Below are 43,139 nucleotides of genomic sequence, written 5' to 3'. Positions count from 1 at the left end.
TCTTGTGGTCAGGTTTACTTTTTTTGTGTTAAGGTACTAAAAAGAAATTGCTGAAAAACTCCTTACTGTTTTTGCATGACAAATATGTGAACAAAAAATGTAAAAAAAAAATGATTTAGGGGTTGAATATTAATTATTTTTTTTGCATAATTTGGCAATACTACTTTTAATTTAACTAAATAACCCCTCATTTTTAAAATATGTTTATCACTTCAGAAACTTTACTAAAGGTGCGATACTCTGAAACAGATCAGATGGGTGTAGTATATCATGGTAACTACGCGCAGTATTTAGAATTGGCACGAATTGATTGGTTATCCCGATTAGGGGTTTCATATAAATCAATGGAAGAAAATGGTATTATGCTTCCCGTGTTTACATTAGACTTTAAATTTAAGAAATCTGCTTTCTTCGACGATGAATTAATTGTTAAAACTTCGCTAAGGAAAATTCCTACAGCAAAAATCACTTTCGATTTTGAGATTTTTAATAAAGATAATGAATTGCTAACAACGGCATCTACAACTTTAGTCTTTGTTGATAGTAAAACAAGAAAACCTATTCCATGTCCCTCTTACTTGCTTGAAAAAATAAAAAACTATTAATCCTGTGTTTTTCTAATTTCTATATCATACAACGGGGAAAAAACGTCTTTTATTTTATCAGCAAACTTTTTTCTTACAGAAATATGAATTTTACAATTCAATTCATGATCTTGTTTAGTGATGTTTAGATTATGTTCTTTAATAATTCTCATTACTTTATTCATGTCTTTGTACTCGAAAATAATTACAAAATCAATATTAATTGTTTTTTCAACTATTTCTGAAGTCTCAAGCGCTAATTGAGCTGCAGTTCTATAAGCGTTGATTAATCCACCAACTCCCAATTTTACACCTCCAAAATAACGCACAACAACAATTAATATATTAGTAACATCAAAAGATAGAATCTGGCCATAAATGGGTTGTCCGGCAGAATTAGAAGGTTCACCATCATCGTTGATACGATATCTAGAGGGTTCTGTTCCTATTTTCCAGGCATAACACCAATGTCGGGCAGAGTGATGCTTCTTTTTAAGGTCAGTAATAATATGTTTGGCTTCCTCTTCTGTAGTAATAGGAAATGTGTATCCAAAAAACTTGCTATTTCGATCTTTAAAAAGAGCTTCCTCTCCGGGGATATTAATTGTTTTATATGTGTCTTTTATTTCCAATGGGTGTATGCTATATAGAAAAGGCAACCAAAATAATGCTAATAATCGCCAGAATGATGCCTATCCAGTTTTTAAGGATTAATTTCTCTTTAAAAAAAAGAATTCCTGCAAGAGTTGAAACCAAAAGGATGGCTACGTTATTAATGGTGAATACTGTAGAGCTATCCATGCTATCATGGCGCAATGCCTGAATCAGGAAATAGATCGAAAAATAATTAGGAACTCCTAATATAATCCCTGCAATAATATTTTTAAGCGCAATTTTTAATGTTCCGGTTATTGCTTTAAATGCTAATGTAATAATTCCGACAATTGCGGCAAATCCAAAAATAGTAGCAGAAAAAACAGGAATATCATTTTTGGCCACATAATGTGTTTCTAAAAATTTAATGCTAGTATCAATAACCCCACTTCCTATAAAAACCAGTAACGGAAAGATTAGATTCTTTTTTGTTAAAGGGATTCCTCCGGTGGTTTTAACAGAAGTAAGGTAAACTGCTATAAGTGCAATTAGGATACCTATGACTTTTACTATACCTGTACTCTCTTGGTATACTATAATTCCAAATATGATGGGGATCACTAAGCTCATTTTGGTCGCTACTGCAGCTACAGATAGACCATTTCTTTGAGTAGTAATTGCCATTAGGTTAAATACAGATATGAATATTACACCCAAAATCATTGCTCCATAAAACCACTCTTTTCCAGATACAGAAGGTAAGTCTATTGGTTCTGAGTATGCTATGATTCCCGAAATAGAAGCTACAACATAGTTTACAACAATTGCCTGTAGTGTATCTACCTGGTATTTAGAAAACAACTTAAAGATGATAAAAATCAGAGTAGACGCTAGGACACTTAAAACTAAATAGATCAAAATAAATCAGATTTTATGGTAAATAAATCTGTAACATCTTCGGTTACAGGATTGTTGTTCCAGGTATGCATTCCCAGTGCGGCGGCAGTGTCTGTATTGTCCTTTGTGTCATCAATAAAAAGGGTTTCACTTGGGTTTAATTGATGTTGTTCTAGAACAAATTCAAAAATATAAGGTTCTGGCTTTCGTAAATTGATTTCATGAGAGAGGTAAAAAGCATCAAAGCATGATTTGAAAGCGGGGAAAAAGCTAATATGTTTTTTGATCCAATTAATGTGTAATTCATTATTATTACTAAGTAAGATCAACTTATAGCGTTGTTCTGAAGCTAGTTTTTGAATAAATTCTAGGCGATGTTTAGGAAAATCTTGCAAAAGAGCATTCCAGGCATCAGTAAGTTGCTTCTCTGAAGCTTCAGGGATAAACTTCTGAAAGTTTTCTATAAGCTCTTTTGTAGTAATCTTGCCTGCTTCATATAAAATATTAAGCTCTCGTATTTCTGTAGTGAGCTTTTCATTTCTTAGATTGTATAATTCTCTTTCTGTTGCGGGCTTGTCTAAATTGATAAAGACGTCTCCAAAATCAAAAATTATAGTTTTAATCATTTTGATATATCTTTAGTGTGTCTGTCATGATTTTTTGTTCAGAAATTAGATTTCCTTTATGTATGGGGGCTTTTATTCCGGTTCCAAAAGTAGTATTTCCTTCAAAAACCCTCGCCTCATCCCAGAGATTTTTATCAATAAAGGATTGTAGTGTATAAGATCCTCCTTCTATGATCACTGATTGGATGTTGTGTTTATAGAGAATGCTGCATATCTCTTTGGTAAGATTCTCTTGTGAATCGACAATTTCATAAATAATAGTATTGCTATTGTCTTTTTTAAATTTTTCTGAAGTAATCACTATGGTCTTTATTGATTGATCCAGTACGGCAGAATCTTTAGGGATTTTCCCTGATCTGTTAATGACAACTCTAGTAGGGTGATGTTGATCAGCCCAATCTCTGATAGTAAGTTTAGGGTTGTCTTTAATAACAGTTTGGCTTCCTACTAAAATAGCTTGTTCTTCTGCTCGCCATTTGTGTACAATTTGCCTGGAATATGTATTTGTAATCCAGACAGGCTCTCTTTTGTTGGTAGAAACCGGTGCAATATAACCATCTGTAGTTTCTGCCCATTTTAGGATAATATATGGCCTTTTTTTATTGTGAAAAGTAAAAAACCTTTTGTTTAATGCTAAGCATTCATTTTCTAGAACTCCAACAGTTACATCACAACCAGCATTCATTAACCTTTGAATTCCAGCGCCCGATACTTTTGCAAAAGTATCTATTGTACCAATAACGACCTTTCTTATTCCTTTTTCAATAATAAGATCACTGCAAGGAGGTGTTTTTCCAAAATGGCTACAGGGTTCTAGGCTAACATAGATTGTAGCATCTTTTAAGAGGGAATGGTTTTTTACAGAAGCAATGGCATTTACTTCGGCATGAGGTTTTCCAGATTGATAATGCCATCCTTCACCAATGATACTGTCGTTATGTACAATTACACTACCCACCAAAGGATTTGGGTAGGTCGTTCCTAGTCCGTTTTTGGCCAACTGGATACATCGTTTTATATATTTTTTGTGTATTGTCACTTTTATTTTAGTCTTACCTTTTGTTGTTTGTCAATTGTGTATGGATAAGAGAAATTTCCAAAATGATATCGAATTACTCCTTTATAGTGTATATCAAGTGAATCACTTTGGATTACTTTTAGTACGCTGCCAAGTATACTGTTTTTATTTTTTTTATAGACTTTAGAAAGTGAAAAAGTTCCTTCTAGCGGAATGGCGAATTCATTTTTTGAAGGAACATCGAACTCTTGCGAAGAGAGCGCTCCGACATCAATGTTATCAACAAAAATGTGTATGCTGTCTATCGAAAGTTTTCCTTTTATGTTATTTGGATTATTGAAAACAGCATCTGCTTTGAGCGTTATATTGCGCATACTGACATTTTTAACCTCAATATTGTTGACGTATTTAAATTTAGGTTTTTTAGAAATAGAACAGCTGGTGATACCTATAAGCAATGTTGATAATAATAGAAACTTATTCATTGATTCCTTGTTAGATTTAACGTATATTTCAATACCTTTTTAGAAGCTGATTTTTTATTCAAACGAAGATCAGAAGAATCTTCTGGTTCACGTTTTTGTGATACAACAAAAATAGTATTTTAAATATAATGAGTGATATAAAAATACGAGCAATACAGCTAAAAGATAATAAAGTAATTGCCTCGGTAATACGAGAAGTTTTAATAGAAATGGGGGTGCCTAAGGTTGGTACTGCTTATGAAGATAAATCCTTAGATAGTATGTATGAAACATACGACTATTCAAGAATGCAGTATTATGTGGTCGAAGAAGAGGGTGAAATTATTGGTGGCGCTGGTATTGCTCCATTAGAAGGAGAGGTTGCTGGTGATATTTGCGAGTTGCAAAAAATGTATTTCTTACCACAAGCAAGGGGCAAAGGAGTTGGGTATAAGATGATAAATAGATGTCTTGATTTTGCAAAAGAACAAGGATATGCCAAATGTTATTTGGAAACCATGCCTTATATGGAGTCTGCCAGAAAATTATATAAAAAAGTAGGCTTCATTCCTTTGGAAGAGCCGATTGGGGATACCGGGCATTATAGTTGTCAGGCATGGATGATAAAAGATTTATAATCTAAAATAAACTTCAAATTGAAGATAAAAGACCTTAGGGCTAATTTTACAAATTCGTTATCCAGAATCTATGATTCTGAAGAAATACTATCTTTTTTTTATATACTTTCTGAAGAGATTTTAGGGCTTAAAAGAGTAGATGTTGCTATGCATCTGGATAAAATACTTACCATAGATGAAAAAGCGAATTTTGATAAAGCCAGAAGACGACTCGAAAAACAAGAACCTATTCAATATATAATTGGAGAAACTTATTTTTACGGAATACCATTTGTGGTCAATGAAAATGTGCTAATTCCAAGACCAGAAACAGAAGAGTTGGTGGGTTGGATTATAGAAGATCAAAAAAAGGATAAACAATCAATAACAATATTGGATATTGGCACAGGAAGTGGTTGTATAGCTATTTCTTTGGCAAAAAAAATACCTGAAGCCAAAGTGTATGCAATGGACATATCAGAACAGGCTATACAGGTTGCAAGAGACAATGCAAAGAAAAATCAAGTGGACATAACATTTATTAAATCAGATATTCTAGAGGTCGAAGAACTATTTCAAGATTTTGATATCATAGTTTCTAATCCGCCTTATGTACGTGAATTAGAGAAGAAAGAAATGAGGCCTAATGTACTGGATAATGAGCCACAACAAGCACTATTTGTTTCTGATAATGAACCTTTACTCTTTTATAAAAAAATTACAGATTTGGCAAAAGAAAAATTAAAAGAAAATGGCGGTTTGTATTTTGAAATTAATCAGTACCTAGGTGTAGAAACCAAAAATATGATCAAGAGTAAAGGATTTAAATCTGTAGAGGTACGTAAAGATTTATACGGTAATGAACGTATGATAAGAGCTTGTTTAAATTAAAAAAAACCTGTTGATATGAATAATCTGAATTCAATTTGTGTATTTTGTGGAAGCAGTGAAGGAAACGATACCAGGGTTATTACCGAGGCACTTTTATTAGGAGAAAAACTAGCCCAGCAAAAAATCACTCTGGTTTATGGTGCTGCAAAAATTGGGATAATGGGCAAGGTTGCTCAAGGAGTGATGCAGCAAAAAGGAAAAGTGATAGGGGTGATTCCAGAATTTTTAAAACGAAAAGAAGTAGTGCATCAAGGATTGTATGAGCTGATTACTACTGCTAATATGCACGAACGAAAGATGAAAATGCAGGAGCTTAGCGATGGCTTTATTACATTACCTGGAGGATTCGGGACATTAGAAGAATTGTTTGAAATTATAACATGGTCTCAGTTAGGCCTGCATCAAAAACCAATTGGACTTTTAAACACTGCAGGGTTTTACAATGATCTGTTAGCTTTGTTAGAAAATATGGTACGAAGAGGGTTTTTAAAAATGGAAAACTATGAGCTGCTTCTTGTTGATGATGATATAGATAGGTTATTAGAAAAAATGAGAACCTTCAAGCCGGTACAAGTGCCAAAATGGTTAAAGCCAGAAAGAACATGATATCATGGTAATTGAACGAGAACGAAACGATTTTAAAAAAGTATTAAAAACAATAAAGAATAAGTCTTAATCATTAAATCTGCCAATATAGGGTAGGTATTCTGTCTGACCATTAAAAAAACAAGACATATAAGTATCAATGAATACAGAACAACACATCAATCAATTAAGGGAAGAACTAAGGCAACATAATTATAACTACTACGTACTGGATGCCGCTGTAATAAGTGATTATGAGTTTGATATGAAACTCAAAACACTACAGGAATTAGAAGAAAAACACCCAGAGTACTATGATCCTAATTCTCCAACACTTAGGGTTGGGGGTGAAGTGACTAAGAATTTTGAAACAATAGTTCATGAGCATCGAATGTATTCTCTGGATAATTCGTATTCAAAAGAAGATTTATTGGATTGGGAAAAACGTATTAAAAAGTTGGTCGATGGAGAGGTGAATTATACCTGCGAACTTAAATATGATGGAGCATCGATAAGTCTTACTTATGAAGATGGAGTATTGGCAAAAGCAGTAACTAGAGGAGATGGTATTCAAGGAGATAATGTTACAACAAATGTAAAAACCATTAATTCTGTACCGCTAAAGCTAAAAGGTGGTTTTCCTCCAAAATTTGATATACGAGGTGAAATTATTTTGCCTTACGAAGGTTTTGCAAAAATGAATGAAGAGCGAATAGCAGTAGGAGAAGATCCTTATGCTAATCCTCGAAATACTGCTTCTGGTAGTCTGAAATTGCAGGATAGTGCCGAAACGGCTAAGCGACCGTTAGATTGTTTGCTGTATAGTATTATAGGAAATAGATTAGGAATTGTTACTCAATTCGAAAGTTTAGAAAAGGCCAGAGAATGGGGATTTAAGGTTCCTGCAGAATCCAAATTGGTACATTCGATTGATGAGGTGTTGGATTTTGTAGCATACTGGGATGAGCATCGCCACAATTTGCCGTACGAAACAGATGGTGTGGTGATTAAGGTAAATGATCTTCAGCAACAGGAGGAACTTGGTTTTACAGCCAAAGCCCCAAGATGGGCTATGGCTTATAAGTTTAAAGCCGAACAAGTTTTTACAACTCTTCATGAAATTACATATCAGGTAGGTAGGACAGGTGCAATTACTCCGGTGGCTAACCTAGAACCTGTATTGCTTGCAGGGACTACTGTAAAAAGGGCTTCTTTGCATAATGCAGACCAGATAGCAAAACTGGATATACGTGAGGGGGATACGGTTTTTGTTGAAAAAGGAGGAGAAATTATTCCAAAAATAATAGCAGTTGATTTTCAAAAAAGAGACAACAATTCGCAACCAACAGTATATATAACTCAATGCCCAGAATGTCATACAGATCTTATTCGTAAAGAAGGAGAAGCCCAGCATTATTGTCCTAATTACCAAGGATGTCCACCTCAGATAATTGGTCGAATACAGCATTATATTTCTCGTAAAGCGATGGATATCGATGGACTCGGAGGGGAAACTGTAGCACTGCTGGTTAATGAAGACTTGATTATAAACTATGCAGATCTTTATGAGTTAAAAAAAGAGCAGGTTATTCCTTTAGAGAGGATGGCAGAAAAAAGTGCAGAAAACCTTATTGCCGGAATAGAAAAATCTAAAGAAATCCCCTTTGAGCGTGTTTTGTTTGCATTAGGAATTCGATATGTGGGAGAAACTGTAGCAAAGAAGCTCGCTAAACATTATAAGTTTATTGATGCTATTATTGAAGCTTCAGAAGAAGAACTGGTAAATGTAGATGAGATAGGAATAAAGATAGCTCAAAGTGTAGTAGAATTTTTTGCTTCCGAAGAAAATAGAAATTTAATTAACAGGTTAAAACGATATGGTGTTCAATTAGAAGTTTCTGCAGAAAAACTGGCAAATCAAACAGATACTTTACAGGGGCAGACATTTGTGGTTTCTGGAGTTTTTGAAAAAGTATCACGTAATGAACTTAAGAAAATGATAGAAGATAATGGAGGTAAAATTTCTAGTTCTATCTCTTCTAAAACTTCTTTTATTGTTGCTGGTGCTAATATGGGGCCTAGCAAGTTAGAAAAAGCGAAAGCATTGGAGATTCCTATTATTAGCGAAGACGAATTTCTTAGTAAAATAGCATGAAAATAAGAACTCTTATTAAGGCGTTATTACTCATTACAGGAGGGCTTTGTGTATTGAGTACTGCTATGAACTGGCCTGATTTAGAGTTTTATGTAAAGCCAACCACTGTCCCTTTGTTTTTTATGCTGTACTGGTTTAATACAAAGCGTATAAGTATTCTGTTTTTATTGGTTTTGCTTCTTTGCTTTCTGGGAGATATATTTCTATTGACAGATTTAAAGGATAGTTTTGTGTATGTCTTATTAAGTTATGGTGTTTGTTATTTATTACTATTCTATTTTTTATATAAAAATCATAAACCTATAGATTATGATGGTACTGATATTGCCTATTTGTCAATTTTCTTTGTGGTGTGGTCTCTTATTGTTTATGAAATTTATGACGCAATACATATAGGAATGGGTGATCTTAAATACTATGGATTGGTGTATTTACTGATATTATATTTTCTGTTTATAGGAACGGTTTTTCATTATGTAAATGTTAGATCAACCAAGTCGTTATGGTTTTTGATCGCAATATTAAATTTTGTTATTAGTGATTCTTGCTTTGCGTTAAACAAGTTTTATGTTTCTTCAATCGAATTTGAAATTATTAATTCTATTTATCAATTATTAGCTGTTTTTTTTCTTGTACAGTTTAAGATATCTAGTCCTACTTCTTTAAAATTAAATAAATTGTAAGGAAGGATTTTAAGGCTATTTTGTGTTATCTCAAAATTTAGTATCTTGTGTAAGGGAAAAATTATATAATTGTGTAACAAAGTGTCCTATAGAGAATTGTGTTGATTTTTTGGATGCAAATTAAAATTAATGAATGGAGGAAAACTACTAAAGCTTTTAATTTCTTTTTTAATTATTATACAAGTATTAGGGTTTGTGTTTCAAAATGATTTATTAAACACATACACTAGTTTAGTTCTTGTAGTATTAATAACCACTCTTTATTTTGTAGATTCTAAACGAATAAGAATATTTAAAGTTATTGTTCTTTTAGTTTTTGTTATAAAAGAGTTAGGTGTGTTTTATGCTATTGATAATGTTGTAAAATTTCAGATAGAGGCGCATATAGTAGCTTATATCTTGTTTTTTTTTTTCTTGTATTATAATCATAAGTCATTCGTATATAGTAGCAGAGATGTCTTTACTCTAGTATTGGGTAGTTCTCTGTTTACAGTTATATTTTTTATGGCTTACCTGGAGCTTAAAGACCCTATGGGAGAAATGCAAGTATTAGGGTTTCTCTATTTATTATTAGTTTATGTTTTACTAATTATAGGAGCGATGCATTATATAAACATTCGATCAGAAAAATCGTTATGGTTTTTTTTATCCATGTTGAATTTTGCATTTAGTGACTTTATGTTCTTGATCGATAGATTTTATCTACGGTCTAAAGAACTTAATGTACTTATGTTAATATGCAGTCCGCTTGCTCTTGTTTTTTTAGTACACTATATGATAACTAAATCATTAGTCCTTAAATCTGAAGAGTTTGAAGGTTTTTGATTTTAAATAACGAAGAACTAGCTGTTAAGACAGAAATACATATTACTTAAATTAATACTATATATGAATCTTGTAATCTTTTAAAAACTCCTTGAAAAAAATAAACATTACATATTTATTTACCTATTTTACTTTTTTAATCGTTATATGTGTAGCTATTTTTTTTGATAAATGGGTGTTGATATATGTGAAACCAATTGTTCCTATATCATTAATCTTCTTGTATCAAAGATTTGTAAAAAAAACTAATCTTTTGTTTCCTTTAAGTATGCTTGTAATTGCTGCAACCGATGTTTTTGTGTATTTAGACTTTGTAAAGTATTTTTCCACTATTGCAATTCTAATTGCCTTGTTCTATGCCTTGTTCTATGCCTTGTGCTTACTTTTACTAAAGAATTTCATATCAATACAAGAAATAAAACTAAATAAATTGATGTCACCTCAAGCAATAGTTAGTATACTTTTGATTGGGTATCTTATTTTTTCTATTACGAGGTTAGTTTTGCCAAAAATTATAAATTCTGTAGAATCAGTACTATTGATAATAGTAAGTCTTCTTTTATTTGTTACAGTTTGTTTTTTTATTTATGTTGCTAATCGATATGAGAAATCAATTTATCTTTTTATAGCTTCGTGCTGTACTTTATTTGTAGATGCATTTCTTGCAATAAATGAATTATATTTTTATAGTAGGTTATTTACTACATTGATCAATATTGTAGAAATAGCAGGGATATACTTTTTCACTATTTTTTTTGTGGAAACAAAACTTGTTAAAAAGAAGCGTTTAGAAGACAAATATTTATAGATTTAACAAAAATCATTAAGTTGTGTTAATTGTGAAGTTTTTGTTTTTTCTCGAAGTATACCAGATGATTTTAATTTGTAAAATGGCTACATTTGTGGCTTATTAATTTTTTAATAAATGATTTTAAAAGGTCTTAAAAGGAATGCAATAAAGAAAAGTGTCGAAGCATATCTCGGGGAAAGAGAAGCTAGATCTCAAAACGTTTCTAATTTAAAAACGCTTGCAGTTCTTATTGATGCAACTCAATCTATTAATATCGTTTCATTGTTGAAACTTGCTAATGAATTAGGTGTAAAATCAGAAGAGCTTAAAGTAATAGGCTATAAAGAAGATCAGAAAGAAATTATAGATGATAAGGATGCAGCTTATTATAATGATAAGAGTTTTGGAGTAAATGGTGCAATAAAAAGTAAATCTTTACAAGATTTTGTAGATAAGGATTTTGATGTTTTGATCAATTTTTATGAAAAAAATACTGTAGAGTTAAACTATGTAGCAGCAGCTTCTAAGGCTAAATTTAAAGTTGGTTTTGCAGAGGTAGATAATCGAATTAACGATTTGATTATCGGAGCATCAACAAATGATACCAATCTTTTTATATCAGAGCTTAAAAAATATTTAAAAATTTTACAGATTATATAGTATGAGTGATTTTCTAAGAGGAACAGGTATAGCATTAGCTACTCCTTTTAATAAAGATGGATCGATAGATTATGATGGTGTTACATCATTAGTTAATTTTTGTATAGAAGGAAACGTAGAGTATTTAGTCGTATTAGGGACTACAGCAGAGTCAGCTACGCTCTCAAAAGAAGAAAAGAAAAATTTAACAGCGCATATTGTAGCGATAAATAATAAAAGACTCCCTTTGGTAATCGGAGTAGGAGGAAATAATACATCGGCTGTTGTTGATGAGATTAAAGAAGTCAATTCATCTGATTTTGATGCTGTTCTTTCTGTTGTTCCTATGTATAACAGACCTAGTCAAGAAGGTATTTACAGACATTATGAAGCTATAAACGATATTACGACTTTACCTGTTATATTGTATAATGTTCCATCCAGAACAGCAACTAATATGACAGCAGAAACAACCTTACGCCTTGCTCAATTAGATAAAATAATTGGGATTAAAGAAGCAGTGGGGGATTTTACACAAGTTTTACAGATTATCAAAAACAAACCATCTGATTTCCTTGTGATTTCTGGTGATGATACATTGGCATTGCCAGCTGTGGTAGCAGGTGGAGATGGAGTAATAAGTGTGGTTGGTCAAGGGTTTCCAGCATCGTTTTCAGAAATGATACGATTAGGGTTATCGGGAGAAACAAAAAAAGCATTTGAGAAACTATATGCATTATTACCAGCTATAGATTATGCTTTTGAAGAAGGAAATCCTGCTGGAATAAAAAATATCCTGAAAGTAAAAGGCGTATGTGATGACAATCTTCGCTTACCATTAATACCCGTTTCAGACAATTTAGCAAAAAGAATAGAAGAGTTTGTTGAAGATTAATCGTTTTCAAAAATGAAGTGATGGCTAAAAAAATAAAAGACCCAGGTATAGGTAAGTCCTCTAATAAACATGCTAAACGATTTATCAATTCTGATGGTTCTTTTAATATAAAACACATCAATAGACCAAGTTCTTTATCCGAGAGCTATAATTACTTAATCAGTATTAGCTGGACCAAATTCTTCTTATGGGTAGTATTGGGGTATACTTTGGTTAATGCATTATTTGCTATTATCTATACGTTTTTAGGAATATCAAATATCACAGAACCTACAGGAAGTGTTTTTAAAGATTTTCTTAATGCCTTCTTTTTTTCGGCTCAGACTATTACGACTGTGGGGTATGGAGCAATGGCACCAAAAGGACTAGTTTTTGGTATTATTTCTTCTTTTGAAGCACTTATAGGGTTGTTAAGTTTTTCCTTTATTACAGGATTGTTGTATGGTAGGTTTTCTAGACCAAGAGCAAATATTAGATTTAGTAGCAGTATGGTGTATAGGAAACATAATGGAGTAGATTGTATTATGTTTAGATTAATGAGTAGAAGTGCTAATGTAATGATTCGACCTAAAATAGAAGCTACACTCTCTTTATCTCAGGAAAGTAAGGGTGAAAAATATGTAAATAATTTTTACAATCTAAAACTAGAAAGAAATTCGATTACGTATCTGCCTACAACCTGGACTATTGTACATCCTATAGACGAATCGAGCCCGTTAAAAGAATTTAGTAAAGAACAATTGCAAAAATTAAACGGAGAAATTTTAATACTAGCTAGTTATTATGATGAATCTTTTGCACAAGAAGTTCACCAGGTTCATTCTTATGTATTAAAGAATTTAAAACAAGATCAAAAATTTATTCCGGCATTTTATTATGATGATGATGGCTATACAATTTTGGATCATAATAACCTGGATAAAACCTTACCGCATAGTTCTACTTAATTTTGTAAAATTAGTATAGAGTGTTAAATACGGTTTAATTCTGCAACATACCTCTAATTATATAGTTATTGAAATGAGCTAAAATCAATAAATTGATATAAACAGAAATGTTTATTAGCCAATTCTACCTGCTTAATTATAGAACAATAGAGAATGACAGGTGAATAGATGAATTAAAGTTTTTGTAATACGGCAGAAATATATACTTTTGCCAGATGTTTTTTTAAGATATGAAGAGATTATTGTATTTACTTGTTTGTGTATTATTTTTAGGATCTTGTAGTGAATACCAAAAGGTACTAAGAGGCGAAGATTTAGCCGCTAAATATAAAACGGCAGAGAGCTTGTACAAAGAAGGGAAGTATAAAAAAGCTTTAAAGCTTTTTGAACAGATTGTACCCCAGTATAGAGGTAAGCCGCAAGCAGAAAGAATAATGTTCTATTATGCGGATACATATTATCAATTAGAAGATTTTTATCTTGCAGGATACCAATTTGAAAGATTTACTAAATCTTACCCAAAGAGTCAAAAAAGAGAAGAAGCATTTTATAAAGGAGCTAAAAGCTATTATGATTTATCTCCAAGATATAGTTTGGATCAGGAAGATACAGATAAAGCACTCGAAAAACTTCAGGCATATATTAATGCGTATCCCGAAAGTGAAAATTTAAAAGAAGCAAATAAGTTAGTTGCAGAACTTAGAGATAAGAAAGAAAGAAAAGCATATGAAGTTGCTAAACGATATCATCACAGAGAGAATTATAAAGTAGCTATTTCGGCTTTTGATAACTACCTTATAGATCACCCAGGATCTCCTTATAGAGAAAAAGTATTATATTACAAATTAGAGTCAGAGTATCTTTTAGCAATTGGTAGTTATGAAAGTTTAGTAAGAGAACGTTTAGAAGCTGCTCAAGGGTATTATAATAGTTATAAAAAATATTATAAGACAGAAGGAGAGTATTTAGAAAAAGCAGAAGAATTAGGAGAAGATATAAAGACAAGATTAGAACAATATAAATAGAAAATAAAGTAGAAGATGGATTTGAAAAAAAGTAATGCGCCAGTAAACACAACTACTATTGATAAAAATCGTATCGATCAGCCAACAGATAATATCTATGAGGCAATTTCGATAATATCAAAAAGAGCAACTCAAATCAATACCGATATCAAGAAAGAACTTCTTGAAAAATTAGATGAGTTTGCTACTTATAATGATAGTTTAGAAGAGATTTTTGAGAATAAAGAGCAAATTGAAGTTTCTAAATTCTATGAAAGATTACCTAAACCACATGCTTTGGCAGTACAAGAATGGTTAGAAGGTAAGATTTATCACAGAAATACAAAAGTAGACACAGAGTCTCTATAAATTTATGTCTATAATAAGCGGTAAAAAGATTTTAATTGGTGTCACCGCTGGTATTGCTGCATATAAGACAGCAAGCTTAGTGCGCTTATTTATTAAATCAGGAGCAGAGGTAAAAGTGATAATGACCCCTGCTGCTAAGGATTTTGTAACTCCGCTTACGTTATCTACACTATCTAAAAATCCCGTTCATTCCTCTTTTTTTGATGATGAAGATGAGAATGCAGTTTGGAATAACCATGTGGATTTAGGGCTATGGGCAGATTTTATGATCATAGCACCAGCTACTGCTAATACCTTATCCAAAATGGCAACAGGAAATAGTGATAATTTGCTGTTAGCAACCTATTTATCTGCAAAATGCCCTGTTTATTTCGCTCCAGCGATGGATTTGGATATGTATAATCATCCTTCTACTCATCAAACGTTTAAAACATTACAAGAGTTTGGTAATATCATGATCCCTGCAGAGTCAGGAGAATTGGCAAGCGGTTTGATTGGTCAGGGACGTATGGCAGAGCCTTCTACTATTATTGAATTTGTAGAAAAAGATATTTTAGATAAACTTCCGTTAAAAGGTAAACAGGTCCTGATCACTGCGGGCCCTACATATGAAGCAATTGATCCGGTAAGGTTTATAGGTAATCACTCTAGTGGTAGAATGGGTATCGAACTTGCCAAAACAGCAGCTAATTTAGGAGCACAAGTAACTCTTGTTTTAGGACCGTCTGCTCTTAAAATTGATCATACTCTTATTCATGTGGTTAATGTAATTAGTGCTAAAGATATGTATGAAGCTGTGGTTTCTGTATACAGTGATTGTGATATTGCAATTGCATCTGCAGCAGTTGCAGATTATAGGCCTAAAAACATATCAGATCAAAAAATAAAAAAGGCAGATACAGAATTTTCTATTAAATTAGAGCGAACAAATGATATCCTTAAATGGATGGGAGCAGAGAAGAAAAATCAATTTCTTGTAGGATTCGCTTTAGAAACAGAAAATGAAGAAGAGAATGCTAAGAATAAATTGAAAAATAAGAACTTAGATTTAATTGTTCTTAACTCTCTTAATGATAAAGGAGCTGGTTTTAAGGGACAAACGAATAAAGTAACATTGATTAATCATAAATTGGAGATTAAAGCGTTTGACTTAAAAACAAAGTCAGAAGTCGCACAAGATATATTTAATGAAATTAATACATTGAACAATGAATAGGTTGTTGCTTGTTATCGTATTTATAGTTAGCTTAGGGGTTAACGCTCAGGAGTTTAATGCTACTGTAGCTGTTAATGCAGAACAAACGGGTAATCCCAATTTACAAGTCTTTAAAACCTTAGAGCGTTCATTAACCGAATTTATTAATAACTCAAAATGGACTTCTGTAGATTATCGAACAGAAGAAAGGATTAATTGTAGTTTTTTTATCACTATAAGTAGTTACGATAACGATGTTTTTTCTGCTACTGTGCAAGTGCAGGCATCTCGTCCGGTATATGGATCTAGTTATAATACTACAATCTTTAATATAAATGATAAGCAGTTTAATTTTAATTACTTAGAATTTCAACCTTTAAATTATAATCCAAATAACTTTGAGTCGAATTTAATCTCTGTGGTTGCATTTTATTTATATACTATTTTAGGTGTAGATGCAGATACTTTTGAACTAAATAGTGGAACCAGCTATTATCAGGAAGCTAAAAATATTGTTGGTAATGCACAAGGTAGTAACACACTTGGATGGGCTAGGGAACAAAACCCTAATAGATTTAGACTTAATGATGATCTTCTTTCAGGAACGTATGAAGGGTATAGAAAAACAATGTATACCTATCATAGAGAAGGACTAGATGTTATGTATAATAATGTAAAAAAAGGGAAAGAAACGATTACTGAATCTATGAAATCACTTGAAGAAATGCATAATACTAGGCCTAATTCTTATATAATGAGAGTGTTTTTTGATGCCAAAGCTGATGAAATTTCAAGTGTTCTTTCTGGAGGACCTTCAGTTAATATTGCTGAAACCGTTGAGATACTTAATAAAGTAGCACCTACCTATTCAGAAAGCTGGAAAACTATAAAGTTTTAAAAAACACTTTATTTTGAAATGAGTATAATTAAAAATTTAAATACTATTTTTAATTATTGTAAATGGTATCTTTACTTTTTTAAAAACAACAAAAACTTTTCTATCCTTTGCTAAAAGGTCTTTCTATAAAAAACTTCGCCTTAATAGAAGAGCTACAAGTAGCTTTTGATTCTGGTTTAATAACGATTACAGGAGAAACTGGAGCGGGTAAATCTTTATTGCTTGGTGCTTTGGGACTGTTATTAGGAAAAAGAGCTGATCTTAGCAGTGTTAAAGATAACTCTCAAAAATGTGTCATAGAAGGAGTTTTTGATGTAAAAAAATATGGACTTAATTCTTTTTTTGAAGAAGCAGCATTGGATTATGAAGATCAAACTATAATTAGACGAGAGATTCTGCCATCGGGTAAATCCAGAGCCTTTATAAATGACACTCCGGTCACCTTGCAATCACTAGTATCTCTGGGAGGTAGATTAATAGATATCCATAGTCAACATCAAACATTAGAAGTAACTACAAATGACTTTCAGTTTGAGGTGTTAGATGCATTAGCTGATGCAGATCGCGAAATAAAATCTTACCGAAGAGGTCTTGAGCTCTTAAAAGAGAAAGAAAAAGAAGTAGGCGTTCTTATAACTGATCAAGAAAATTTCACAAAAGAATATGACTACAATGCTTTTCTTTTGAATGAATTAGAAGAGGCAAAGCTTAAACCTGGAGAACTTCAGGAATTAGAAGAGCAATACGATCAACTTAATAACATAGAAGAAATTCAGGAACGATTATCAGGATCAGTTTCTATAATGTCTTCAGAAGAAGTTGGGGTGTCTGATCAATTAAATACAATTAAAAATAACCTTTCTAAGATAGAATCGTATTCTGGGTCTTTGCAAGAACTTTCTCAGAGAATCCAAAGTGTTTATATAGAGCTGGATGATATAAGCAGTTCTTTGCTTGATGAATTAGAAAAACTGGAGGCAGACCCTGGACGACTAGAGCAAATTAGCCAGCGTTTGCAATTATTACATAATCTGCAAGTGAAACATACAGTATCAGATATAAAAGAATTGATTGTAATAGCAGATACGCTGCGAGAAAAAGTTTCTAAAACAGAATCTCTTTCTGAAGATATAGAGAGGCTTAAAAAAGAAATAGTCACTATTCAATCTCAATTAGATAAGGTTGCAGAAAAGATTCATAAGAAACGAAATAAGGCACTTCCTTTACTGATAAAGGAGCTAGAAGATATTCTTAAAGCGTTAGGGATGCCAAATGCTGCATTTCAAGCCTCTTTAGAACTACAGGATAAGTATTTTTCTAATGGAAAAGAAGTGCTGACATTTTTATTCTCTGCCAATAAAGGAGGCGCTTTTGGGGAACTTAAAAAAGTAGCTTCCGGAGGAGAACTATCAAGAATTATGATCGCTATTAAATCTATTCTATCAAGATATACGCAATTACCTACAATAATTTTTGATGAAATAGATACTGGTGTATCAGGTGAAGTTGCTCATAAAATGGCAGATTTAATGATGAATATGAGTAAAAACCTACAAGTTTTTAGCATTACACACTTGCCACAAATCGCTGCTAATGGTCAAAACCATTATAAAGTTTATAAAGAAGATATACAAAATACTACCATTACTCAGCTTAAATTGTTAAGTGAGGAAGAACGAATTAAAGAAATTGCCGAAATGATAGGTGGTAAAAATATTTCTGATTCGGCATTAACCCATGCAAAATCCTTATTAGATTCAGCCTTAAATTAGATAGAAAAGTTGTGAATCTACCATAAATAAGTAGATTGTTATACGCTTTGATCTAATAACTAAAAAACAAGTCTTAAAGTGTTAAGACTGTGTATTTTATCGATTATTTGCGATATAAATCGTTTAAAGGGTGTTTTTTATCGATTTTAACATTTTAAGATCAGGTTGTTTTCTTTTATTTTGTAGTTTGTGCCAGTAGCCCCAAGCCTACGCCCCCAAATTATGAAATCACCTATTAAAGTAATCTATATTGCTTGTATGGCAATGTTGTTATATTCGTGTTCTGCAGAAAATGTTGAAGAAGATTTAGGGTCTTCTAATAAAGAATTTATTGTTCCCGAAGTAAAGTCAATAGAAATTGAAATTTTGGATCTTATAAATAACTATAGGATTTCTAAAGGTTTAAACACTCTTGAATCTTTAGATGTTATAAAATCACAAGCATATAGTCATACAGATTATATGATTAAGCAAAATAACATATCTCACGATTATTTTTATGAGCGTAAATCATATCTTGTTACTAATACAGGAGCAAGCAAAGTAGCCGAAAATGTAGGGTATGGTTATTCCTCTGCAGAATCTATTGTTAATGCATGGATAAAAAGTGATAGCCATAGAAGTACTATAGAAGGCGATTTTACAGATTTTGATATCTCTATAGAACAAAATGAAAATGGAGAGATGTATTGCACTAATATTTTTATTAAAAGATAGTAGCCTTCTAATTACTTCAAGAGGTATACTAGCTATTGATAGTCATTGAGGATTAAAAAAGCTGAGCGTCTATTTTCATCATGTTCTTTTTCTGTACAGGGAGGTTTGTTGTTTATGCCGCACTTGTTTAATAATTGAGATTCGCCATAGCCTATAGCACTCGGAATTCTTTCTGCAGCAATTCCTCTGGATGAAATGTAATCCCTGGTAGCTTTAGCACGTTTATTAGAAAGCTTCATGTTATATTTTGCACTACCCCGATTATCTGTATGGGATTCAATCTTGATAATCATTTTAGGGTTTTCTCGCATTACATTAACAATATTCTCTAATTCATATGCTGCATCTGCACGAATATTATATTTGTCAAAATCAAAGAAAATAGGATTGACCACAATTTCTTTTTTTATAATTAGTGGAGTTAGATATAAATCTAATTTGAGCTCACTTCCATTAGTTGTAGTTGTTGAGAACTGTTTTGAATCAGGTCTGTAATTTGCTTTTGTAGCTAGGATAGAATATGTTTTTCCGCATGATATTTCTTCAAAAATGTATTTGCCGTTGTTGTCAGATAGGGTAGTGCTAATAATTTTACCGGTTTCATCAATGATTTTTACTGTAACATCTGCAAGTGATTCTAAGGTGAGCTTATCGTATGTCACACCGGTCAAAACTTGTTTACATTCATACTTGTCAAATGTATATATATCATCACTTCCCTTACCTCCAATTCTATTAGAAGAGAAATATCCAGAATCACCATCTGGGTTTAAGAAGAAAGCAAAATCATCGTAACCACTATTATAAGGAGCTCCAAGGTTCTTAATCTCTATATCCTCATCAACTCTTTTTTTGAGTATATTAGATTTGTAAATATCTAAAAACCCAAGATTTATATGACTGTCTGATGAGAAATATAATGTAGAATCTTTTGCTACAAAAGGAAATACTTCCCGGCCTTCGGTATTAATTTTATCACCTAAATTTTTTACAGTACCAAAAGAACCATCATCATTAATAGTAACTTTATATATATCTGATTGGCCATATCCACCTTTTCTATCCGATACAAAATATAAGGTCTTTTCATCAGGACTTAATGTTGGGTGTCCTGTAGAGAAAGTTTTATCATTAAATGGTAATTCTTCAACAGCTGTCCATTGATTGCCTTTAAGCTTAGCTCTATACAATTTTAGATTAGAATTACCTTCTTTATCATAAGATGTTTTTTTTCTTTTATTAATGTTGTTTCTGGTAAAATAGAGTGTTTTACCATCATTGGTGAGTGTTAATGTCCCTTCGTGTTCGTTTTTTAAATTTACTTTGTCTGAAGAAATGGGAGTAATATCCTTTACTACAATGGTCGAATCAATTCGATCAATTGTAGATTGATAAATATTTAAATAAGGTTCTCCGTTCCATTTGTAAATTTTCTTTTTGCCTTTAGTAGTTTCATCTGCTCTAGATGATGAAAAATATAAATTTCCATTTTGTTCATACCCGCCAAAATCAGAAAATTTGCTATTGGAGTTTAAGTTTATTACCCTAACATGAATATCTTTTGGAGTAGACAATTCTTGAAATTTTTCAAGACTTATACTTTCAAAATCTTTAGTGTGCTTACCATTTTGTTGAAGTGTTTTAAACTTTTTAAGCCACTGATTGGCTTTATTGTATTTGCCTAAGCTGCGTAAGGTTTGTATGTACTTATAGATGTATTGAGGGTGTATTTTATTGTATTTGTTAACTGCTTTATTGTACCAAAAATATGCTTGATCCGAGTTAGAATTGTTATAATAACAATCTCCAATTCTAGATAGAATATGTTCGCTGCTATCTTCTTTTTTTAATGCTTCTTTATATAATTCTATGGCTTTTAAATATGCAAAATCTCTAAAATATTTATCTGCTACCTTTACTTTTTGAGCATGAATAAAAGTACTAAACAGAAATGCTAAAATTAGAAATATTATATTTTTCATACGTATGGTATTAAAAGTACCTGGGAGATCTAACACGCTTTTCGTTAAACAATTCATACATCAGTAAAATTTCATGAGTACCACCTATATATGGTCGTATATCTGAAATAAAATGTTCGTAAGCATAGCCAATTCTAATTTGTTTTGTCACTTGAAAATCTGCTAAGGCTCCGATAGAAGCGGTATGTTCATTATATCTGTATGAGCCTCCGAGCCAAAATTTTTCATAAAATAGGAGGTTTGCATTTAAATCAACAGAAATTGGTGCGCCATTAGTTGCTTTAAAAAGAGCCGATGGTTTTAATTTTGTGTTTGTAGAGAGGTCAAATACATACCCACCTGTAAAATAATAACTAACGCGTTCTAGTGCTACATACTCTACCGTAGACGTTTCAGCAGTACGATTATTGTCTGTGTTTAATATTCTTGGTGATGATAGTCCAAAGTACCATCTGTCTGAATGGAGATATAATCCTACCCCAATATTAGGGTTCCATCGATTAGAATAATTTCCGAAGAAAGGATCCCCAGTTACTTCGGGGTCATTTAAAAATTCCTGATCTAGATTGTAATTAGTAACCCCACCTTTAAATCCAAAAGCTAATTTGGAATTATCTGTAATATTAATAGAATACGAGAAATCACCATAAATATATAAGTAGTTTTCAAAACCTGGAGTATCACGTATTACGGATAATCCAACTCCTATTTTTTCGTTTCGTAAGGGAGAATGAGCAGATAGTGTCTGAGTTTGAGGACCTCCTCGTATTCCTGTCCATTGACTCCTGTGTAAACCTACAATGCTTAATGTCTCTCTACTACCTGCATAGGCCGGATTTATGGATATAGTATTAAACATATACTGCGTAAACTGCGGTAATTGCTGTGCATATCCGATAAAACTAATGCATAGTATTAATAGTACTGCTATTTTGTTTTTTGCGATGCCCATTAATTATTTTTTTATTTTGTACCAATATATAACGGGGTGCTAAATGGTTTTAAGCCACTATTGTTTATAGTTACAATACAATAATATGTACCACTAGGTACTTGATTTGCTGATCCTAAAGATGACTGATGTGCTGTGCCATTCCAATCATTTTGATAATCACTTGATTTGTATATAATTGCCCCCCAACGATTAATAATTTTAACATCTACAACGTAACCACAATTTTCTACACCCTTCACTGCAAAATATTCATTATACGAATCTCCATTTGGTGTAATTACTTTTGAAATTTTAATAGTATCTTCTCCACAAGAGAATACTGCACATCTATTATGTACTTCTATCGTTGTTTCGAGATATATTGGACAGGCCAAGTTGTTTTCTGTGTAACTAAATGCAATCTCTTCAGAAGCATCTTTGTCTAATAACTCTATGCTTAATGGATCAAAAAAGTGATCATCAATTACAGCTGCATTTCCAGATGTAACCTCCCAGATTCCACCGGTACTATAATCACCTTCTAATAGGTCAAATAAATCAAAAACTTGTGATTCTATTTCATCAAGAGCACATAAGCTGGTGTCGTTTGCGATTACAGAATTGTTTTCGAATGTTATTTTTGCTTGTAGTGTAGTTGTGTTGTTACAATCATCTGTGATGTTGTATTCTACTACCAGAACTCCATCTGCTATATTATCAAAGTCGTAATCTGAAGTTACTAATGCAGTTGTACTCACATTGCAATTATCAATAGCACAAGTTTCTAGCGTTGCAATATTATCATTATTCCATTGACTAGCAATTTCTTCAATATTAGTTGTAGAACACGCTAAGGTTAAATCAGTAATTGTACAGCTTGTTAGGTCTGGAGGTGTAGAATCATACAACGTAAGAGTTGCTGTAAGAGTTATTATGTCTCCATTTTTATCTGTAATAGTGTATATAACTTCTATAGCTCCGCCCAAACCACAAGAACTCACCAAATTATTAAAGTCATAATTTGAAGTTATTTGACCAGTAAAATCTGTATTACAACTGTCAGAAACACAGGATTCTAATTCTGCAATATTATCAGCATTCCAGATGTTAGCTATAGTTTCATTATTTGTTCCATTACATTCGATTGTTTCATCTGCTACATTACAATTAGTTATGTCGGGAGGTGTGGTGACCGAGATGGTAATGTATACAGAGGCTTGATCACAAGCAGTAGTTGGAGAGCCATTGTCACATACTGTGTAAATAAAACTATCTGTACCTGTATACCCAGAATTAGGAATGTAAGTAAAGGAGCCGTTAGTGTTAAGGGTAAGAATTCCATTATCTACATCATCTACCGGAATTATATTTATGGTTTGTGTGTCTCCTTCGGGATCAAAATCATTATCCAGTACGTTCCCTTGAATATTGTCGCATGCGGTAAAATATGCATCATCATTAGCAAAAGTACTGTTGTTCTGGTTTTTTATTACTGTAATTATAACAATAGTTGTATCACATAAGACGGGATTGCCGTTGTCACATATGGTATACTCAAAAATGTCATCACCAGTAAAATCAATAGGAGGTGTATAGTTATATGCTCCTGTATTGGGATCTATAGCTACGATAACTCCTTCTGTAGTGGTTGCTGTAATTGTTGTTACTGTAATAGGATCTCCATCGGGATCGAAATCATTAACTAATACATTACCATTTATAGGAGTATTTATTTCGGTAATTGCAGTATCTGGATTTGCAATTGGAGCTTCGTTTTTAGGATCTCCAACAGGGAGTACTTCAATGTATACAGTAGCAGTGTCACAAGCAATCGGGTTGCCATTGTCACAAATAGTATATTCGAAAGAGTCTTCTCCTGTAAATCCAGTAGGAGGGGTGTACGTATAGATTCCTGTATTAGGCTCTATGCCGACAATAACCCCTTCTGTAGTAGTTGCAGTAGTAGTTGTTACCGTTTGTATGTCTCCTTCGAGATCTTCATCGTTGGTTAATACATTACCAGAAACGGGTGTATTGATAAAAGTGTTATTAATATCTGTTACGGCATCGGTACAATTATATAAAATTGCTATGCAAACTATAGAAATGCAACCATTAGCATCACGTATCTTTATTGTATAATTTCCTTGAGCGAGATCTGAAAATGTTTCACTAGTTTGATAATTAGCTCCATTATCGATAGAATATGAATAAGGTGGTACTCCACCAGCTCCTTCTACAGTAATTTGACCCGAACCGTTACAACTAATATGAGTTAGTTCCTTTATGGAAGCAGATATTGCTTTACTGGGTTCGGTTATGGTGGCTGAGCTTGTAGTAGAGCAATTTGTAGCATCGGTAACTGTTACAGAATATGTTCCGGCAATTACATTAGTTAAATCTTCATTAGAAGAACCATTACTCCAGGCAAAAGTAAATGGAGGAGTACCGTTCTCTACCATTAGATCAACAGATCCCGTAGCATCGCCGGTGCAGGATACATCGGTTATAGTATTTGTAGCTTTAATATCGCAATTATTAAGACATTTAATGATGATGCTTTGGGTTACTTGAGTTCCATTAGCATCGGTTACTGTAACGCTGTGTGTGCGATTGGTAAGAAGACTTGCTGTTGCTGTGGTTTGATTATTAGCAGAAGCACTCCATTGGTATGTGTAACCTGGTTTTCCGCCAGAAACGACAGCCTTAGCCTTACCGTCACAACATATTCCAGTGATCGTAGCATCCTGTATTTTAAGTATAGTAAGACTTAGTGGATTGGTATATTCGGTATTGGTTGTAGTAGTGTCTTTTAGGATCAAAGAGGTGTACTTGTGTTCATGAGAGTAATGCCCGTAAACATAAGTTGATGAGAATAGTAGTGCAAAAAGACAAATAAGAGTGGTGATCCTCTTATGCAAGAGAGTTAACGTAATAATTTTCATATGCCCCGTTTTATTAATGTATTCTAAGAAAAAAGCCCCTGGTTTTTTAGTGTTTCAAAATTTAAAAAATAAAAACATAAGACATTGATAATTATTGGATTGGTAGTTTTTTTTCATAACGTGATATTCTTAATAATGGTTAGTTTTGTTATATAAAGAATTATTCCAATACATAAATTGAATATTTTATATCACTAAGAATTAATTACCTACTTACATTAATAAAAACATTGTTTTTATTAATAATAGGCACATCATCTTTGTTTAATTAAACATTCTATTATAGAAATAATTCTATAATTATTTCAAATACTCTAAGGGGGGAATGAAATCGTATATTTTTCTAAGGGGGGGAAATAATATACATTATGGGGAGGTTTATTTTGTACATAATCTTACATACCAAATTAATGATATTTTGAAAACAATACTCAATAAAATTATTGATCAAATATAAGGTATATGTTGATAAAAATCAACTAATAATAGATTATTTTTTAATTTTAATCAGATTTTAAAAGTTGATTTTTTAGGCTTCCGATGTTATTCATAAGTTATCACAATCATAGGTTTCTATTTCATAAAGAGGTAGAAACTTTATCAGTCTAAATAAAAAGTATATCAAATTATCATGTAGTGTTGTGAAGTTTGATTAACATTATATAGTCGTGCACCGTTTAAATATTTTTTTCAGATACTTAACTAAATTCTATTTCGATTAGTTGTGGTTTGGGGCGTTTTATTATCTTTACCACTCGTATAATCATACTTTAATTTATAATTAAATGTCATACAATTTATTAAAAGGTAAAAGAGGAATTATTTTTGGGGCACTTGACGAAAATTCAATCGCTTGGAAAACCGCAGAGCGTGTTTATGAAGAAGGAGGAAGTTTTGTTCTAACCAATGCTCCTGTCGCAATGCGAATGGGTGCTATAAATACTCTTGCAGAAAAAACTAATACTCAAGTTATACCTGCAGATGCTACTTCATTAGAGGATTTAGAAAATCTTGTGGATAAGGCAACAGAAATTTTGGGTGGTAAACTTGATTTTGTTTTACATTCTATAGGGATGTCAATAAATGTACGTAAAGGACGTCATTATACTGATCAGAACTATGACTGGACACAAAAAGGATTAGACGTATCTGCACTTTCTTTTCATAAAACAATGCAAACCCTATATAAGAAAAAGGCAATGAATGATTGGGGAAGCATAGTTGGTTTGACATATATGGCAGCACAGCGAGTGTTTCCTGATTATAATGATATGGCAGATAACAAAGCGTATTTAGAATCTATCGCTCGTAGTTTTGGATATTTCTTTGGTAGAGATAGTAAAGTACGAGTAAATACAATTTCTCAATCTCCAACTCCAACAACAGCAGGAAAAGGAGTGAAAGGATTTGATGGATTTATAGAATATGCGAATAAAATGTCACCTCTAGGTAATGCTACAGCAGCAGAGTGTGCCGATTATACAATTACACTATTCTCTGATCTGACCAAAAAAGTAACGCTTCAGAATTTATATCACGACGGAGGCTTTTCTAATATGGGAGTAAGCCAGTTGGTGATGGATAAATTTGTAGGAGAAGAATAAAGATTTTTTTAAAAACTACTATAAATTAGTGTGAAATCCCATTCTTAATTGGTAATGGGATTTTTTATTTATACCACTTACCTTTGCAATATGGAAATACATTTCTCCTTTATTGTGCCAGTATATAACAGGCCAAATGAGATTAAAGAGCTGCTGGATAGCATGGTGGCTATGGATTATACCAAGCCATATGAGATTGTAATCGTAGAAGATGGATCGTCTGATACCTCTAAGGAGGTTATAGAAGCTTTTGCAGATAGATTATCTATAAGTTATTACCAGAAATCAAATACAGGCCCGGGAGATTCACGTAACTATGGTATGCGTAAGGCAAGAGGTAATTACTTCATTATTCTTGATAGTGATGTGTTATTGCCAAAAGAATATTTGTCTAAAGCCGAAAGTTTCTTGTCTGATACTTTTGTACATTGCTACGGAGGCCCTGATGATGCTCATCAAAGTTTTTCTAATCTTCAGAAAGCGATAAGCTATAGTATGACATCATATTTAACTACTGGCGGAATCAGAGGGCGTAAAAATACATTAGGTAAATTTCAACCCCGTAGTTTTAATATGGGACTGTCAAAAGAAGCTTTTCAGGCTTCGGGTGGTTTCGGAAATATACATCCCGGAGAAGATCCGGATCTTACGATAAGATTATGGAAATTAGGATATGATACTACATTAATTCCTGATGCTAAGGTGTTTCATAAAAGAAGAATTTCCTGGGAAAAATTTTATATCCAGGTTAATAAATTTGGATTAGTACGCCCTATTTTAAATCGATGGCACCCAGATACTGCCAAACTTACGTATTGGTTTCCTACTTTATTCTTAATATATATTGTGTTCTCTGTTGTGACCGCACTTTTAGGATGGTGGTATTTTATTGCTATTTTAGGAATGTATTTAGGGATTATTTTTCTAGGTGCGACTCTAGAATATAAAAATGTATCTATAGGTATACAGTCTATTTTGGCAGTTTTGATACAATTTTATGGATACGGAAAGGGATTCCTAAAATCTTATTATTATATTCATCTATTGAAAAAAGTACCCGAAAAGCAATTTAAGAAATTGTTTTTTTCAAAGTAATTTGTATGTCAGATAGAAAAAAGAATAGATTTTCTTTAAAAAGGAGTAATGTAAAAACCTTTTTGTTTTTTCTAATATTCACTTCAATCTTGTGGCTATTTATACAATTCTCTAAAAATTATACCCAAGAAGTAGAGGTAGCAATACAATATACCAATATACCAAAAGACAAAATCTTTAACGATCAGAGTGATCAAACATTAAGAATGGTGCTTAACGGAAATGGTTTTAGATTGATGAATCATAATTGGAGCAGGCCAACATTACAATTTAATGTAGAGGATGCAGTTATTAATAGCGAAGATCAATATTATTTTCGTGTTGATAAAGAATCTTCGGTATTAAAAACTAAATTAGACTTTAAAGGAAGGGTTTTATCTGTGCAAAAAGATACCTTACGATTAAAACTGGATCAAAATCTAGAAAAAAAAATCCCTGTTAAAATAGCAGAGAAGATTCAGTATGCTATTGGGTATGGTAGTGATAAGGGATTAGTAGTCTCTCCCGATTCTATAACAATTAGTGGCCCCTCACAAGTTATAGATACTATACAATATATAACAACAGAAAATCTAAATTTAGAAGGGTTAAATGTTAACTACACTTCAAAATTAGATATAAATACTGAAGAATTACCATCTACCATTACAGTTGCTCCAGCGCAAGTAGAAGCTAACGTTTTGGTGAGTAAATTCACAGAGGGAGATCAAAAAATTCCTATAACATTAAATAATATACCTGAAGGTGTAGAAATTAAGATTTTTCCTAAAGAAATTTCTGTCGTATACAGAGTGGGGTTAGATAAGTATAATGAAATAAGTCCAAGAGATTTTATGGTAGTAGCTGATTATGCTAAAGCATCCGAAGAAAGTTTGTTTTTAACTTTAGAACTAGTAAACAAACCAGATTATATCCATGATGTGCGTTTGCAGATGAAACAAGTTCAATTTGTAGTTTTGAAATAAGTTGAAGTATGAAGGTAGTAGGTCTAACGGGTGGTATAGGTAGCGGAAAATCTACAGTAGCTAAAATGTTTGAACAACTGGGAGTTGCAGTTTATATTGCTGATATCGAAGCTAAAAAACTTATGAATGAAGACGAATCAGTGAAAAAACAAATTATCGCTTTATTAGGAAATGATTCCTATGTAAACGGAGAATTAAATAGACCTTATATTGCGAATGTAGTTTTTAATGACTCCTCAAAACTACTTCAGTTAAATGCAATTGTTCACCCTGCTGTGGCAAGCCATTTTGATTGTTGGAAAAGTAATCAAAAAGGAAACTACGTAATAAAAGAAGCAGCTATACTTTTTGAAAATGAAGGCCACAAACAGTGTGATTATACAATTCTTGTATCGGCACCAATAGAAACAAGAATTCAACGAGTCCTAAAAAGAGACAAAACGACCAAAGAAGATATACTTTCTAGGATGAATAACCAGTGGGAAGACACTCGGAAAATCCCATTAGCCGATTTTGTGATATATAATAAAAACATAAAAGATACTGAAAATCAGGTGTATAAGGTTCATGAAGAAATATCCCTATAAAACGTTTGTAATCCGAATCTTTCATTTTGTTAACATTTGGTTAAACCCTAAAGTAGCTAAATGTTAAAGTCTTACTTTTGATTTATGAATAAAAGGTTATTCGTGTTGCTGATAATCCTAATGAGTTTATCGTTAATTGGGATTATTTTTGTTCAGGGATATTGGATTAACAACACTGTAGAGAATAATGAAGAACAGTTTTCCTTTAATGCGAAACAAATACTGATATCTGTATCTAATAGAATTCAATACAGAGAGTTTGAAGAAATGTTTTTTCCATTACAAGAGATTCTGGATAGCATAGAAGAACCTGATAACAAAACAATACGTCAGCTTTTGAATATTAGTATTGATAATACGACAAAGTCGTTTACACATACAGATGGTATTTTAGAAGAAGACTATAAGTTGTTTTCGTCTTTTATAAATTTAAATATTGATACGGTTCGATTAAAGAATATTTTAAATCGTAATACCGATGCTGCTATACAAGATGAAAAAAGTGATTTTGTAAAGCAAAATTCTAAATCCAAACTAGAGAGAATACGGGGATTAACAGATCTCCAGAGAATGGATTATGAAATAGTAATAGGAGAAATTGCCAGTTTTATACCAATACATAGAAGAGTTCAAAAAAGAGAAATAGATTATCTGTTGAGGAAAGAACTGGAAGAGAGAGATATAAAAGTAGACTTTGAATATGCTATATACAGTAATGCTTTAGCTACCAAAGTACGTTCAGATGATTTTAGTTTGGATTATCCAACAACATATGCAATACCACTTTTTGTAAATGATGAAGGAGTAAGTGAGTATCAGTTATATGTTAATTTTACTGGAAAAAAACAATATGTACTTTCTTCCATCAAAGGAATGGCCATATTGTCTATAATATTTACGTTAATTATTGTAGTTGCATATTCCAGTGCTTTATCACAATTGATGCAGCAACGACAGATATCACAAATTAAAACAGATTTTATTAATAATATGACGCATGAGCTTAAGACTCCAATTGCCACTATTAATCTGGCATTAGATTCTATAAAGAACCCAAAAATAGGAGGGGACCCAGAGAAAGTGCAGCGTTATATGAGTATGATACGTGAAGAGAATAAAAGAATGCATGCCCAGGTAGAAAATGTATTAAGAATATCTCAGTTAGAGAAAAATGAACTTAATATTAAAAAAGAAAGGCAAGAATTGCATGATATTATTGAAGATGCGATTACCCATGTATCTCTGATTGTAGAAAATAGAGAAGGGTATGTGAAAATGCATTTAGGAGCACTTAAAACAACAGTATTAGCCAATGATAGCCATTTGACTAATGTAATTGTGAATATTTTGGATAATGCGATAAAATATTCAGAAGATGAACCTAAAATAGATGTATATACAGAAAATGTAAAAAATAGTATTGTTCTTAAAGTTCGTGATCAAGGAATAGGAATGAGTAAGGTGGCACAGAAAAAGATTTTTGAAAAGTTCTTTAGAGAACATACCGGGGATCTTCATAATGTAAAAGGGCACGGATTAGGACTAACATACGTAAAGAGAATTATAGATGATCATCATGGTCAGATATGGGTGGAGAGTGAAAGGGGAAAAGGCTCCACGTTTATAATTAAATTACCGTTAATATCTTAAAATATGGAAACAGAAAACAAAAAGATTTTGCTTGTAGAAGATGATCCAAACTTCGGAACAGTATTAAAGGATTATCTAGTAATGAATGATTATGATGTTGTGCATGCTAAAAATGGTATGGAAGGCTTCGAGAAATTCAAAAAGGATGATTATGATATGTGTATTCTTGATGTCATGATGCCTTATAAAGATGGATTTACATTAGCAAAGGAGATTAGAGAAAAAAATGAAGAAATACCGATCATCTTTTTAACTGCAAAAGCAATGAAAGAAGATGTGTTAAAAGGGTACAAAGTAGGAGCAGATGATTATCTTAATAAGCCTTTTGATAGTGAGGTGTTGTTGATGAAAATACAAGCTATTATGCAACGTAAAAGTACAGAATCTGTTGCCGATAGTAAACAGTTCGAGTTTAACGTTGGAGGCTTTCACCTTAATTCGAAACTTCGCTTTTTAACGTATAAAGAAGAAGATCCAATTAAGCTTTCTCCAAAAGAGAATGAATTACTTCGTTTGCTAGCACTACATCTTAATGATTTAATGCCTAGAGAATTAGCGTTAACAAAAATATGGAGAGATGATAATTATTTTACTTCTCGTAGTATGGATGTATATATAGCTAAACTTAGAAAATATTTAAAGAAAGACGAAAACGTCGAAATTCTTAATATTCATGGAGAAGGGTTTAGACTAGTTGTAAGAAACGAAGAATCGTAGGAATAGTAACGGTAACTAACTTTTAAGAGTTCACTATGTGTAATTTATTTATCATAGTGAACTTTCTTTTATATGGGTTATAACAGAGTTGATATCTTCTTTATAGTCATACCAACAAATTTCTAAATCTTTCTTAAACCATGTAAGTTGCCTTTTTGCAAAACGCCTGGTATTTTTTTTGATTTCAGAGAGCGCAAAATCCAAATCCCATTCTTTATCCAGGTACTTAAATATTTCTTTATACCCTACAGTGTTTAATGCATTTAATGACTTATAAGGATAAAGGCTTTTTACTTCACCTATTAGGCCTGCTTCGGTCATTAGTTCTACGCGTTGATTTATTCTGTCGTAAATAGTTTGCCTTTCTGCAGTAATTCCTATTTTAATCGTATTAAAAGGTCGTTTTTTTCGTGGTTTAGTAAGAAATGATGAATAAGGTGCTCCACTACCAATACATACTTCTAGAGCTCTCATAACTCTATGTGTATTGTTTAAATCTACCTTCTCATAATATAATGGATCTAAAACTTTTAGTTGTTGCTGTAAATTTTCAATTCCTTTGTTGTTATATTCTTCTTGAAGTTCTTGCCTAACCTTTATATCTATTTCAGGAAAAATATCCAATCCCTTGGTTACTGCATCAATATACAGTCCAGAACCTCCAACAAGAATAGCATAGTCGTTATTTTTAAATAATTCATTAAGTTTATCTAAGGCATCTTTTTCATAATCACCTACACTGTATTCATTTTTAATACTTATATGTTGGATAAAATGATGCTTAGCTTGCTCTAATTCGTCAAACGAAGGAGCCGCAGTACCAATGCTCATTTCTTTGTAAAACTGCCTGCTGTCTGCAGAAACAATTTCACAATTAAAATGCTTTGCAAGCTCAATGCTTAAGCTGGTCTTACCTATAGCAGTTGGTCCGACAACCACAATTAGATTTTTATTCATTGTCATTGTGTAAATCTTCTCCGCATTTATGGCAGAATTTAGCATTATCGCGATGCTCATTCTCACTACAATGACTACAGGATTGAGTGTTTAGATGAACCTTATTGGCTTGGTGATGTGTATATTCGGCACTTACAATACCTGTAGGGACAGCAATAATACCGTAACCCATAATCATAATAATAGCTGCAAGAAATTGCCCTAATGGAGTAACAGGAGCAATATCACCATAACCAACCGTTGTTAGAGTGACAATACACCAATATACGCTTATTGGGATACTTTTAAAACCACTTTCTTCTCCCTCTATAATATACATTACCGTACCCATGATTATACATAAGACTAATACAGCAAACAGAAATACCAATATTTTGGCTCTGCTATCTTTTATAGCTTGTGCTAACCTGTTTGACTCACCAATATATCTAGAGATTTTTAAAATTCTAAAAACCCGAAGTAATCTTAATGCTCTAACAGCTAGTAGCGCGCTGGTACCTGTAATAAAAAATGATAGGTATAATGGTAAAGTAGATAAAAGATCAATGATCCCATAAAAACTAAAAATATACGAAGCTGATTTTTTTATAGAAACAATGCGGGCGATATATTCAAAAGTAAAAAATATCGTGATGACCCATTCTGCATAGTATAATAATGTATATGTTTCAACAGATAAGCCTTTTACGCTTTCGAGCATCACAAAGATGATACTCAATACGATTAGGATAAGTAGAATTACATCGAATAACTTTCCTATAGGAGTATCGGCTTCATAAATGATATCATGTAATTGATTTTTCCAGTTCTTATGAGATGAGTTATTGTTCAAACTTCTTGATTTTGAATAAAAATACTAAAAAAACTAATGTACTCTCCTGACAGCTATAAGAGAGTCGTTTTCTATACTTATTATATGATTAAAAAACTCTTTTAACGACGCATAATATTCTGTTGGGTAATAAGAGGAATTAAATGTAATTCTATGATTAATAATAAGCTTGTTATCATTCTTCTGAAAACTAATCGCTACTTGTGCTAATTCATTAGGGAGTGTATATGCCAAATTTTTTGGGATATCAATGAAATCATAATTTTTTGGAATATCAATAGAGACGAGATAGCTATAAGAATCTTTATAACCAAAATCTACAGGGTATGTTCTTTGATTAAGCTTAAATGGATTTTTTTCAAAAAATGCTTTAGTAAAAGGTTTAATATAAAAGATATCATCTATCTCCGAAACATCTCTTTTAAAATTAAACTCTACCTCAATAGCTTTTTCAAAGCTATTTTGATTATTGATCTGTGCATCAGAAATTGTGATTTCTTGATCTTGATTTTTAATATTGTCTAGAAACTTTTTCTTACTGGAATAATTTAGTTCTTTTCTTTTATAATAAGCATGATATCCAGAATAAACATGTTTTGCTTTACCGCTTAATTCTAGCTCTTCATTTAGTATTAAGTCTTCCTTAAAAAAGTGAACAGAATGTCGCTTTGGTTCTATATTAATCCAGGAGCTACCATTTTTAAAATCTAGTAATCTACCATATTGGTTTAAACAACGAAAAGGAACTTCACCAAATTTCAATACCTTTTCGGTAGCATCCAATAGATATGTTTTTCCGTTTAAGGATAATTGCACAATAAGATAATCAAAATCAGAAATTACTGGATGAACTTTTGTTGCATAGCCATTATCTCTGGTGGATAACAATATAGGGTGCACCATAAATTGTTGCTGCTTTAATACATTATGAAGAAGTATATTAATATCAGAAACATTACCTACCTTGTCTTTAATTACTTTATTAATATTACCGTCATTAAAAATTCTTTTTTTCTTGTTCCACTTATAGTTATTCGAAATATAACGGTAGATTATTTTTGCTGTAGCTATATCTTTAGGTAGCGACTGTATAGAATCGGGAAGAAGATTTTTGGTAGCAGATAATTTTTTAAGTTGCACTCCAATTGTAGCTTCTTTTTTTAATTTATCATCAACATTTTTCCAAGTTTCGGTATATTTTTTATTGACTCCATCAAATCCTTTAAACTCTTTCAATTCATACTCAACACGAGAAAAATAATTACTCTTTGCGGTCATATATTTTTCTTCTTTGAAAGCAGGAATGTCTTTCATGATATAAATGTTATGAGAACAATCTGCAGATCCTAAACCTGGCGCTTGAAGACACCTTTTTTTGATAGTAGACTCTTTGGTGTTTAATTTTAGAGTTCCTACGAGTTTTATGTTGTAAATATAGTTGCCTGGTAGATCAGCTATAAACTCACTATGCATTTTTGGTATATCATCTTGAAATTCCCATCCATTAAACTTGTACATAAAAGGGGATTCTATTTGGTATTTATAAGTAAGTACAGACCCTGGCTTTATGTTAGAAAATGTAAACTTTACAGAAGTGAAGTTCTGATCATGTTTTTCATAATAAATTTGATTTTTTTCTACTTTAGTTTTAATGACTTTACCTTGTTCCAAATTATAAGTATAAGCAACAAGACTATTGAAAGATTCTTTGTGTTTTTTATTTCTGTATAAAAGAACTTTTACTGTAGCGTGATCATACCCTTGTTCATTTAATATTTTAATCTTTGCTTCATGATCTGTTAACAAATTATAACCTCCTCCATTTTCAACTCTGCTAAAACCTTTTTCATAGATAAAAAAAGCATTAGCTGTACTATCTTTTTTATATGTTTTACTTTGTATATCAATCATGCTTACAACCATATTTTTAGTATTGTAAGCTTCTTGAGCACTTATTAGAAAAGAGAAGGTGGTTAAGAATATAAAGAATAGGAATCTATACATTTTTTTGTAGTTTAATAATCTTCAATCTTTTATGTGTACGTACATAACTTTGGATAATGTGTTGGGCATCTCTATTATGGGTCATTGGAGTAATAATAGAGCGTAAAATCTCTATATTGTTAACCTGATGATTTAGATTGAAGTACCCTATACCTTTAAATTTTCCTTCTTCAACCAATATTACACTTTGCTCGTCAATATCTCTTCCTCGATCTATAATAATCATATCCTGACTTTGAAAAGAAGTATTAAAAATAAGTTTTTGTGCCCTAATATTATATTCTTCTGCAGATTCACTATCAATACAAGCGCCATTACACTGCTTTATAGTGTAGTTAAAACAATTATTTTTTCCATTATCCAGACCCATTAATTTTTGGCATAAACTATACTCCTCTGTCCATCGATGCATATAGGTCTTGGCTTGTTGTCTGTTAGAAAAAGTAGTGATGCTTATTTTGCGATTATCTGCTTTTTGAACTTTGAAATTTATATACCCGTTGTCATCTGTGAATTGGTATAAGGCCTGATCAAATTTCGTTTTACGCAGTGCTCTATTGTATTTAGGTTTGTTGCGTTTTATCTCTTCACTTTCTTTTAACAAAGCTAAAAGCTCGCTTCCTGTATTCTCGTGCGTGACGCTAACAACTTCTTCCTGTATTTTTTTAGATTTTCTATTGTCGTTTGTGAAATGTTGATTGAGGCGTTTTTTTATATTTTTACTTTTACCTATATATATAATAGTCCCGTCTTCGCGATGCATGTAATATACTCCTGTTGCCGAAGGGGCAGCTTCAATCAATCTAAGAAGTTTATCATCAACTTGTCGCTTAGTTTCCGTTCGAACAGTTTCTGTAATTATTTTTTTCTCTATATCTTTTGTAAGTAGGAGTTTAAATAGCTTTACTGTAGCAAGAGCATCACCATTGGCTCGGTGTCTGTCGGAAAGAGGGATCCCAAGTCCGCGAACAAGCTTACCTAAACTATAAGATTGTTGATCCGGGATTAATTTTTTAGAAAGCTCTACAGTACATAAAGACTGTCGTTCGAATTCGAATCCTAATCTCGAGAATTCGGTTCTTAAAATTCGGTAATCAAAACTAGAATTATGCGCAACGATAATGCAGTCGGTAGTAATTTCAACAATTCTTTTGGCTACTTCGTAAAACTTCGGTGCATTGCGAAGCATTTGATTATTTATCCCAGTAAGGTTAGCTACAAATGGTTGTATAGGACGTTCAGGATTAACAAGACTTATGAACTGATCCACAACATCATGCCCGTCAAATTTATAAATAGCAATTTCAGTAATTCCTTCTTCATTATATTTTCCTCCGGTTGTTTCAATATCTAAAATTGCATACATATAATTCGGTAATCTTTATTTTTTCGAGGTTAGTTTAGTAAGGGGCATTTCTGGTTTTTTATTTTATTTATCAATTCGGAAAATCAAGTGTTAATGATAAAAGATCATTTACTATTGGTAATTTCTAGCTCCAAAAATAGAACTTCCTATTCTAACCATAGTACTCCCACAGTCAATAGCCATTTTATAATCTCCACTCATACCAATCGATAAGGTTTTTAATTGTGGGTATTTTGTTTTCATTTCTTCAGAAAAAGATGCAATCGTTTTAAATTCATCATGTATTTGTTGCTCATCATTTGTAAAAGTAGCCATACCCATAAGTCCTTGAATGTTCACATTGGTCAAGTTTTTAACTTCCTCGGTATTTAATAAGGTGATAGCATCCTGTTCTGATAAACCAAATTTACTTTCTTCTTTAGCAATTTTGACCTGCAATAGACAGTTAATAGTTCTGTTATGTTTTTTTGCTTGTTTGTCGATCTCTTTAAGTAATTTATAGCTATCTACAGCATGAATGAGATCTACAAAGGCAGCCATGTATTTAACTTTATTAGTTTGTACATGGCCAATCATATGCCAGCTGATATCTTTTGGCATAGTTTCCCACTTTTCGGTCATTTCCTGAATCTTATTTTCACCAAAAATTCTTTGACCAGCTTCATAAGCATTCATTAGATCAGAAACAGGTTTGGTTTTGGATACTGCTACCAGGGTAACTCCTTCAGGAATTGATGTTTTTATATCACGAAGGTTTTGTTCGATATCATTCATAGTTTGCAAAGATATCTAAAATCATTTTTTATTGTTATGGATAATCCATATTTAGTTTATCTAATATATTATATGTTCTCAATTTTTAAAGAAAAGCATATCAAAATGTTATCATCCAAAAGTAATTGTGATTTTAAAACTCATAAATAGTGATCCCACTTCTTAATTTTGGCTCTATATATGTACTTTTTGGAGGCATTTTTAATCCTTGGTCTGCAATTTTTTTGACCTGTTCTACAGATGCAGGAAAAAGCCCAAATCCTACTTTATATTCCCCATTATCAACCTCGCTTTTTACCATTACAATTCCATTTTTGCCATGGGAGTATTCGATACGTGTATCTGTGCGCAAATCTTCTATACCTAAAATAGGCTTTAATACAGTTTTATATAAAATCTGTGCGTCTAATTCTTCTAGAGCATCTGTAAATTCATAGGTTGTTTTTCTAAGATATAACGAATAGAACTCATCATCAATATACATGCTAAAATGATGAGGTTTTGAGGGTCTGTATACCTCGGGCCCTCTATTTTCAATACGAAACCATTCATCAAGTTTGATCAGGAATTCCTCTTTAGATAAGCCGTTGAGATCTTTTACTAATCGATTAAATTCATAAATTTTTAAATCAGATTCAGGAATCAAATAGCTCATAAAGAAATTATAAGCTTCATCACCATTATGCTCAGGGTTATTTTCTTTTAAATCCTGCGATAGTAGATAGGATGATGCAGAACGATGATGCCCATCTGCTATGTATATGGTTTCAATGGAAGAAAAGGCTTCTTGTATCTCATGAATAGATTTTTGATCATCTATTTTCCAAAGATAATGAGTGTCACGATTTGTAGTCGTAAATTCATATTCTGCTCTTGCTCCAATAGTTTCTGAAATGATTTTTGAAATAGAATCATTATCAGGGTAGGTGAGCAATACAGGTTCTGCATTAAAACCTACTGTTTTTAGATACTCCTTAAAAGTACTTTCACGGTGTTGCAGTGTATCTTCGTGTTTTTTGATAATATCATTATGGTAATCCTCTGCACTGGCGGCGGCTATTATACCACAAAAGGATTCTTGTTCGCGATTTACAATTTTATAAATGTAATAACAAGAGCTATTCTCTTGCATGAAAATTTCATCTTCTTTAAACTCCAGGTATCGATTTCGAACTAATTTATAGCGCTCTTCTCCTGATATCTCTTTATGGTATTTATATCCTGGATTTACAATATGTAGAAAGGAGTAGGGGTTATAATCCATTCGAGAATCTCGCTCAAAAGAAGTGTAACTTTGATATGATCTGGAAGCAACCAGGTTTACTTTGTCTCTTGTTGGTCGTACAGCCTTAAACGGATGAATTTTTGCCATTATTTATATACTATTATTGAAATAATTCTTTAAGCTTGTTTTCTAATTGTAATCCACGTAAATTTTTGGCGATAATGACTCCTTTTTCATCAATCATAAAATTGGAAGGAATTCCATTCACCCCATAAATCATAGATACATCAGTTTTATCACCTTTAAGATCACTAATATTTACCCAAGGTAGTTTGTCTTTTTCTATAGCTTTTACCCAGTGTTTTTTATTTATGTCAAGAGATACTCCAATGATTTCAAAATTTTGATTTTTATACTTATTGTATGTTTTAACTAATTTTGGGTTTTCCTCAATACAAGGACCACACCAAGAAGCCCAGAATTCTATCAAAATATACTTTCCATTAATATCGGATAATTTTACCTTTTTACCTTTTGTATCGGGTAACTCAAAGTCAATATACTTATCTCCAATGTTAGGAGTTTCAGGTAGTGAAAGAAAGTGTTTTATCGCTAAACCATTTTTTGATGTTTTAATCTTATCAGAAAGAGATTCATATAATTTAATAACTTTGTTTTTCTCAAAAGTTGTATTATAAATCTTTAGTATTTGACCACTTACATAAGAATCAGGGAAATCTTTGATGAATTGTATTTCAACCTCTTGAATTTGATTCCTGATCTTTTTTGAATGCATTTGTAATGAATCTCGATTTTTTTCAGCTACTTTTCCGGTCCTATATAGTTCCTGGATTTTATCAAACTCTTTATTTAAACTATCTTTTCTTTTGGTTAAAATTTCATTTTCTTTTTGAGTTTTTCCTCCTGAAATAATGGCGTTTTTAGAATCTCCTTTTGTTGCTTCAATCTTGATTTCTTGATTTTCTACATAAAATTGGAAAAAACCTTCTTTAGGATTTTTTGTATAGGCAAACATTGAAGTGGGTTCTTCTACATTTCCCGAGTATTGAAACTTCTCATTTATAATTAGAGTAGAGTCTTTTTCTTTGTTTGATTTACTAAGATATATCCAGGTACTATCAGGTATATTTTTTATTGTACCTAGAATAGTATATTCATTAGAAGAAGTTTCAGCTTCTACAGGATTTTGATCTTTCGTTTTCGTTTTACAAGAGGATAATAAGGTTAAAGTTAATACAATAGTAAAAATGTAGTGTAAGTTAGAATTCATTTTTATATACTTTAATTGTTTTTAATAAACTCTGTAGGATCCAGGTATCCAGATTTGTCATTTGCATATCCACCACCGATATCCATAAAAATATCATCTCTGATTTCTAAATGCAAGTGAGCCAAATATATACCATTTGCATTACCTATAGTTGCTATTAAAGTACCTTTTTTTACAAAATCTCCTTCTTTTACACGTATAGAATCGCAATGCGCATATACAGATTCATAATATTTTCCTTTGTATTTATGTATTACTCTTATAACATTGCCCCAACCTCCTTTAATATCCTTAGCAAAGGAAATATATCCATTTGCAATAGCATATATAGGATCTCCCAAGTCTGTATTGCCTCCTCCAACACCATTCCAATCATCACCTAAGTGATTATTTTCTCTAAATTTTTGGGCATTATAATAACCTTCGGCATTTGGTTTGCCTATTGGATAATCAAAATCAGAAGCAACAAATTCTGGATTTTCTTTAAACAGAGAAATATAGATCTGATATGGATCTTGATTTTTGTCTATAGCAAAGCCGAATGTCTCATTTCTGTTTTTACAGGAAATCAAAGTCAAAACTATAATCAGTACCAGGGTTTTGTTCATCGTAAAATCAGGAAGTAAACACTAAATTACTAACTATATAAACTGTTTGGATACGTTTTCTGCTTTTCTGTTTTCAGAATAATCATAGAATCCTTCTCCACTTTTTACTCCGAGTTTACCAGCCATAACCATATTAACTAATAATGGACAAGGAGCGTATTTTGGATTTTTGAAGCCTTCATACATTACATTAAGAATAGAAAGGCAAACATCAAGACCAATAAAATCTGCCAATTGTAATGGTCCCATAGGGTGTGCCATTCCTAATTTCATAACGGTGTCAATCTCAGATACTCCTGCCACACCATTGTATAAAGTTTCTATTGATTCGTTAATCATTGGCATCAGGATACGATTTGCTACAAATCCAGGATAATCATTAACTTCTACAGGAACTTTACCTAGTGTTTTAGACATTTCCATAATAGTAGAGGTCACTTTATCAGAGGTGTTGTATCCTCTAATGATTTCGACTAATTTCATAATAGGTACCGGATTCATGAAATGCATACCAATAACCATTTCTGGACGATTGGTTACAGCAGCAATTTGTGTAATCGATATTGATGAAGTATTAGAAGCTAAAATTGTATCTTCTGGACATGCTTCACTAAGTTCTCTGAAAATTTTTAATTTTAAATCTACATTTTCAGTAGCTGCCTCAACTACAAGACCAGCATATTCTACTCCTTCTTTGATATTTGTATAAGTAGAGATATTGGCAAGTGTAGCTTCCTTATCGGCTTCAGATATTTTTTCTTTAGCAATCATTCTGTCTAAATTCTTTGTGATTGTAGCTAAGCCTTTATCCAAAGATTGTTGAGAAATATCAATAAGCTGTACTTTAAAGCCTTTTTGAGCAAAAGTATGTGCAATACCATTCCCCATAGTTCCTGCACCGATTACTGCAATGTTTTTCATATGTATTTTTTTATTTAGTGTAAGTCTGTAATTTTTGTTTTTAATGTGCGAAACAATCAATAATTTTTAATGCAACTTCTAATGCTTTTTTACCTTGCTCTAATGATACAATAGGTGTAGTATCATTTTTTATAGCCTCTGCAAAAGTATCTAACTCATCTAATATTGCATTATTAGAAGGGACATTAGGGTTGTCAAAATAGATTTGTTTTTTTACGCCTTCAGCATTTTGCAATATCATAGCAAAATCATCTGGATTTTGAGGAGCATCTTTCATCTTTACAACCTCGCATTTTTTCTCAAAGAAATCGACCGAGATATATGCATCACGTTGAAAAAATCTGGATTTTCGCATATTCTTAAGAGAAATTCTACTGGCAGTAAGATTGGCTACACAACCATTTTCAAATTCTATTCGGGCATTTGCGATATCGGGAGTTTCACTAATTACAGATACTCCGCTGGCACTAATATGTTTAACTTCTGAGTGTACTACACTTAGGATTGCATCTATATCATGAATCATAAGATCAAGAACTACAGGAACATCTGTGCCTCTGGGATTAAATTCTGCCAATCTATGTGATTCTATAAACATTGGGCTGTCAATCTTGCCAGCTACAGCAGTGTATGCAGGATTAAAACGTTCTACATGTCCTACCTGTCCTTTTACATTGTGTGCATTAGCCAAATCAATAAGTTGTTGGGCTTCTGCTACAGTATTGGTAATAGGTTTTTCTATAAAGACGTGTTTGCCTGCTTTTATTGCTTGTTTAGCTACATCAAAATGAGCGAAAGTTGGGGTGACAATATCTACTACATCTACAGCATCAATTAATTCTTCAATAGAATTAAAAAGTTGATACCCAAATTCTTCTACGATAGATTTAGCTTGAGTTTCGCTAGCATCGTAGAAACCTATAAGGTCATAATTTTCTGATTGTTGTAGAAGACGTAAATGGATTTTACCAAGGTGTCCCGCACCGAGTACTCCGGCTTTGAGCATAATATATTGATTTTACACAAAAATAGTATTATTTATAAATTTTAAATCCTAATTATATCTAAAATGCAAAAATTTAGTTCGAAGAAAGAAATAGTTTGCAAATCTTTAAAATCTTTATGTAATTTTAGCCTGCTAAATAACCCTTAGAATAGTGAAAGATACTCTTAGACATGCCGGAAAAAGAAAACAATTAGTAGATGTATTGATTAAAAAAGGAATCAAAAATAAAGCTGTGTTGTCTGCCATTGCAAAGATACCCAGACATTTGTTTATGGATTCTGGTTTTGAAGATCATGCATATCAGGATAAAGCTTTTCCCATTGCAGCAGATCAAACCATTTCTCAGCCCTATACTGTGGCTTTTCAAACTGAATTGTTAGAAATAAAAAAAGGAGATAAGGTATTAGAGATTGGTACTGGTTCTGGATACCAAACTGCGGTTTTATGTGAACTTGGAGTAAAAGTATATAGTATCGAACGCCAAAAAGAATTATTTAAAAAAACAAAATTG

General features: G+C 32.1%; 41 protein-coding genes (1 of these 41 running past the window's edge). 23 read left to right on the top strand and 18 right to left on the bottom strand.

Features of this window, described 5'->3' with window-relative positions; all coding sequences use genetic code 11:
- Positions 1–200 precede the first annotated feature (200 nt).
- Positions 201–605, top strand: coding sequence for an acyl-CoA thioesterase (locus AAFU52_RS26100; RefSeq protein WP_024770516.1), 405 nt, complete (start codon positions 201–203; stop codon positions 603–605).
- Here AAFU52_RS26100 and AAFU52_RS26095 read toward each other — a convergent pair.
- Genes AAFU52_RS26095 through AAFU52_RS26075 form a run of 5 tightly spaced genes read right to left on the bottom strand, consistent with a single transcriptional unit; the run spans position 602 to position 4,093 of the window.
- Positions 602–1,216 (bottom strand): IMPACT family protein, encoded by a 615-nt coding sequence (locus AAFU52_RS26095; protein ID WP_438424509.1) that lies wholly within the window; start codon positions 1,214–1,216, stop codon positions 602–604. The two genes, AAFU52_RS26100 and AAFU52_RS26095, sit on opposite strands and share 4 nt — an antisense overlap.
- Positions 1,217–1,226: 10 nt before the next feature.
- Positions 1,227–2,096, bottom strand: coding sequence for an EamA family transporter (locus tag AAFU52_RS26090; RefSeq protein ID WP_438424508.1), 870 nt, complete (start codon positions 2,094–2,096; stop codon positions 1,227–1,229).
- A complete protein-coding gene (locus tag AAFU52_RS26085) occupies positions 2,093–2,701 on the bottom strand; it encodes an HAD family hydrolase (protein ID WP_438424506.1) in 609 nt (202 codons plus the stop codon). Before AAFU52_RS26085 ends, AAFU52_RS26090 begins: the two co-directional genes overlap by 4 nt.
- Positions 2,694–3,740 carry a bifunctional diaminohydroxyphosphoribosylaminopyrimidine deaminase/5-amino-6-(5-phosphoribosylamino)uracil reductase RibD gene (gene ribD / locus AAFU52_RS26080; RefSeq protein WP_438424503.1) on the bottom strand — a complete coding sequence of 349 codons (1,047 nt, stop codon included), beginning with the start codon at positions 3,738–3,740 and terminating at the stop codon, positions 2,694–2,696. The genes AAFU52_RS26085 and ribD overlap by 8 nt, the downstream gene beginning before the upstream one ends.
- 2 nt (positions 3,741–3,742) lie before the next feature.
- On the bottom strand, positions 3,743–4,093 hold the full coding sequence (locus tag AAFU52_RS26075) for a hypothetical protein (RefSeq protein ID WP_438424502.1): 351 nt from the start codon (positions 4,091–4,093) through the stop codon (positions 3,743–3,745).
- A 239-nt stretch (positions 4,094–4,332) separates the two neighbouring features.
- Between AAFU52_RS26075 and AAFU52_RS26070 the strand changes: the two genes are divergently transcribed.
- From AAFU52_RS26070 to AAFU52_RS26000, 15 genes are all read left to right on the top strand, one after another.
- Positions 4,333–4,821, top strand: coding sequence for a GNAT family N-acetyltransferase (locus tag AAFU52_RS26070; RefSeq protein WP_438424500.1), 489 nt, complete (start codon positions 4,333–4,335; stop codon positions 4,819–4,821).
- A gap of 18 nt (positions 4,822–4,839) precedes the next feature.
- Positions 4,840–5,691 (top strand): peptide chain release factor N(5)-glutamine methyltransferase, encoded by an 852-nt coding sequence (gene prmC / locus AAFU52_RS26065; RefSeq protein WP_438424498.1) that lies wholly within the window; start codon positions 4,840–4,842, stop codon positions 5,689–5,691.
- Between the two features lie 15 nt (positions 5,692–5,706).
- The gene (locus AAFU52_RS26060; RefSeq protein WP_438424496.1) at positions 5,707–6,297 is read left to right on the top strand and encodes a TIGR00730 family Rossman fold protein; all 591 of its coding nucleotides are present in this window, start codon (positions 5,707–5,709) and stop codon (positions 6,295–6,297) included.
- A gap of 139 nt (positions 6,298–6,436) precedes the next feature.
- A complete protein-coding gene (gene ligA / locus AAFU52_RS26055; RefSeq protein WP_438424493.1) occupies positions 6,437–8,431 on the top strand; it encodes an NAD-dependent DNA ligase LigA in 1,995 nt (664 codons plus the stop codon).
- The gene (locus AAFU52_RS26050) at positions 8,428–9,114 is read left to right on the top strand and encodes a lysoplasmalogenase family protein (RefSeq protein WP_438424491.1); all 687 of its coding nucleotides are present in this window, start codon (positions 8,428–8,430) and stop codon (positions 9,112–9,114) included. Before ligA ends, AAFU52_RS26050 begins: the two co-directional genes overlap by 4 nt.
- A 129-nt stretch (positions 9,115–9,243) precedes the next feature.
- Entirely contained in the window at positions 9,244–9,939 is a 696-nt protein-coding gene (locus tag AAFU52_RS26045; protein WP_438424489.1) for a hypothetical protein, read from the top strand.
- Positions 9,940–10,864: 925 nt separating this feature from the next.
- Positions 10,865–11,389 (top strand): DUF6913 domain-containing protein, encoded by a 525-nt coding sequence (locus AAFU52_RS26040; protein WP_438424488.1) that lies wholly within the window; start codon positions 10,865–10,867, stop codon positions 11,387–11,389.
- 1 nt (position 11,390) lies between these two features.
- Positions 11,391–12,263 (top strand): 4-hydroxy-tetrahydrodipicolinate synthase, encoded by an 873-nt coding sequence (gene dapA, locus AAFU52_RS26035; RefSeq protein WP_024770501.1) that lies wholly within the window; start codon positions 11,391–11,393, stop codon positions 12,261–12,263.
- 20 nt (positions 12,264–12,283) lie between these two features.
- A complete protein-coding gene (locus AAFU52_RS26030) occupies positions 12,284–13,210 on the top strand; it encodes an ion channel (RefSeq protein ID WP_438424486.1) in 927 nt (308 codons plus the stop codon).
- A gap of 230 nt (positions 13,211–13,440) precedes the next feature.
- Entirely contained in the window at positions 13,441–14,235 is a 795-nt protein-coding gene (locus AAFU52_RS26025) for an outer membrane protein assembly factor BamD (RefSeq protein WP_438424485.1), read from the top strand.
- A gap of 15 nt (positions 14,236–14,250) precedes the next feature.
- Entirely contained in the window at positions 14,251–14,583 is a 333-nt protein-coding gene (locus AAFU52_RS26020) for a DNA-directed RNA polymerase subunit omega (protein ID WP_101449737.1), read from the top strand.
- 4 nt (positions 14,584–14,587) lie between these two features.
- Positions 14,588–15,799, top strand: a complete 1,212-nt coding sequence (gene coaBC, locus AAFU52_RS26015) for a bifunctional phosphopantothenoylcysteine decarboxylase/phosphopantothenate--cysteine ligase CoaBC (RefSeq protein ID WP_438424481.1) — start codon at positions 14,588–14,590, stop codon at positions 15,797–15,799.
- Complete coding sequence (locus tag AAFU52_RS26010) at positions 15,792–16,676, top strand: DUF4835 family protein (RefSeq protein ID WP_024770496.1); 885 nt, start codon at positions 15,792–15,794, stop codon at positions 16,674–16,676. Before coaBC ends, AAFU52_RS26010 begins: the two co-directional genes overlap by 8 nt.
- 107 nt (positions 16,677–16,783) lie before the next feature.
- The gene (gene recN, locus AAFU52_RS26005; protein WP_438424477.1) at positions 16,784–18,448 is read left to right on the top strand and encodes a DNA repair protein RecN; all 1,665 of its coding nucleotides are present in this window, start codon (positions 16,784–16,786) and stop codon (positions 18,446–18,448) included.
- Positions 18,449–18,670: 222 nt separating this feature from the next.
- Positions 18,671–19,165, top strand: a complete 495-nt coding sequence (locus tag AAFU52_RS26000) for a CAP domain-containing protein (protein WP_024770494.1) — start codon at positions 18,671–18,673, stop codon at positions 19,163–19,165.
- Between the two features lie 32 nt (positions 19,166–19,197).
- Here the strand turns inward: AAFU52_RS26000 and AAFU52_RS25995 are convergent, their stop codons facing one another.
- The 3 genes from AAFU52_RS25995 to AAFU52_RS25985 are packed head-to-tail and all read right to left on the bottom strand — an operon-like array spanning position 19,198 to position 25,026.
- Positions 19,198–21,147, bottom strand: a complete 1,950-nt coding sequence (locus AAFU52_RS25995; RefSeq protein WP_438424475.1) for an OmpA family protein — start codon at positions 21,145–21,147, stop codon at positions 19,198–19,200.
- Positions 21,148–21,157: 10 nt separating this feature from the next.
- On the bottom strand, positions 21,158–22,099 hold the full coding sequence (locus tag AAFU52_RS25990) for a PorP/SprF family type IX secretion system membrane protein (RefSeq protein WP_438424474.1): 942 nt from the start codon (positions 22,097–22,099) through the stop codon (positions 21,158–21,160).
- A gap of 11 nt (positions 22,100–22,110) precedes the next feature.
- Positions 22,111–25,026, bottom strand: a complete 2,916-nt coding sequence (locus AAFU52_RS25985; protein WP_438424472.1) for an Ig-like domain-containing protein — start codon at positions 25,024–25,026, stop codon at positions 22,111–22,113.
- A gap of 785 nt (positions 25,027–25,811) precedes the next feature.
- Here AAFU52_RS25985 and AAFU52_RS25980 point away from each other — a divergent pair.
- From AAFU52_RS25980 to AAFU52_RS25955, 6 genes are all read left to right on the top strand, one after another.
- The gene (locus AAFU52_RS25980) at positions 25,812–26,630 is read left to right on the top strand and encodes an enoyl-ACP reductase FabI (RefSeq protein WP_024770490.1); all 819 of its coding nucleotides are present in this window, start codon (positions 25,812–25,814) and stop codon (positions 26,628–26,630) included.
- Positions 26,631–26,720: 90 nt separating this feature from the next.
- The gene (locus tag AAFU52_RS25975; protein WP_024770489.1) at positions 26,721–27,725 is read left to right on the top strand and encodes a glycosyltransferase; all 1,005 of its coding nucleotides are present in this window, start codon (positions 26,721–26,723) and stop codon (positions 27,723–27,725) included.
- 5 nt (positions 27,726–27,730) lie between these two features.
- A complete protein-coding gene (locus AAFU52_RS25970) occupies positions 27,731–28,690 on the top strand; it encodes a CdaR family protein (RefSeq protein ID WP_024770488.1) in 960 nt (319 codons plus the stop codon).
- A gap of 8 nt (positions 28,691–28,698) precedes the next feature.
- Complete coding sequence (gene coaE / locus AAFU52_RS25965; RefSeq protein ID WP_024770487.1) at positions 28,699–29,277, top strand: dephospho-CoA kinase; 579 nt, start codon at positions 28,699–28,701, stop codon at positions 29,275–29,277.
- Between the two features lie 84 nt (positions 29,278–29,361).
- Positions 29,362–30,927 (top strand): sensor histidine kinase, encoded by a 1,566-nt coding sequence (locus AAFU52_RS25960; protein WP_024770486.1) that lies wholly within the window; start codon positions 29,362–29,364, stop codon positions 30,925–30,927.
- A gap of 3 nt (positions 30,928–30,930) precedes the next feature.
- The gene (locus tag AAFU52_RS25955; protein WP_024770485.1) at positions 30,931–31,644 is read left to right on the top strand and encodes a response regulator transcription factor; all 714 of its coding nucleotides are present in this window, start codon (positions 30,931–30,933) and stop codon (positions 31,642–31,644) included.
- Positions 31,645–31,695: 51 nt separating this feature from the next.
- Here the strand turns inward: AAFU52_RS25955 and miaA are convergent, their stop codons facing one another.
- From miaA to AAFU52_RS25905, 10 genes are all read right to left on the bottom strand, one after another.
- Positions 31,696–32,601: a tRNA (adenosine(37)-N6)-dimethylallyltransferase MiaA gene (miaA, locus tag AAFU52_RS25950; RefSeq protein WP_438424467.1), complete on the bottom strand. Its 906-nt coding sequence runs from the start codon at positions 32,599–32,601 to the stop codon at positions 31,696–31,698.
- Positions 32,594–33,433 (bottom strand): ion transporter, encoded by an 840-nt coding sequence (locus AAFU52_RS25945; RefSeq protein ID WP_024770483.1) that lies wholly within the window; start codon positions 33,431–33,433, stop codon positions 32,594–32,596. The genes miaA and AAFU52_RS25945 overlap by 8 nt, the downstream gene beginning before the upstream one ends.
- Before the next feature lie 33 nt (positions 33,434–33,466).
- A complete protein-coding gene (locus AAFU52_RS25940) occupies positions 33,467–35,437 on the bottom strand; it encodes a DUF3857 domain-containing protein (RefSeq protein WP_024770482.1) in 1,971 nt (656 codons plus the stop codon).
- Positions 35,430–36,803, bottom strand: a complete 1,374-nt coding sequence (locus AAFU52_RS25935; RefSeq protein ID WP_438424464.1) for an exonuclease domain-containing protein — start codon at positions 36,801–36,803, stop codon at positions 35,430–35,432. Before AAFU52_RS25935 ends, AAFU52_RS25940 begins: the two co-directional genes overlap by 8 nt.
- 111 nt (positions 36,804–36,914) lie before the next feature.
- Positions 36,915–37,577, bottom strand: coding sequence for a YggS family pyridoxal phosphate-dependent enzyme (locus AAFU52_RS25930; protein WP_438424462.1), 663 nt, complete (start codon positions 37,575–37,577; stop codon positions 36,915–36,917).
- Between the two features lie 133 nt (positions 37,578–37,710).
- Complete coding sequence (locus AAFU52_RS25925; RefSeq protein ID WP_438424460.1) at positions 37,711–38,949, bottom strand: DUF1015 domain-containing protein; 1,239 nt, start codon at positions 38,947–38,949, stop codon at positions 37,711–37,713.
- Positions 38,950–38,962: 13 nt separating this feature from the next.
- Complete coding sequence (locus tag AAFU52_RS25920) at positions 38,963–40,093, bottom strand: redoxin domain-containing protein (protein ID WP_438424458.1); 1,131 nt, start codon at positions 40,091–40,093, stop codon at positions 38,963–38,965.
- A gap of 11 nt (positions 40,094–40,104) precedes the next feature.
- Positions 40,105–40,701, bottom strand: coding sequence for a M23 family metallopeptidase (locus tag AAFU52_RS25915; RefSeq protein ID WP_438424455.1), 597 nt, complete (start codon positions 40,699–40,701; stop codon positions 40,105–40,107).
- A 33-nt stretch (positions 40,702–40,734) separates the two neighbouring features.
- The gene (locus tag AAFU52_RS25910) at positions 40,735–41,622 is read right to left on the bottom strand and encodes a 3-hydroxybutyryl-CoA dehydrogenase (protein ID WP_438424450.1); all 888 of its coding nucleotides are present in this window, start codon (positions 41,620–41,622) and stop codon (positions 40,735–40,737) included.
- A 40-nt stretch (positions 41,623–41,662) separates the two neighbouring features.
- The gene (locus tag AAFU52_RS25905; protein ID WP_438424448.1) at positions 41,663–42,628 is read right to left on the bottom strand and encodes a Gfo/Idh/MocA family protein; all 966 of its coding nucleotides are present in this window, start codon (positions 42,626–42,628) and stop codon (positions 41,663–41,665) included.
- Between the two features lie 151 nt (positions 42,629–42,779).
- Between AAFU52_RS25905 and AAFU52_RS25900 the strand changes: the two genes are divergently transcribed.
- A protein-coding gene (locus AAFU52_RS25900; RefSeq protein WP_024770475.1) for a protein-L-isoaspartate(D-aspartate) O-methyltransferase crosses the window boundary here: on the top strand, positions 42,780–43,139 show its 5' portion. It continues 282 nt past the right edge of the window; the window shows 360 of its 642 coding nt (coding positions 1–360); it begins with the start codon at positions 42,780–42,782; its stop codon lies off the right edge, out of view.

Origin of the sequence: Aquimarina macrocephali (assembly GCF_051627225.1) — a bacterium.
GTDB lineage: Bacteria > Bacteroidota > Bacteroidia > Flavobacteriales > Flavobacteriaceae > Aquimarina > Aquimarina macrocephali.
This window is presented reverse-complemented; position numbering and strand designations above follow the sequence as displayed.

What these genes read in the sequence shown, in the direction of transcription:
- AAFU52_RS26100 (WP_024770516.1), top strand. Translation starts at nt 201, where the DNA reads ATGTTTATCACTTCAGAAACTTTACTAAAGGTGCGATACTCTGAAACA.
- AAFU52_RS26085 (WP_438424506.1), bottom strand. Translation starts at nt 2,701, where the DNA reads ATGATTAAAACTATAATTTTTGATTTTGGAGACGTCTTTATCAATTTA.
- AAFU52_RS26075 (WP_438424502.1), bottom strand. Translation starts at nt 4,093, where the DNA reads ATGCGCAATATAACGCTCAAAGCAGATGCTGTTTTCAATAATCCAAAT.
- AAFU52_RS26070 (WP_438424500.1), top strand. Translation starts at nt 4,333, where the DNA reads ATGAGTGATATAAAAATACGAGCAATACAGCTAAAAGATAATAAAGTA.
- AAFU52_RS26060 (WP_438424496.1), top strand. Translation starts at nt 5,707, where the DNA reads ATGAATAATCTGAATTCAATTTGTGTATTTTGTGGAAGCAGTGAAGGA.
- ligA (WP_438424493.1), top strand. Translation starts at nt 6,437, where the DNA reads ATGAATACAGAACAACACATCAATCAATTAAGGGAAGAACTAAGGCAA.
- AAFU52_RS26050 (WP_438424491.1), top strand. Translation starts at nt 8,428, where the DNA reads ATGAAAATAAGAACTCTTATTAAGGCGTTATTACTCATTACAGGAGGG.
- AAFU52_RS26045 (WP_438424489.1), top strand. Translation starts at nt 9,244, where the DNA reads ATGAATGGAGGAAAACTACTAAAGCTTTTAATTTCTTTTTTAATTATT.
- AAFU52_RS26040 (WP_438424488.1), top strand. Translation starts at nt 10,865, where the DNA reads ATGATTTTAAAAGGTCTTAAAAGGAATGCAATAAAGAAAAGTGTCGAA.
- dapA (WP_024770501.1), top strand. Translation starts at nt 11,391, where the DNA reads ATGAGTGATTTTCTAAGAGGAACAGGTATAGCATTAGCTACTCCTTTT.
- AAFU52_RS26030 (WP_438424486.1), top strand. Translation starts at nt 12,284, where the DNA reads ATGGCTAAAAAAATAAAAGACCCAGGTATAGGTAAGTCCTCTAATAAA.
- AAFU52_RS26025 (WP_438424485.1), top strand. Translation starts at nt 13,441, where the DNA reads ATGAAGAGATTATTGTATTTACTTGTTTGTGTATTATTTTTAGGATCT.
- AAFU52_RS26020 (WP_101449737.1), top strand. Translation starts at nt 14,251, where the DNA reads ATGGATTTGAAAAAAAGTAATGCGCCAGTAAACACAACTACTATTGAT.
- coaBC (WP_438424481.1), top strand. Translation starts at nt 14,588, where the DNA reads ATGTCTATAATAAGCGGTAAAAAGATTTTAATTGGTGTCACCGCTGGT.
- AAFU52_RS26010 (WP_024770496.1), top strand. Translation starts at nt 15,792, where the DNA reads ATGAATAGGTTGTTGCTTGTTATCGTATTTATAGTTAGCTTAGGGGTT.
- AAFU52_RS26000 (WP_024770494.1), top strand. Translation starts at nt 18,671, where the DNA reads ATGAAATCACCTATTAAAGTAATCTATATTGCTTGTATGGCAATGTTG.
- AAFU52_RS25995 (WP_438424475.1), bottom strand. Translation starts at nt 21,147, where the DNA reads ATGAAAAATATAATATTTCTAATTTTAGCATTTCTGTTTAGTACTTTT.
- AAFU52_RS25990 (WP_438424474.1), bottom strand. Translation starts at nt 22,099, where the DNA reads ATGGGCATCGCAAAAAACAAAATAGCAGTACTATTAATACTATGCATT.
- AAFU52_RS25985 (WP_438424472.1), bottom strand. Translation starts at nt 25,026, where the DNA reads ATGAAAATTATTACGTTAACTCTCTTGCATAAGAGGATCACCACTCTT.
- AAFU52_RS25980 (WP_024770490.1), top strand. Translation starts at nt 25,812, where the DNA reads ATGTCATACAATTTATTAAAAGGTAAAAGAGGAATTATTTTTGGGGCA.
- AAFU52_RS25975 (WP_024770489.1), top strand. Translation starts at nt 26,721, where the DNA reads ATGGAAATACATTTCTCCTTTATTGTGCCAGTATATAACAGGCCAAAT.
- AAFU52_RS25970 (WP_024770488.1), top strand. Translation starts at nt 27,731, where the DNA reads ATGTCAGATAGAAAAAAGAATAGATTTTCTTTAAAAAGGAGTAATGTA.
- coaE (WP_024770487.1), top strand. Translation starts at nt 28,699, where the DNA reads ATGAAGGTAGTAGGTCTAACGGGTGGTATAGGTAGCGGAAAATCTACA.
- AAFU52_RS25960 (WP_024770486.1), top strand. Translation starts at nt 29,362, where the DNA reads ATGAATAAAAGGTTATTCGTGTTGCTGATAATCCTAATGAGTTTATCG.
- AAFU52_RS25955 (WP_024770485.1), top strand. Translation starts at nt 30,931, where the DNA reads ATGGAAACAGAAAACAAAAAGATTTTGCTTGTAGAAGATGATCCAAAC.
- miaA (WP_438424467.1), bottom strand. Translation starts at nt 32,601, where the DNA reads ATGAATAAAAATCTAATTGTGGTTGTCGGACCAACTGCTATAGGTAAG.
- AAFU52_RS25940 (WP_024770482.1), bottom strand. Translation starts at nt 35,437, where the DNA reads ATGTATAGATTCCTATTCTTTATATTCTTAACCACCTTCTCTTTTCTA.
- AAFU52_RS25935 (WP_438424464.1), bottom strand. Translation starts at nt 36,803, where the DNA reads ATGTATGCAATTTTAGATATTGAAACAACCGGAGGAAAATATAATGAA.
- AAFU52_RS25930 (WP_438424462.1), bottom strand. Translation starts at nt 37,577, where the DNA reads ATGAATGATATCGAACAAAACCTTCGTGATATAAAAACATCAATTCCT.
- AAFU52_RS25925 (WP_438424460.1), bottom strand. Translation starts at nt 38,949, where the DNA reads ATGGCAAAAATTCATCCGTTTAAGGCTGTACGACCAACAAGAGACAAA.
- AAFU52_RS25920 (WP_438424458.1), bottom strand. Translation starts at nt 40,093, where the DNA reads ATGAATTCTAACTTACACTACATTTTTACTATTGTATTAACTTTAACC.
- AAFU52_RS25915 (WP_438424455.1), bottom strand. Translation starts at nt 40,701, where the DNA reads ATGAACAAAACCCTGGTACTGATTATAGTTTTGACTTTGATTTCCTGT.
- AAFU52_RS25910 (WP_438424450.1), bottom strand. Translation starts at nt 41,622, where the DNA reads ATGAAAAACATTGCAGTAATCGGTGCAGGAACTATGGGGAATGGTATT.
- AAFU52_RS25905 (WP_438424448.1), bottom strand. Translation starts at nt 42,628, where the DNA reads ATGCTCAAAGCCGGAGTACTCGGTGCGGGACACCTTGGTAAAATCCAT.